At 36.8% G+C, this 56,533-nt stretch carries 63 protein-coding genes, 2 pseudogenes and 1 riboswitch (1 of these 66 cut by a window edge); of the genes and pseudogenes, 43 read left to right on the forward strand and 22 right to left on the reverse strand.

Going from position 1 to position 56,533, the window contains the following annotated elements:
- Together ACFQZ1_RS18500 and prli42 are read right to left on the reverse strand one after the other, a co-directional pair.
- A partial coding sequence (locus ACFQZ1_RS18500; RefSeq protein WP_377883664.1) for a transposase occupies nt 1-492 on the reverse strand: 492 nt, incomplete at its 3' end.
- Between the two features lie 333 nt (nt 493-825).
- Nucleotides 826-921, reverse strand: coding sequence for a stressosome-associated protein Prli42 (gene prli42, locus ACFQZ1_RS18505; protein ID WP_377883665.1), 96 nt, complete (start codon nt 919-921; stop codon nt 826-828).
- A 190-nt stretch (nt 922-1,111) separates the two neighbouring features.
- Here prli42 and ACFQZ1_RS18510 point away from each other — a divergent pair, with 190 nt between their 5' ends.
- The gene (locus tag ACFQZ1_RS18510) at nt 1,112-2,230 is read left to right on the forward strand and encodes a tripeptidase T (RefSeq protein ID WP_377883666.1); all 1,119 of its coding nucleotides are present in this window, start codon (nt 1,112-1,114) and stop codon (nt 2,228-2,230) included.
- A 683-nt stretch (nt 2,231-2,913) separates the two neighbouring features.
- A complete protein-coding gene (locus ACFQZ1_RS18515) occupies nt 2,914-4,152 on the forward strand; it encodes a DNA polymerase IV (protein ID WP_377883667.1) in 1,239 nt (412 codons plus the stop codon).
- 313 nt (nt 4,153-4,465) lie between these two features.
- Here ACFQZ1_RS18515 and ACFQZ1_RS18520 read toward each other — a convergent pair whose 3' ends face one another.
- Complete coding sequence (locus ACFQZ1_RS18520; protein WP_377883668.1) at nt 4,466-4,756, reverse strand: hypothetical protein; 291 nt, start codon at nt 4,754-4,756, stop codon at nt 4,466-4,468.
- Nucleotides 4,757-4,936: 180 nt separating this feature from the next.
- Here ACFQZ1_RS18520 and ACFQZ1_RS18525 point away from each other — a divergent pair, with 180 nt between their 5' ends.
- Entirely contained in the window at nt 4,937-5,710 is a 774-nt protein-coding gene (locus ACFQZ1_RS18525) for an alpha/beta fold hydrolase (RefSeq protein ID WP_377883669.1), read from the forward strand.
- A gap of 97 nt (nt 5,711-5,807) precedes the next feature.
- Here the strand turns inward: ACFQZ1_RS18525 and ACFQZ1_RS18530 are convergent, their stop codons facing one another.
- The gene (locus ACFQZ1_RS18530; RefSeq protein WP_377883670.1) at nt 5,808-6,059 is read right to left on the reverse strand and encodes a DUF3932 family protein; all 252 of its coding nucleotides are present in this window, start codon (nt 6,057-6,059) and stop codon (nt 5,808-5,810) included.
- A gap of 189 nt (nt 6,060-6,248) precedes the next feature.
- Between ACFQZ1_RS18530 and rnz the strand changes: the two genes are divergently transcribed.
- From rnz to sdaAA, 3 genes are all read left to right on the forward strand, one after another.
- Nucleotides 6,249-7,172: a ribonuclease Z gene (rnz, locus tag ACFQZ1_RS18535; protein WP_377883671.1), complete on the forward strand. Its 924-nt coding sequence runs from the start codon at nt 6,249-6,251 to the stop codon at nt 7,170-7,172.
- A 418-nt stretch (nt 7,173-7,590) separates the two neighbouring features.
- Entirely contained in the window at nt 7,591-8,250 is a 660-nt protein-coding gene (gene sdaAB / locus ACFQZ1_RS18540; protein ID WP_377883672.1) for an L-serine ammonia-lyase, iron-sulfur-dependent subunit beta, read from the forward strand.
- An 18-nt stretch (nt 8,251-8,268) separates the two neighbouring features.
- A complete protein-coding gene (sdaAA, locus tag ACFQZ1_RS18545) occupies nt 8,269-9,147 on the forward strand; it encodes an L-serine ammonia-lyase, iron-sulfur-dependent, subunit alpha (RefSeq protein ID WP_377883673.1) in 879 nt (292 codons plus the stop codon).
- Nucleotides 9,148-9,178: 31 nt separating this feature from the next.
- Here the strand turns inward: sdaAA and proI are convergent, their stop codons facing one another.
- The gene (proI, locus tag ACFQZ1_RS18550) at nt 9,179-10,018 is read right to left on the reverse strand and encodes a pyrroline-5-carboxylate reductase ProI (RefSeq protein ID WP_377883674.1); all 840 of its coding nucleotides are present in this window, start codon (nt 10,016-10,018) and stop codon (nt 9,179-9,181) included.
- Between the two features lie 172 nt (nt 10,019-10,190).
- On the opposite strand from proI, the gene ACFQZ1_RS18555 reads away from it, so the two are divergent.
- A complete protein-coding gene (locus tag ACFQZ1_RS18555) occupies nt 10,191-11,141 on the forward strand; it encodes an MBL fold metallo-hydrolase (RefSeq protein ID WP_377883675.1) in 951 nt (316 codons plus the stop codon).
- A gap of 9 nt (nt 11,142-11,150) precedes the next feature.
- Nucleotides 11,151-11,945, forward strand: a complete 795-nt coding sequence (locus ACFQZ1_RS18560) for an SDR family oxidoreductase (protein WP_377883676.1) — start codon at nt 11,151-11,153, stop codon at nt 11,943-11,945.
- Between the two features lie 23 nt (nt 11,946-11,968).
- Here the strand turns inward: ACFQZ1_RS18560 and ACFQZ1_RS18565 are convergent, their stop codons facing one another.
- A complete protein-coding gene (locus ACFQZ1_RS18565; protein ID WP_377883677.1) occupies nt 11,969-12,337 on the reverse strand; it encodes a hypothetical protein in 369 nt (122 codons plus the stop codon).
- A gap of 53 nt (nt 12,338-12,390) precedes the next feature.
- Nucleotides 12,391-12,576, reverse strand: coding sequence for a YqzH family protein (locus tag ACFQZ1_RS18570; protein ID WP_377883678.1), 186 nt, complete (start codon nt 12,574-12,576; stop codon nt 12,391-12,393).
- Between the two features lie 229 nt (nt 12,577-12,805).
- On the opposite strand from ACFQZ1_RS18570, the gene argC reads away from it, so the two are divergent.
- From argC to ACFQZ1_RS18605, 7 genes are all read left to right on the forward strand, one after another.
- Complete coding sequence (argC, locus tag ACFQZ1_RS18575; protein ID WP_377883679.1) at nt 12,806-13,843, forward strand: N-acetyl-gamma-glutamyl-phosphate reductase; 1,038 nt, start codon at nt 12,806-12,808, stop codon at nt 13,841-13,843.
- Between the two features lie 12 nt (nt 13,844-13,855).
- Nucleotides 13,856-15,079, forward strand: coding sequence for a bifunctional glutamate N-acetyltransferase/amino-acid acetyltransferase ArgJ (argJ, locus tag ACFQZ1_RS18580; RefSeq protein WP_377883680.1), 1,224 nt, complete (start codon nt 13,856-13,858; stop codon nt 15,077-15,079).
- Nucleotides 15,080-15,090: 11 nt separating this feature from the next.
- A complete protein-coding gene (argB, locus tag ACFQZ1_RS18585) occupies nt 15,091-15,885 on the forward strand; it encodes an acetylglutamate kinase (RefSeq protein WP_377883681.1) in 795 nt (264 codons plus the stop codon).
- A complete protein-coding gene (locus tag ACFQZ1_RS18590; RefSeq protein ID WP_377883682.1) occupies nt 15,854-17,008 on the forward strand; it encodes an acetylornithine transaminase in 1,155 nt (384 codons plus the stop codon). Before argB ends, ACFQZ1_RS18590 begins: the two co-directional genes overlap by 32 nt.
- Before the next feature lie 13 nt (nt 17,009-17,021).
- Nucleotides 17,022-17,969 (forward strand): ornithine carbamoyltransferase, encoded by a 948-nt coding sequence (argF, locus tag ACFQZ1_RS18595; RefSeq protein WP_377883683.1) that lies wholly within the window; start codon nt 17,022-17,024, stop codon nt 17,967-17,969.
- A gap of 107 nt (nt 17,970-18,076) precedes the next feature.
- On the forward strand, nt 18,077-18,628 hold the full coding sequence (locus ACFQZ1_RS18600; protein WP_377883684.1) for a DUF2062 domain-containing protein: 552 nt from the start codon (nt 18,077-18,079) through the stop codon (nt 18,626-18,628).
- 54 nt (nt 18,629-18,682) lie between these two features.
- A complete protein-coding gene (locus tag ACFQZ1_RS18605; RefSeq protein ID WP_377883685.1) occupies nt 18,683-18,838 on the forward strand; it encodes a hypothetical protein in 156 nt (51 codons plus the stop codon).
- A gap of 24 nt (nt 18,839-18,862) precedes the next feature.
- Here ACFQZ1_RS18605 and ACFQZ1_RS18610 read toward each other — a convergent pair whose 3' ends face one another.
- Both ACFQZ1_RS18610 and ACFQZ1_RS18615 read right to left on the reverse strand, forming a co-directional pair.
- Nucleotides 18,863-19,309: a MarR family winged helix-turn-helix transcriptional regulator gene (locus tag ACFQZ1_RS18610; RefSeq protein ID WP_377883686.1), complete on the reverse strand. Its 447-nt coding sequence runs from the start codon at nt 19,307-19,309 to the stop codon at nt 18,863-18,865.
- A gap of 247 nt (nt 19,310-19,556) precedes the next feature.
- Nucleotides 19,557-20,336 carry a GDSL-type esterase/lipase family protein gene (locus tag ACFQZ1_RS18615; RefSeq protein ID WP_377883687.1) on the reverse strand — a complete coding sequence of 260 codons (780 nt, stop codon included), beginning with the start codon at nt 20,334-20,336 and terminating at the stop codon, nt 19,557-19,559.
- Between the two features lie 297 nt (nt 20,337-20,633).
- Here ACFQZ1_RS18615 and ACFQZ1_RS18620 point away from each other — a divergent pair, with 297 nt between their 5' ends.
- Complete coding sequence (locus tag ACFQZ1_RS18620) at nt 20,634-22,844, forward strand: bifunctional 2',3'-cyclic-nucleotide 2'-phosphodiesterase/3'-nucleotidase (RefSeq protein WP_377883688.1); 2,211 nt, start codon at nt 20,634-20,636, stop codon at nt 22,842-22,844.
- Nucleotides 22,845-22,858: 14 nt separating this feature from the next.
- On the opposite strand, the pseudogene ACFQZ1_RS18625 reads toward ACFQZ1_RS18620, so the two are convergent.
- Nucleotides 22,859-23,005, reverse strand: a pseudogene (locus tag ACFQZ1_RS18625) (Na+/H+ antiporter NhaC); the annotation flags it as partial.
- Between the two features lie 82 nt (nt 23,006-23,087).
- Between ACFQZ1_RS18625 and ACFQZ1_RS18630 the strand changes: the two are divergent.
- From ACFQZ1_RS18630 to ACFQZ1_RS18665, 8 genes and pseudogenes are all read left to right on the forward strand, one after another.
- Nucleotides 23,088-23,459, forward strand: a complete 372-nt coding sequence (locus tag ACFQZ1_RS18630) for a hypothetical protein (RefSeq protein ID WP_377883689.1) — start codon at nt 23,088-23,090, stop codon at nt 23,457-23,459.
- Between the two features lie 78 nt (nt 23,460-23,537).
- Nucleotides 23,538-24,962 (forward strand): adenosylmethionine--8-amino-7-oxononanoate transaminase, encoded by a 1,425-nt coding sequence (gene bioA / locus ACFQZ1_RS18635; protein WP_377883690.1) that lies wholly within the window; start codon nt 23,538-23,540, stop codon nt 24,960-24,962.
- Nucleotides 24,962-25,690 carry a dethiobiotin synthase gene (bioD, locus tag ACFQZ1_RS18640; protein ID WP_377883691.1) on the forward strand — a complete coding sequence of 243 codons (729 nt, stop codon included), beginning with the start codon at nt 24,962-24,964 and terminating at the stop codon, nt 25,688-25,690. Before bioA ends, bioD begins: the two co-directional genes overlap by 1 nt.
- On the forward strand, nt 25,656-26,843 hold the full coding sequence (bioF, locus tag ACFQZ1_RS18645; RefSeq protein WP_377883692.1) for an 8-amino-7-oxononanoate synthase: 1,188 nt from the start codon (nt 25,656-25,658) through the stop codon (nt 26,841-26,843). The genes bioD and bioF overlap by 35 nt, the downstream gene beginning before the upstream one ends.
- Nucleotides 26,840-27,589 carry an alpha/beta fold hydrolase gene (locus tag ACFQZ1_RS18650; RefSeq protein ID WP_377883693.1) on the forward strand — a complete coding sequence of 250 codons (750 nt, stop codon included), beginning with the start codon at nt 26,840-26,842 and terminating at the stop codon, nt 27,587-27,589. Before bioF ends, ACFQZ1_RS18650 begins: the two co-directional genes overlap by 4 nt.
- Complete coding sequence (bioC, locus tag ACFQZ1_RS18655) at nt 27,555-28,412, forward strand: malonyl-ACP O-methyltransferase BioC (RefSeq protein ID WP_377883694.1); 858 nt, start codon at nt 27,555-27,557, stop codon at nt 28,410-28,412. Before ACFQZ1_RS18650 ends, bioC begins: the two co-directional genes overlap by 35 nt.
- Nucleotides 28,366-29,364: a biotin synthase BioB gene (gene bioB / locus ACFQZ1_RS18660; RefSeq protein ID WP_377883695.1), complete on the forward strand. Its 999-nt coding sequence runs from the start codon at nt 28,366-28,368 to the stop codon at nt 29,362-29,364. The genes bioC and bioB overlap by 47 nt, the downstream gene beginning before the upstream one ends.
- A 307-nt stretch (nt 29,365-29,671) precedes the next feature.
- A pseudogene (locus ACFQZ1_RS18665) lies at nt 29,672-29,893 on the forward strand (hypothetical protein); the annotation flags it as partial.
- Nucleotides 29,894-30,147: 254 nt separating this feature from the next.
- On the opposite strand, the gene ribH reads toward ACFQZ1_RS18665, so the two are convergent.
- From ribH to ribD, 4 genes are read right to left on the reverse strand one after another with little or no spacing between them, the layout of a single operon-like run.
- Nucleotides 30,148-30,609 (reverse strand): 6,7-dimethyl-8-ribityllumazine synthase, encoded by a 462-nt coding sequence (ribH, locus tag ACFQZ1_RS18670; RefSeq protein WP_377883696.1) that lies wholly within the window; start codon nt 30,607-30,609, stop codon nt 30,148-30,150.
- Between the two features lie 22 nt (nt 30,610-30,631).
- A complete protein-coding gene (locus tag ACFQZ1_RS18675) occupies nt 30,632-31,825 on the reverse strand; it encodes a bifunctional 3,4-dihydroxy-2-butanone-4-phosphate synthase/GTP cyclohydrolase II (protein WP_377883697.1) in 1,194 nt (397 codons plus the stop codon).
- A 12-nt stretch (nt 31,826-31,837) separates the two neighbouring features.
- Nucleotides 31,838-32,482 (reverse strand): riboflavin synthase, encoded by a 645-nt coding sequence (ribE, locus tag ACFQZ1_RS18680; RefSeq protein ID WP_377883698.1) that lies wholly within the window; start codon nt 32,480-32,482, stop codon nt 31,838-31,840.
- The gene (gene ribD / locus ACFQZ1_RS18685; RefSeq protein ID WP_377883699.1) at nt 32,463-33,575 is read right to left on the reverse strand and encodes a bifunctional diaminohydroxyphosphoribosylaminopyrimidine deaminase/5-amino-6-(5-phosphoribosylamino)uracil reductase RibD; all 1,113 of its coding nucleotides are present in this window, start codon (nt 33,573-33,575) and stop codon (nt 32,463-32,465) included. Before ribD ends, ribE begins: the two co-directional genes overlap by 20 nt.
- A gap of 266 nt (nt 33,576-33,841) precedes the next feature.
- A riboswitch (FMN riboswitch) is annotated at nt 33,842-33,985 on the reverse strand.
- A gap of 166 nt (nt 33,986-34,151) precedes the next feature.
- On the opposite strand from ribD, the gene crcB (ACFQZ1_RS18690) reads away from it, so the two are divergent.
- Complete coding sequence (gene crcB, locus ACFQZ1_RS18690) at nt 34,152-34,559, forward strand: fluoride efflux transporter CrcB (RefSeq protein ID WP_377883700.1); 408 nt, start codon at nt 34,152-34,154, stop codon at nt 34,557-34,559.
- Nucleotides 34,556-34,909, forward strand: coding sequence for a fluoride efflux transporter CrcB (gene crcB / locus ACFQZ1_RS18695; RefSeq protein WP_377883701.1), 354 nt, complete (start codon nt 34,556-34,558; stop codon nt 34,907-34,909). Before crcB (ACFQZ1_RS18690) ends, crcB (ACFQZ1_RS18695) begins: the two co-directional genes overlap by 4 nt.
- 34 nt (nt 34,910-34,943) lie before the next feature.
- Here crcB (ACFQZ1_RS18695) and ACFQZ1_RS18700 read toward each other — a convergent pair whose 3' ends face one another.
- Nucleotides 34,944-35,147 (reverse strand): CDGSH iron-sulfur domain-containing protein, encoded by a 204-nt coding sequence (locus ACFQZ1_RS18700; protein ID WP_098310653.1) that lies wholly within the window; start codon nt 35,145-35,147, stop codon nt 34,944-34,946.
- Nucleotides 35,148-35,290: 143 nt separating this feature from the next.
- Here ACFQZ1_RS18700 and ACFQZ1_RS18705 point away from each other — a divergent pair, with 143 nt between their 5' ends.
- Nucleotides 35,291-35,533 (forward strand): DUF2552 family protein, encoded by a 243-nt coding sequence (locus ACFQZ1_RS18705; protein WP_377883702.1) that lies wholly within the window; start codon nt 35,291-35,293, stop codon nt 35,531-35,533.
- A 224-nt stretch (nt 35,534-35,757) separates the two neighbouring features.
- Nucleotides 35,758-36,216, forward strand: a complete 459-nt coding sequence (locus ACFQZ1_RS18710; RefSeq protein ID WP_377883703.1) for a DUF4352 domain-containing protein — start codon at nt 35,758-35,760, stop codon at nt 36,214-36,216.
- A 79-nt stretch (nt 36,217-36,295) separates the two neighbouring features.
- Here the strand turns inward: ACFQZ1_RS18710 and ACFQZ1_RS18715 are convergent, their stop codons facing one another.
- Nucleotides 36,296-37,219 carry an alpha/beta hydrolase gene (locus ACFQZ1_RS18715; protein WP_377883704.1) on the reverse strand — a complete coding sequence of 308 codons (924 nt, stop codon included), beginning with the start codon at nt 37,217-37,219 and terminating at the stop codon, nt 36,296-36,298.
- 350 nt (nt 37,220-37,569) lie between these two features.
- Between ACFQZ1_RS18715 and ACFQZ1_RS18720 the strand changes: the two genes are divergently transcribed.
- The gene (locus ACFQZ1_RS18720) at nt 37,570-38,736 is read left to right on the forward strand and encodes a cation:proton antiporter (RefSeq protein WP_377883705.1); all 1,167 of its coding nucleotides are present in this window, start codon (nt 37,570-37,572) and stop codon (nt 38,734-38,736) included.
- A gap of 112 nt (nt 38,737-38,848) precedes the next feature.
- On the forward strand, nt 38,849-39,793 hold the full coding sequence (locus ACFQZ1_RS18725) for a LacI family DNA-binding transcriptional regulator (RefSeq protein WP_377883706.1): 945 nt from the start codon (nt 38,849-38,851) through the stop codon (nt 39,791-39,793).
- A 295-nt stretch (nt 39,794-40,088) separates the two neighbouring features.
- Here ACFQZ1_RS18725 and ACFQZ1_RS18730 read toward each other — a convergent pair whose 3' ends face one another.
- Nucleotides 40,089-41,090, reverse strand: a complete 1,002-nt coding sequence (locus tag ACFQZ1_RS18730) for an alpha/beta fold hydrolase (protein ID WP_377883707.1) — start codon at nt 41,088-41,090, stop codon at nt 40,089-40,091.
- Nucleotides 41,091-41,256: 166 nt separating this feature from the next.
- On the opposite strand from ACFQZ1_RS18730, the gene ACFQZ1_RS18735 reads away from it, so the two are divergent.
- Nucleotides 41,257-41,712, forward strand: coding sequence for a ribbon-helix-helix domain-containing protein (locus ACFQZ1_RS18735; protein WP_377883708.1), 456 nt, complete (start codon nt 41,257-41,259; stop codon nt 41,710-41,712).
- 114 nt (nt 41,713-41,826) lie between these two features.
- On the opposite strand, the gene ACFQZ1_RS18740 is transcribed toward ACFQZ1_RS18735, so the two are convergent.
- Nucleotides 41,827-43,416 (reverse strand): bifunctional metallophosphatase/5'-nucleotidase, encoded by a 1,590-nt coding sequence (locus ACFQZ1_RS18740; RefSeq protein WP_377883709.1) that lies wholly within the window; start codon nt 43,414-43,416, stop codon nt 41,827-41,829.
- Nucleotides 43,417-43,939: 523 nt separating this feature from the next.
- Here ACFQZ1_RS18740 and ACFQZ1_RS18745 point away from each other — a divergent pair.
- Both ACFQZ1_RS18745 and ACFQZ1_RS18750 read left to right on the forward strand, forming a co-directional pair.
- Nucleotides 43,940-44,200 (forward strand): YqkE family protein, encoded by a 261-nt coding sequence (locus tag ACFQZ1_RS18745; RefSeq protein ID WP_377883710.1) that lies wholly within the window; start codon nt 43,940-43,942, stop codon nt 44,198-44,200.
- A 25-nt stretch (nt 44,201-44,225) separates the two neighbouring features.
- Nucleotides 44,226-44,741 carry a GrpB family protein gene (locus ACFQZ1_RS18750; RefSeq protein WP_377883711.1) on the forward strand — a complete coding sequence of 172 codons (516 nt, stop codon included), beginning with the start codon at nt 44,226-44,228 and terminating at the stop codon, nt 44,739-44,741.
- A gap of 39 nt (nt 44,742-44,780) precedes the next feature.
- Here ACFQZ1_RS18750 and ACFQZ1_RS18755 read toward each other — a convergent pair whose 3' ends face one another.
- Entirely contained in the window at nt 44,781-45,746 is a 966-nt protein-coding gene (locus tag ACFQZ1_RS18755) for a quinone oxidoreductase family protein (RefSeq protein ID WP_377883712.1), read from the reverse strand.
- Between the two features lie 341 nt (nt 45,747-46,087).
- Here ACFQZ1_RS18755 and iscB point away from each other — a divergent pair, with 341 nt between their 5' ends.
- The gene (gene iscB / locus ACFQZ1_RS18760) at nt 46,088-47,305 is read left to right on the forward strand and encodes an RNA-guided endonuclease IscB (RefSeq protein ID WP_377883713.1); all 1,218 of its coding nucleotides are present in this window, start codon (nt 46,088-46,090) and stop codon (nt 47,303-47,305) included.
- 235 nt (nt 47,306-47,540) lie between these two features.
- Entirely contained in the window at nt 47,541-48,368 is an 828-nt protein-coding gene (locus ACFQZ1_RS18765; RefSeq protein WP_377883714.1) for an aldo/keto reductase, read from the forward strand.
- Nucleotides 48,369-48,396: 28 nt separating this feature from the next.
- Here the strand turns inward: ACFQZ1_RS18765 and ACFQZ1_RS18770 are convergent, their stop codons facing one another.
- Entirely contained in the window at nt 48,397-49,311 is a 915-nt protein-coding gene (locus ACFQZ1_RS18770; protein ID WP_377883715.1) for an aldo/keto reductase, read from the reverse strand.
- 52 nt (nt 49,312-49,363) lie between these two features.
- Nucleotides 49,364-49,492 carry a Z-ring formation inhibitor MciZ gene (gene mciZ / locus ACFQZ1_RS18775; protein WP_230573253.1) on the reverse strand — a complete coding sequence of 43 codons (129 nt, stop codon included), beginning with the start codon at nt 49,490-49,492 and terminating at the stop codon, nt 49,364-49,366.
- 74 nt (nt 49,493-49,566) lie between these two features.
- Between mciZ and ACFQZ1_RS18780 the strand changes: the two genes are divergently transcribed.
- On the forward strand, nt 49,567-50,106 hold the full coding sequence (locus tag ACFQZ1_RS18780; RefSeq protein ID WP_377883716.1) for an NUDIX hydrolase: 540 nt from the start codon (nt 49,567-49,569) through the stop codon (nt 50,104-50,106).
- A 322-nt stretch (nt 50,107-50,428) separates the two neighbouring features.
- On the opposite strand, the gene ACFQZ1_RS18785 is transcribed toward ACFQZ1_RS18780, so the two are convergent.
- Nucleotides 50,429-50,980, reverse strand: a complete 552-nt coding sequence (locus tag ACFQZ1_RS18785) for a GNAT family N-acetyltransferase (RefSeq protein WP_377883717.1) — start codon at nt 50,978-50,980, stop codon at nt 50,429-50,431.
- 124 nt (nt 50,981-51,104) lie between these two features.
- Between ACFQZ1_RS18785 and spoIIM the strand changes: the two genes are divergently transcribed.
- The 7 genes from spoIIM to ACFQZ1_RS18820 form a co-directional block, all read left to right on the forward strand.
- A complete protein-coding gene (gene spoIIM, locus ACFQZ1_RS18790; protein ID WP_377883718.1) occupies nt 51,105-51,755 on the forward strand; it encodes a stage II sporulation protein M in 651 nt (216 codons plus the stop codon).
- Between the two features lie 107 nt (nt 51,756-51,862).
- Nucleotides 51,863-52,318 (forward strand): ferric iron uptake transcriptional regulator, encoded by a 456-nt coding sequence (gene fur, locus ACFQZ1_RS18795; protein WP_377883719.1) that lies wholly within the window; start codon nt 51,863-51,865, stop codon nt 52,316-52,318.
- Between the two features lie 162 nt (nt 52,319-52,480).
- Nucleotides 52,481-52,711 (forward strand): YqzK family protein, encoded by a 231-nt coding sequence (locus tag ACFQZ1_RS18800; protein ID WP_336481511.1) that lies wholly within the window; start codon nt 52,481-52,483, stop codon nt 52,709-52,711.
- Nucleotides 52,712-52,717: 6 nt separating this feature from the next.
- Nucleotides 52,718-53,608, forward strand: coding sequence for a site-specific tyrosine recombinase XerD (gene xerD / locus ACFQZ1_RS18805; protein ID WP_377883720.1), 891 nt, complete (start codon nt 52,718-52,720; stop codon nt 53,606-53,608).
- 189 nt (nt 53,609-53,797) lie between these two features.
- Nucleotides 53,798-54,520 carry a FixH family protein gene (locus tag ACFQZ1_RS18810; RefSeq protein ID WP_377883721.1) on the forward strand — a complete coding sequence of 241 codons (723 nt, stop codon included), beginning with the start codon at nt 53,798-53,800 and terminating at the stop codon, nt 54,518-54,520.
- Nucleotides 54,521-54,778: 258 nt separating this feature from the next.
- Nucleotides 54,779-55,963 carry a phosphopentomutase gene (deoB, locus tag ACFQZ1_RS18815; RefSeq protein WP_377883722.1) on the forward strand — a complete coding sequence of 395 codons (1,185 nt, stop codon included), beginning with the start codon at nt 54,779-54,781 and terminating at the stop codon, nt 55,961-55,963.
- 13 nt (nt 55,964-55,976) lie between these two features.
- A protein-coding gene (locus ACFQZ1_RS18820) for a purine-nucleoside phosphorylase (protein WP_377883723.1) crosses the window boundary here: on the forward strand, nt 55,977-56,533 show its 5' portion. The gene runs 265 nt beyond the window's last position; the window shows 557 of its 822 coding nt (coding positions 1-557); it begins with the start codon at nt 55,977-55,979; its stop codon lies off the right edge, out of view.

Raw genomic sequence — 56,533 nt, forward strand, 5'->3', positions numbered from 1 at the left:
GATTACGCTCACAACTTCTGTCCGTTCAGAGGAAGCGTATGCCTTGATATGAGTAGAATCTGTCACCATGACTTCACCCGTGACAAGCCCTGCTTTTATGCAGAACCTAACGATGTGATCAAATATTTCTTGAAACACGGTGCCATCTTGAAAACGCCGCCGACGGTTCTGACTAAATGTAGAGTGATCAGGAACAGAATCTTCTAAGTCTAATCCTAAAAACCAGCGGTACGCCAAGTTATATTGTACCTCTTCTTCCAAGCGGCGCTCCGAATCTATATTGTATAAGTAGCCAATCAAAAGCATCTTCAGAAGAACAACTGGATCAATAGATTTCCGTCCTACTGAAGAATAGAGATGTTCTACTTTTTCGTATATAAACGAGAAGTCTACTGCTTCCCCAATTTTGCGTAATAAATGTTGTTTCGGTACGAATTCTTCTAAGTTTATGTATACCAAACGATGTTGCTTATCTTCTTGTTTTCCCATCATAGTCGAACAAAACCTCCAAAATAAAAAGAGCCTATGTAGTCTATCGTACTACATAGGCTCTGAAAGTTCCCGAAGAAGTTGATTAACTCGAAGAGTTTGTCAACAGCCCCGTATATGTTGGCTTTTTGTCATATTGCGTCTTGTTTTGATATGTGTATATATCACTTGCGTTTATGAGGATAAGGTGAAATTTCCATCAGTGCTGGCAGCTCACTGCCTGTTAATGTGAGGGAAATAAAAATTTTGTGAAAAGGAGTTGCTGTTATAGATATGAATTATAGACTGTCTTACGGGACTTATCACTATGGCAACATGAAAGATGCACTTCTTTTTTTACCACAACATACTTAGACCAGTAAGTAATGTTGTCACAAGTATTGCAATTAACATAACATAAACCATAATTTTTTGAGTTTTTTTATTCATCATAGATCCTCCTTGCGAATCTTTCTATTCTATTGTATCTAGAAATAAAAAATGGGACAAGGGTTCAATCGAAACTTACTTTTGGAGATTGCTCAACTTTGCAAATAACTTCTTGTACCATCTCTTTCGAAAATTTTACGAAATTCTGCTATAATAGTCATTGTTACATACATAATGCAGGAGGCGCATTCTCATGATTAATCAAGAACGTTTAGTGAATGAATTTATGGAACTTGTGCAAGTAGACTCTGAAACAAAATACGAAGCTGAAATTTGCAAAGTATTAAAAGAAAAATTCTCTTCTTTAGGCGTTGAAGTATTTGAAGACGATACAATGAGTGAGACTGGTCACGGTGCTGGTAACTTAATTTGTACATTACCAGCAACAAAAGAAGGCGTAGATACAATTTACTTTACTTCTCATATGGATACAGTTGTTCCTGGTAAAGGAATTAAGCCGTCTATTCAAGATGGTTATATCGTATCAGACGGCACAACGATTTTAGGTGCTGATGATAAAGCTGGACTTGCATCAATGTTTGAAGCAATTCGCGTGTTAAAAGAAAAAAATATTGCGCACGGAAAAATCGAATTCATCATTACAGTTGGTGAAGAATCTGGTCTTGTAGGTGCAAAAGCATTAGACCGTGAACGTATTACAGCGAAATATGGTTATGCATTAGATAGCGATGGAAAGGTTGGAGAAATCGTTGTTGCAGCGCCAACACAAGCAAAAGTAAATGCAATTATTCGTGGTAAAACAGCTCATGCAGGTGTAGCACCAGAAAAAGGTGTATCTGCGATTACAATTGCCGCAAAATCTATTGCAAAAATGCCACTTGGCCGCATTGATTCTGAAACAACTGCAAATATTGGTCGTTTTGAAGGCGGTACACAAACAAATATCGTTTGTGACTATGTAGAAATTTTTGCTGAAGCACGTTCTTTAGTAGACGAAAAAATGCAAGAGCAAGTTCGCAAAATGAAAGAAGCATTTGAATCTACAGCTAAAGAAATGGGCGGACAAGCAGAAGTAGAAGTAAAAGTAATGTACCCAGGATTCAAATTTGCTGATGGCGATCATGTTGTAGAAGTTGCAAAACGTGCTGCTGAAAAAATCGGTCGTACACCATCTCTTCATCAAAGCGGTGGCGGCAGTGATGCAAACGTAATCGCTGGACATGGTATTCCAACAGTAAACTTAGCAATTGGTTATGAAGAAATTCATACAACAAACGAAAAAATACCTGTTGAAGAATTAGCAAAAACAGCAGAAATGGTTATTGCGATTATTGAAGAAGTAGCGAAGTAATGTGGAAAAAGAGGTTAGCATAAAAGCTAGCCTCTTTTTATTTTGATTTCAACGCCTTCACGAGGTGAATAAACCAGTACAGAAAAATCCATGGAAGAATGTACAAAGCTGAAAATGGCAATAGAGACGAAAGGAGCCCATGAGCATCGAAACCTATGATTGGAAGTAGTAAATAGATGATCAACAAGCAGAAAACAGATAGTAAGATTAGATAAAAGGATTTTAAACGTGTATACATGTTTTCTCCTTATAACTAGAAATATGTTATTTATTTTTTAAACTCTTCCTCTACTTTTTGATTGATATTCTTTACATATTTCCCAGTAAAAATGCCTAGCAAAGCAAAGAGTGTTAAAACAGAGAAAATCGTAAATAGAAACGAATTTTTGGCGAATAAGAAAAATGTACAACCTATTATATATAAGAAGACCAAAGGTTTGTACAAACTTATTTTATATAATTTATATTGGAAGAAACCGCAAATAGAGGATAGAGTAAAACCAAATATCATAAAAAGTAACAGATAAAGAGAAAGAAATACTTGAAACTCTCCCATACATGATCTCCTTTACTTTTTCTTATGAGCTTGCTTCTATATATGAGTGATTTCCTCCTCTTCAATATTGATTTTTTTATAATATTTTTGATAAAATAAGAACAAATGTTCCTGTGAGGTGAGAAAGATGCGTGAAATGTATCCGAAAAATGGTCGTGTCATTTTGCATGTTGATATGAATTGTTTTTATGCATCTGTTGAAATTGCGCGTGATGCGTCGTTGCACGGAAAACCATTAGCGATAGCTGGTAATGCGAAGGAACGGAAAGGAATTATTGTAACGTGCAGTTATGAAGCAAGGGCGAAGGGAATTTGTGCAACAATGCCTGTTTGGGAAGCAAAACGGTTATGTCCGGAACTCATTGTAAAGCATCCAAATTTTGAGTTGTACAGAGAGTCTTCTTTTGCATTGTTTCAAATTCTTGCACGGTTTACAGAAAAAATTCAACCCGTGTCAATTGATGAAGGGTATTTGGATATTACAGATTGCTATGGACTCGGTTCACCGTTAGAGATTGCTCAAATGATTCAACAAACATTACTCACAGAATTGCAACTTCCATGCAGTATTGGAATTGCTCCGAATTTATTTCTAGCAAAAACAGCCTCTGATATGAAAAAGCCACTAGGTATTACAGTGCTTCGTAAACGTGATGTACGAAAGTGGCTTTGGCCGCTTCCAGTTGAAAAAATGCATGGAATCGGAAAGAAAACAGCAGAAAAATTAAAAGATGTACATATACATACGATTGGGGATTTAGCTACTGGAAAAGCCCCTATTATTCGTTCTGTAATTGGAAATCATGGATTGGATTTACAAAAACGTGCAAACGGTATAGATAATAGAGATGTTGATCCAAGTCAAATGGGGCAATATAAAACGATCGGGAATTCTATAACGCTGCCAAAAGATGTAGATGAAGAGAAGGAGTTGTTAAGTACGTTAGAGCGCTTGTCTCAATCTGTTAGCCGAAGATTACAAAAACGTACTCTTGTTACATATAATATTCAAATTACGATTAAATACTATAATCGCCGAACGATTACGCGCAGTAAAATGCTAGAAAATGCAATTTGGGAATGGCAGGATATTCTTCAGGCGACAATACGGCTATGGAAAAAACATTGGAATGGTGACCCTGTTCGATTACTTGGAATTACTGCTTGTGAATTGGAATGGAAAACAGAAGCGATAAAGCAGCTTGATTTATTTTCATTTGAAGAAGATGCGAAGGCAGAACCGCTTTTGACAGTGATGGAGCAATTAAATAATAAATATGGGACGAAGGTTATTCAGCACGGTAGTCAATTGTTTCGGCAACAAGAGAAAACATTTCAGCAGAATTTAGAGAATAAATTCATATGAAAAATTCATATGTAAGTTTATTGACTACAACAAAATCACGCAGAAGGTATTTTCTACGTGATTTTTAGTGTATATGCGAGACAATGAATCTGTCTTAAAAAACGTGATAAATCGCTGTCAACACGTCTACTTGTGTTTGGTTATTATCATTTATCCCGCTATTCGCGGGCAGTTATTCCCCCACCTCAAGGTTGAGAGAGAAGCAAGGAAGATAGGCGGGAGGATAACTGCTGGCATGCGCCCGATTGGTGAGAGCTTTCCATCAGTGGGGGATGAAGAACCCCCCCACTGATGGAAGTTTCACTTTATGCAATTATTTCTTTTGTTTATTTGGAGTTATTTCATTACCAAATTCCACATTTGCCAAATTTAAATTGGTTGGCATAACTGTTCTTGTTGTACTTTGAACGCCTCGAAAGAAACGTTGAACCGGCCGCATCATATTGAAGTTTCGGCGTGCTGCTAAACCAAAAACTGTTCCTATACCTAGTAAAGAAATCCAAATCCAATTTCTATTATTCCGTCTAATTCTAAACAATTGCAAGACTCGCTGAGTTCCTCTTCTAAAAGTAAATAATGATATGAACCAAGTTAGAATATTCATGTTCGACTCCTTGTAGAAAAATTTAGGAATAGATATTTAGCTCCATTCTACATGATTTATATTGCGATATTTATGGAGATTTATGATGACAACTTATGTTAATGTATTTTCCAGAATATAAAAAGAAAAGCTTCGTATAATAACAAAAGCTAATGTAAAGACAATGAGGTGATTACATATATGCCAATGTTGGATGTGGACGGTAGCAGCCTATACTATACTGTAAAGGGAAAAGGGATTCCTATTGTTTTTATTCATCCTCCTGTACTCACTTCTGTAAATTTTGAGTACCAAGTCGAAGAATTATCTCAAAAGTTTCAAGTTATTACTTTTGATATTAGAGGTCACGGAAGAAGTCAGTATTCAAAACAATCGCTAACTTATCCATTGATTGTTGAAGATATTAGATGTTTATTGGATCATTTGAACATCAAGAGAGCATTCATATGCGGATATTCAATGGGAGGTTCTGTCGTATTGGAATTTTTGTTGAATTATGCCGAAAGGACCTTAGGGGGTATTGTAATCGGAGGGGTGCCAGAAGTAAAGGATAACCATCTAAAGAATAAAATTTCTTTAGGTATGACACTTGCAAAAGCACGAGCTATTCATGTTTTAGCATTGTCCATTGCATGCAGCAATTCGAATACACAGAAATTATTTGTAAAGATGTTTAAAGAAGCGCGAAAAGGAAATGCGAAAAATATCGAACAATATTATCGTTATAGTTTGCATTATAATTGTACAAGTCAACTTAGAAAGATTAAGCTTCCTGTTTTGTTAGTTTATGGTAAGAAAGATAAGCCATTCTACAGTTATGCGAAGCTACTGTATGAAAAATTGCCATGTAATAAATTAAATTTTATTGATAATGTAAAGCATCAGATTCCTACAAAAGCAGCGAATGATTTAAATGAAATGATTAAGAAATTTGCCACAATACATGACAATTGATAGCCATTTTGTATTTAATAAGTCGTTTTGCTTATTCATCCCAACATAAAAAGGTATCGGAAGCCGATACCTTTTTATGTTTTAATACGTAAACATATTATGACATAGAAGGACTTTCGTAAATCACAATGTCTGTATTAGTTGGCGTAGAAATGCGCTGTGCATAATATGTGATGGAAGACGAGATGTATTCTGGTACCGCTTGAACAGTATGCAATGCTATATATTCATGAATTAATTCTTTTAATGTAGACCATTTTAATTCTGCTGGTGTTTCAGAAATAAATGAGCTTACCCAGCGGTCAAAAGAAGAAGAAAAGTCAGTTTGTAAACGAAATACTTCTTTCATTGTTTTAGCCACCTTGTATAAATGATAGTATTATCTTACTACAAGACACGAACGAGTGTGAAGTTTTTATTGTCAATGTTCGTAATATATAGTTGTCTATATGAGTGGTTTATACGAAGTTTATTTGCCATTTTTGTTTATATTCCGTAAGATAACGATAGATATTATGAAATGCTTGGAGGATGCAACGTGGAATTTGTATTTTTAGGAACGGGAGCTGGTGTTCCTTCAAAGGGAAGAAACGTATCAGCGATAGCTTTGCAATTACTAGAAGAACGAGGTGCAACGTGGCTATTTGACTGCGGTGAGGCAACGCAGCATCAAATTTTACATACATCAGTGCGTCCGCGTCGCATTGAGAAAATATTTATTACACATTTACATGGGGATCATATTTTTGGATTGCCTGGTTTGTTAGGAAGCCGTTCTTTTCAAGGAGGAACAACCCCGTTAACTGTATATGGTCCAAAAGGGATTAAACAGTTTATTGAAGTAACATTGACAGTGAGTACAACACATGTGAAATACCCGATAGAGATTATAGAAATTACCGAAGAAGGTATTGTATATGAAGATAAGCAATTTCTTGTGGAAACGAAACGATTGTCACATGGCATTGAATGTTTTGGTTATCGCATTGTAGAAAAGGATATTCCAGGGCATCTTCTGGTAGATAAACTATTAGAGGAAGGAATTAAACCGGGACCAATTTTTAAGCAGTTAAAAGATGGGGAAACAGTAGAGACTGAGGATGGACGTATACTTTGCGGAAAGGATTTCGTTGGCCCACCTCAAAAAGGACGAATTATTACAATTTTAGGAGATACACGTTATTGTGAAGCGAGTATTGAATTAGCACAAGATGCTGATGTACTTGTACATGAAGCGACGTTCGGTGCGGAAGATTCACAGCAAGCTCATGATTATTACCATTCTACAACACAGCAAGCGGCGAATATTGCGCTGCAAGCAAATGTAAAACAAATGATTTTAACTCATATTAGTTCTCGTTATCAAGGTGAAGCATGTAACATGCTCGTTGAAGAAGCGAGACAAGTATTTCCAAACACGGAAATTGCAGCAGATTTGAAAAGTTTTCCTGTATCAAAATAATAAAAAACCATGACAGAGATAACGTATGTATCCGTCATGGTTTTTTATTGTATCGTTTTCGTAAAATAGAGAAGAACTACTTACGGTAAAATATTATTGAACTGAATGTGTGAAAGAAAAGTTCGTCTTTAGTTTGAAATATTAAAAAATTTAAATTCTGTAAAAAAAGAGATATAATGAAAACGTATTCATAGTATTTGTACGTAATAAATTTATGTTTTTTTTGTTTTTGTAAAAAAATAAAATAAATCAAGAAGTGACAAGATGATTCTTATATATTATGATAGCTGATGGTATGTATCAGTTTATTAAATTGATTCTATAAATTTATTAGTACAAATAGAAAAACAAAAAAGTGACAGATTAATAGATTATTAGTAAGTAACTTTTTCATAATGAAGATTTAGGGGGAACTATTATGAAATATCGCTCAGTTTTTGATATTATTGGTCCAGTGATGATTGGTCCATCTAGTTCACATACAGCAGGTGCAGCAAGAATGGGGCAAGTTTCTCGTCAGCTGTTCCGTCATGAACCTGAGAAAATTATCATTTCTTTATATGGTTCGTTTGCGAAAACGTATCGAGGTCATGGTACAGATGTAGCGCTTGTTGGGGGCATACTAGGATTTGAAACAGATGATCCTCGTATTCCGCAGGCACTTGAAATTGCAAAAGAACGTGGAATTGATGTTACATTTATTGAAGAAGAAGCACAAGCAGTACATCCAAATACAGCGAAAATTCGTTTGTATAAAGATGAGGATGAAATTGAAGTGGTTGCTTGTTCAATCGGCGGTGGAAAAATTGAAGTTGTGGAGCTAAATGGATTTGATTTGCAATTAACAGGTACAAGTCCGGCGCTTCTTATTGTAAATAATGATCGTTTTGGAGCAATTGCCTCAGTGGCATCTATTCTTGCAAAGCATGAAATCAATATTAGTATGATGAGTGTTTCACGTAAGGAAAAAGGAAGAAAAGCGTTAATGGTCATTGAAACGGATGAGTTGTTAGCAGATGAGATAATCAATGAAATTAAAGCGCAGTCAAATATTTGTCAAGTAACCATTATGGATTAATAGCAGGGGGGACACAACATGTTTCGGAACGCAGCGGAACTAGTTGCACAAGCAGAAGAGAAAAACGTAAAAATCGCAGAGATTATGATTCAATGTGAAATGGAAACAAGAAAACTTTCTCGTGAAGAAGTAATTGCTGGTATGGAAAAAAATTTAGTTGTAATGGAAAAAGCAGTTGAGCGTGGAATTCAAGGCGTAAAATCTCCGACTGGACTGACTGGTGGAGATGCAGTGAAAGTACAAGCGTACATGAAAAGTGGAAAAGGGTTGTCTGGGGATACAATTTTAGATGCGGTAAGTAAAGCTGTCGCAACGAATGAAGTAAACGCTGCTATGGGTATTATTTGCGCGACGCCAACCGCTGGTTCAGCTGGAACAGTACCAGGTGTGTTATTTGCGCTAAAAGAAAAGTTAAACCCAACACGCGAAGAAATGATTGAATTTCTATTTACAGCTGGTGCGTTTGGTATGGTTGTAGCGAACAATGCTTGCATTGCCGGGGCAGCTGGTGGGTGCCAAGCGGAAGTAGGTTCAGCAAGTGGTATGGCAGCGGCAGCAGCTGTTGAAATGGCTGGGGGTACACCAGAGCAAGCAGCAACAGCGATGAGTATCGCACTTAAGAATATGCTTGGTTTAGTATGTGATCCTGTTGCAGGGCTTGTAGAAGTACCGTGTGTAAAACGTAATGCAGCAGGTGCATCAAATGCGATGATTGCAGCTGATTTATCATTAGCTGGTGTAACGAGTGCTATTCCTTGTGATGAAGTAATTGAAGCGATGTACCGCATCGGACAATCGATGCCAAGTGCGCTTCGTGAAACAGCAGAAGGCGGTCTTGCGGCAACGCCAACGGGGCGTCGTATACAGGAAGAAATTTTTGGAAAGAAAAGTGAATAAGAGAAAAACCTTGCTTACTCAGCAAGGTTTTTTATTTTTCATTTACAAATTTCTCTAACGTTTCACCAAGCTCATGAGAACGTTTTGTTGCTTCTGTAATACATTGAACAAGTGCTTCTTGAAATTGAAAGCTTTTTAATACTTCAATACCGGCTTCTGTTGTTCCTCCTGGTGATGTAATTTCTTTTCGTAATATGGAAGGGTGCTTTGTATTTGTTTTTAACATTTCTGCGGCACCAATCATTGTTTGAAGAATAAGTGATTTTGCAACAGTTTCCTCTAAGCCGATTTGTTTTGCGGCATTTTCCATCGCTTCGACAACGTAATAAATATAAGCTGGTCCACTTCCTGACAAAGCGGTAACAGCGTGCATGTGCTTCTCTTCTACAACAGAAACAAGACCAATTGTTTCGAAAAGCGTTTTTGCAAGCATAATATGTTCTTCTTTTGCGTGAACAGAAGGAGAAATAGCAGTAGCGGATTTTAAAATCGCCGATGATGTATTTGGCATTGCCCGGATGATAGGAACATTTTTTTGTAATAAATTAGTAATGGATGTCGTAGATACACCTGCTAATAATGAAATGATTAATTGATTCTCTGTAATGTAATCCTGTAATGGAGTAAGAGCTTCCACAATATCTTTTGGTTTCATTGCTAAAAATATGATATCGGCATGAGCAAGCAGCTCTTTTTTATCATGTGTACCATGTACTCCGTAGCGATGATGTAACTCTTGTAGTCTTCTTTCATTAGAGCGGTTACTGACAGTAATTTGTTCCCCTTTTACAACGTGAGCTTGTAATAAGCCGGCAAGCGTAGCTTCGGCAATTGAACCTGCACCGACAAAAGCAATTTTTCGTAGTGACATGATGAGTCCTCCTTTTACTGTGTATATGAGAATAACTTATAAATTTACATACATTCGGTTTTGTATAGAAAATCCCTCCCTTTTGTCTGAAAATAATGACAAATTTTTATATAAGATGTAAACTGAAGGAAGATTCATTTTTTGAAACGGAAAGAAAGAGAGGCGAATATGTATGACAGTCATTCATCGAATGGAAATTCCTGTTCCATTTGCGGTTGAAACAGTCAATGTTTTTTTAGTAGAGGGAGAAACACCTACATTAATTGATACAGGAACAAATACAGAAGAATCGAGACTTGCACTGGAGAAGCAACTAGGTGCATTAGGATATAAAGTAGAGGATATTGAAACGGTTGTTCTTACACACCACCATGCAGATCATTGTGGATTATTGAATATATTTTCTGAACGAACAAATATTGTTGGACATCCGTGGAATGAACCGTGGATTACACAAGATCCGCAATTTCTAAAGCGTTATCAGCAGTTCTTTTTAGAAGCATCTGTACAGTTTGGAGTTCCAGAAGTCTTGTTACCACAAGGTGCATTGTTAACGAAAACAATGATTTACTCCTGTAAACGTTCGCTTACACATACTGTACGAGAAGGTGATAGTATTGCTTCTTTACCGGAATTTACGGTGATTGAAACACCGGGGCATGCATCTACTCATATTTCTTTATATCGGGAAAGAGATGGATTGTTAATTGGCGGGGATGCACTGATTGGACATATTTCCTCTAATCCCCTTTTAGAGCCGCCATATGAAGGAGAAACGGAACGGGCGAAACCGATGCTGCAGTACAATGAAACATTAAAGCGCTTAGCCAGTATGAATATTTCACGTATTTTATCAGGTCATGGAGAAGATGTTCTTGATGTAGCAGAGCTAGTAAATGAGCGATTACAAAAACAAGAGGCGCGAGCTTTTAAAGTATTAAATTTATTAAAAGAACAACCGATGACAGCATTTGAGGTGTGTGTCAAACTATTTCCAACGCTATATGAAAAGCAGTTGCCGCTTACAATCTCTGAAACAGTTGGACAATTAGACTTTTTAGCATATAATCAACAAGTGATGATTGACAAGTCATCCGAACAATGGATTTACTATGCAAAGTAGGTGACAGCCATGAGCCGACGTTTACAAGATAAAGTAATCGTCATCACAGGAGCTTCAAGTGGAATTGGAGAAGAGCTAGCGATGCAAGTAGCGGAGCAAGGTGCAATCCCTGTACTAGTTGCTCGTACAGAAGAAAAACTGCGGGCGCTCAAACAAAAAATTGAAACAGCATATCGTACGTCTTGTCATTACTATGCTTTGGATGTTAGTAATGAAGCAGAAGTGGAGCGTATTTTTACACAAATACTTCAAGATCTAGGATATATTGATATATTAGTCAATAATGCTGGTTTTGGTGTTTTTAAAACATTCGTTGATGCATCGGTGCAAGAGGTAAAGGATATGTTCGATGTAAATGTATTTGGTTTAGTAGCATGTACGAAGGCAGTTTTGCCCTATATGATGAGACAGAATAGCGGACATATTGTGAATATCGCTTCATTAGCGGGGAAAATTGCAACGCCGAAATCAAGTGCATATGCAGCAACGAAGCATGCAGTATTAGGGTTTACAAATAGTTTGCGCATGGAGCTTGCAAATACAAACATTACTGTAACAGCTATTAATCCAGGTCCAATTGACACAAACTTTCATACGATAGCAGATCAATCTGGTACATACATAAAAAGTGTAGAACGTTACATATTAAAACCAAACTATGTAGCACGTCAAATTGTCAAAGCAATCGAAATGAAAAAGCGTGAAGTAAATTTACCGAAATGGATGAATTTAGGACCGATTATTTTTTCATTGTTTCCAGGGTTATTCGAGCGTGTAGCTGGAAAATCATTAAGTAAAAAATAGGAGATTCTCAAAAAGAGAATCTCCTATTTTTTGTTGATTAAATCTTCTATGGCTGATACTAATTCAGTATTTTCTTTGTAATAATGTCCGTTAATTTCAGAAGTCGTGAAACTACCTACTTCTTCGTCTTTGTTATACATCTTTACGGAATATAAATATCCGACTTTTTTTTCTTGTTTTTCTTCTAGTGCGAATGTAATAGACTGCATGTGATTGATCCATTCATCGATATGTGTTTGATTAGTAATGATCGTATTTTCTCCATTACCTTTCGTTACTTCTATTTTTGTTACATGAATATGAGGATAAATGTCTGTAAAGTTCATGGTGCTATCTTGGCAAGTTGTTAAAAAGAAAGTAAGTAATCCGAGAAGAATAAAAATTTTTTTCATTTTTTATAATCTCCTTTTCATACTCCTTTAACATGTTATAAGTTTTTCAATCTTTACGATAACGTAATGTATTCATATACGACATCCTCTACTGCTTCGTATAAGTCAACCTCTGTATTATTAGAAAGTATGTTTTGAATACGTTCTATAAGCATTTTATAGTCTTCTTGTGAAGTTGGCGTACATTGATATTGTTGAAAACTTTTTGTAATCATTTTTTGGATTAGTTTTTCATTCATGATTTTTCTCACCTACATGTATATATATTGTTTTTATTGTACTTGAATTAGAAAAGAAAGTCTCTATATTGTTGATTTGCATAAAAATTCATGTGTTTTAAAAGTTTTATTAGTAAAACGACTTTTTATATCAATTTTTATTATTTAAAAATTTATAAATATTTAATTGACTTCATAAATATACAGTATTATAATCATACTTAAATCTAAAAGGTAATGAGGAGGAATTATGAAAGCGGCAATTATTGGGGCAACTGGATACGGAGGACTTGAGCTTTTACGGTTATTAACACACCATCCAAGCTTTACGGTAACATCGGTACATTCTTTTTCGCAAATTGGAGATGCCATGACAGCGTCTTATCCCCATTTATCTACTTTTGTTTCTCATACATTAGCAGAAGTAGATGTTGAAGGGATTGCAAAAGAAGCAGATCTTGTATTTTTAGCAACACCGGCTGGGGTGTCAGCAAATTTGACTCCAAGTTTACTAGAGGCGGGTATGAAAGTTATTGATTTATCAGGAGATTTTCGAATCAAAAAGCCATTTACATATGAAGAATGGTATAAAAAACCAGCTGCGAAAGAAGAAGTGTTACAACAAGCTGTTTATGGATTACCAGAGTGGAAAAAAGGTGAGATTGCAACAGCAGATTTAATTGCGAATCCAGGATGTTATGCAACAGCAACATTACTGGCAGCAGCTCCGTTAGTCAAAAACGGAATAATTGAAGTGGATTCACTTATTATTGATGCAAAATCAGGAGTTTCTGGAGCTGGAAAGACACCAACAAGTATGACGCATTTTCCAGAAATTCACGATAATTTATACATTTATAAAGTAAATGAACATCAGCATGTTCCAGAAATTGAGCAAATGTTACAAGAATGGGATGAGGGCGTGAAACCAATTACATTTAGTACACACCTTATTCCGATTACAAGGGGAATTATGGTAACGCTCTATGCAAAGGTAAAGAAAGAGATAACAGATGTTACACTTCAGCAAATTTATGAAGAGAGTTATTGTCACTCACCGTTTGTAAGAATACGAGAAAAGGGAGTTTTTCCAAGCCCGAAAGAAGTAAGAGGATCTAACTTTTGTGATATTGGAACAGCTTACGATAAACGGACGGGACGAATTACGATTGTAGCAGTCATTGATAATGTAATGAAGGGTGCAGCTGGGCAGGCAGTACAAAATGCAAATATATTGGCAGGAGTGAAAGAAACGGAGAATTTACACTTTATGCCGCTATATCCGTAAGGGGGAAGAATCATGATTGAAACATTATTATGCACGAAGATAGAAAACGGTTCGATTGTAACACCAAAAGGATTTGCAGCAATTGGAATTCATGCGGGGTTAAGAAAAGAGAGAAAAGATATGGGAGCAATTGTGTGTGAAGTTCCAGCTAGCTGTGCGGCTGTTTATACACAAAATCAATTTCAAGCAGCTCCTCTTATTGTTACAAAAGAAAGTGTTGCTGCAAAGAAAAAATTACAAGCTATTGTTGTCAATAGTGCAAATGCAAATTCTTGTACAGGCGAACAAGGACTACAAGATGCATATGAAATGCGTGCATTAGCAGCTAAGCAGTTTCATTTAGAGGAGCATTATGTTGCAGTAGCGTCTACAGGAGTCATTGGGGAGCCCCTACCAATGGAAAAAGTGCGAAATGGTATTTCTTTTTTACAACCATCAAAAGAAGTAGAGATTGCAGCATCATTTTCTGAAGCCATTTTGACAACAGATTTAGTTGCGAAACAATCGTGTTATAAGCTTTCTATTGAAGGAAAAGAAGTTGCAATTGCAGGGGCTGCAAAAGGTTCAGGGATGATTCACCCGAATATGGCAACGATGCTTGGATTTATTACAACTGATGTGAATATAGAAAGCGAAGCGTTGCAAAGAGCGTTATCACAAATTACGAATCATACATTTAATCAAATTACGGTTGATGGAGATACGTCTACAAATGATATGGTACTTGTTATGGCAAGTGGCCTATCAAACACAACCGCAATATGTGAAGAACATCCAGAATGGGAGAAGTTTTTGGTGGCACTTGAAATGGTGTGTGAAGATCTAGCAAAGCAAATTGCGAAAGATGGAGAAGGGGCGACAAAGTTAATTGAAGTAAATGTGCATGGCACACGCACTGTAGAAGAAGCAAATATGATTGCGAAGAAAATTGTCGGCTCCAATCTTGTAAAAGCAGCTGTATACGGTGAAGATGCAAACTGGGGACGTATTATTAGCGCAATTGGACAAAGCGGCATTGTAATTGAAACGAGTACGGTGGATATTAATGTTCAGTCGATTGCAGTATTAAAAGGTAGTGAACCGCAACATTTTTCAGAAGAAGAGATGAAACAACTGTTACAGCAATCAGAGATTGTTATAGATGTACATGTACATCTTGGCAAAGCCAGTGGAAGAGCATGGGGATGCGATTTAAGTTATGAATATGTGAAAATTAATGCTTGTTATCGCACATAAGGAGAGAAGAAATGAGAGAGCGTATTGTAATAAAGTGTGGCGGTAGTATGTTAGCCCGTTTAGGCGAAACATTTTTTCAATGTATGAAACAAATGGCACAAATATATGACGTGATTGTTGTTCATGGCGGTGGACCTGAAATTGATACGATGCTTAATAAATTAAGTATCCCAATTGAAAAGAAAGATGGACTACGTGTGACAACGGCAGAGGTAATGGAAGTTGTGCAAATGGTATTATGCGGTAGTACAAACAAGACATTGGTTTCAAAGCTAAATGAACAAGAACTTGGAGCGGTTGGATTATCTGGTTGTGATGGGAATTTATTACAAGTCACTCCGTTAGCAGAGAAGTTTGGTTTTGTCGGTGAAGTGCAATATGTTCAAACGATATTACTAGAACATTTGTTAGCAAATCAGTTTATTCCTGTTGTCGCACCTGTTGGAGTAATGGATGGGCAAGTATATAACGTCAATGCAGATACAGCGGCCGCAGCCATTGCGATAGCGATGAATGCGAGTAAGTTAATTTTTATTACAGATGTAGATGGGGTTATATGTAAGGAGCAGCTTCTTGCGAAAGCTGATGAAAAGCAGCTTCTAGATCTTATAGCTAATGGAACGATTACTGGCGGAATGATACCGAAAGTGAAAGCAGCACTGAAGTCACTGGAATTAGGGGTAATGGATGTTGAAATTGTGAACGGTACACAACGTTTTCTAACAAATAAAGGAGAGTGGAGTGGTACAACAGTAACAAAAGGGGGGATATATAATGGGACAGCATGTTTTTCCGACATACAGTAGACGAAACATTGAAATTGTGAAAGGAAGCGGAACAAAGGTTATAGACAAGCAAGGAAAGCAATATTTAGATTTTACTTCTGGAATTGCAGTATGTAATTTAGGGCATTGTCATCCCGCTGTCGTAAATGCTGTAGAAGAGCAATTAAAGACAATATGGCATATTTCAAATTTATTTCCTCATACAGTACAAGAAGAAGTAGCTGCGTTATTAACGAAAAATCGAGAATTAGACTATGCATTTTTTTGTAATAGCGGTGCTGAAGCGAATGAAGCGGCGCTGAAATTAGCGCGTAAGTATACAGGGAAATCAGTTGTAATTACATGTAAACAATCGTTTCATGGACGAACATTTGGAACAATGAGTGCAACAGGCCAATCTAAAATTTACGATGGGTTTGGGCCGCTGCTCCCAAGCTTTTTGCATCTTCCTTTCAATGATATTGCTGCCTTTCAAGAAGCAATGAGTGAAGAAGTAGCAGCTGTTATGGTTGAAGTTGTGCAAGGGGAAGGTGGCGTTCTTCCAGCAGATATAACATTTTTACGTGAAATCGAGAAGTTGTGTCATGCACATGGTGCACTTTTCATCGTAGATGAAGTGCAAACAGGAATCGGAAGAACAGGGACATTATTTGCATACGAACAAATGGGGATTTCTCCTGATATTGTTACAGTTGCAAAAGCACTTGGAAATGGTATTCCAGTAGGAGCGATGCTAGGTAAGAAAGAGTTGGGATCTACTTTTTCTCCAGGAACACATGGCTCGACGTTTGGCGGAAATTTTATCGCCATGACAGCTGCAAAAGAGGTATTACAAATTATTTCACAGTCTTCTTTTTTACAAGAAGTACAAGAAAAAGGAGCGTATTTTTTACGGAAATTACAAGAAGAATTACAGGATATCGATTGGGTTATTGATATTCGTGGGAAAGGGCTTATGATTGGGATTGTTTGCAAGGAGGATGTTAGTGCTATGGTAGCGGCGCTAGAGAAAGAAGGACTTCTTGTTTTGCAAGCCGGGCCGAATGTGCTGCGTATATTACCGCCACTTATCGTAACGAAAGAAGAAATCAATGAAGCCGTGCATATGATGAATCGTGTATGCAAACAAGCAGTGATTAAATAGAGGGGGAATTTATATGAAAACAATGTCTGCACCTAAACTTCAAACAAAGGATATTTTAACATTAGAGGAATTAACGAAAGAAGAAATACTTGCAATTATTGAATTTGCGATATATGTAAAAAAAGAAAAAACATTGCCCTTATTAAATGATAAAATTTTAGGATTAATCTTTGACAAACATTCTACTCGTACACGTGTATCATTTGAAGCTGGTATGATCCAGCTTGGAGGCCATGGTATGTTTTTAAGCGGTAAAGAATTGCAGCTCGGCAGAGGAGAAAGCATTGCAGATACGGCCAAAGTGTTGTCACAGTATATTGATGGAATTATGATACGAACATTTTCACATGCAGAAGTAGAAGAATTAGCAAAGGAAGCGACAATTCCAATTATTAATGGATTAACAGATGATCATCATCCATGTCAAGCATTGGCAGACTTAATGACGATTTATGAAGAAGTGAATACATTCCAAGATATTAAACTCGCTTACGTTGGAGATGGAAATAATGTTTGCCATTCATTGCTGCTTGGGAGCGCGAAAGTGGGAATGAATATTACAGTTGCAACACCTCTAGGATATGAAGCGGATGAAGAGATTGTGAAACGTGCGATAGAAATTGCAAAAGGAACTGGAGCTAAAATTGAAATTACGTATAATCCAAAAGAAGCTGTTGAAGAAGCGGATTTTGTTTATACAGATGTTTGGATGAGTATGGGTCAAGAAGATAGTAAGGAGAAGTATGAATTATTTCAGCCATATCAAGTAAACGGGCAGCTCACTCAGTACGCAAAATCAACTTATCGTTTTTTACATTGTTTGCCTGCTCATCGTGAAGAAGAAGTAACTGCAGCAATTATTGATGGACCACAATCAATTGTATTTCAGCAAGCTGGCAATCGTTTGCATGTACAAAAGGCATTATTAGTCAGTTTATTACAAGAAAAACAACCTTCTTAATAATGGAAGGTTGTTTTTTTTGTTAAATGTCTTATTGAGATTTCGCATTTTTTCCTTATATACTTTATAATAGTAAATAACAGAAAAATATAAGAGAGATGATTCAGATGCGAGTAAATAAAAAAACGTATTCATTCTTTCAGCGTGTTTGGCGAGGAATGAAATTAAATTATTATAAATTATTACGTGCACCAGAAGGTGCGAAAATTGTATCAAGAGGATTTGCTGTTGGTTTTGGAATGGAAATGCTAGTTATTCATACAGCTTCTCTCGTATATCTTATTTTTTATCCGCTTGTTCGATTATTGAACGGTTCGTTTCCAGCAGCGGTTATTGGCAATCTTATTGGAAAAGCAACATTTTTACCTGTTATTCTAATTCCTTTCGCACATGCACTCGGAAAACTTATTTATCCATTTGAAGTAAAAAAAATGCCGTATCACCACTATACAATAAAAGACTTTTTTTCAAGTCATGGGCTAACGATGTTAAGAAACCTGCTACAAAACGAAGTATATGTAATAATCGGAATGACAATTATAGGAATTGTATTCGGCATAATTGCCTATTTTGTTATGTACTATTTATACGAGAAAAACCGCAAACTGAGATTGACAAGAAGAAAGAAGCAAATAAAAAGCCCCATTACACAAATATAATGAATGCACATCAAATTTCCTTTTTGAATATGCTTGTAAAAAGGGGGAGAGTTGATGTTTTTTTCTTATTATGTTCCTAGGTACTATCCGCGTATTATATATTATCCTGTCCCGAGCGTAAGACAGATTCAACCATCACAAGAAAGTAAACCGTATTTAACTACTTGGCCGTATTCCAATGTATATTATGGAAACTATTACGAAACATAAAGCTGCTTCTGTATAGAAGCAGCTTTATATATTTGCTTTCATAATTAAATTTTGAATTGTTTGTAGCGAATGGGTCAGTTGTTCCCGGTCACTTGATGATAACGTTTGTAAATTTTCCTTCAGTTTCTCTAAAAGGAATTGTTTGTATTGATTTACCAATAATTTCCCTTCGGTTGTAAGTGACATTAAAATAACACGCCGATCTTTTTCGCTATAATGGCGCTCTACAAGTTCTTCTTGAATGAGTTTGTTTAGCAATGGTGTCATATTCGGTCTTGAAATAGCTAACCGTTTTCCGATTTCTGAAACCGCTAATGTATCTCGTTCATGCAATAACAATAACACCTGTGTATGTGATGGTGGCATATGTCTACGAGAAGAGAACTCTCCAGGAAGCATAAACTTGCGATAAAAAAGAGGCACTAACGAAAGAAGATGATCAACGATACGCTCCCACTCACGTGACTCCATATAACAGGCCCCCTTCTATTCTTATTGTAACAAAAAATCATGATGTATAAAAATAGAATTATTTGCTTTTATCTTGATTCTGTTCAAACAGGCGGTAGTTGTGGGAACTTAAGATGAAACCCCGCCTACTTATGGAAGTTTCACTTTATCTCGCCCAAACAGGCGATAGCTTGGGATAATCTAAGAGGTAAAACCGCCTGTAAGGGCCCGATTGGTTCAACTAACCATAAGTAGGAAAATCGCCTACTTATGGAAGTTTCACTTTATATGACAACACTTGCTGTACAAAGGATTCTGCAATTTTTTCATATCCTTTATCATTTGGATGAACTTGGTCGTATAGTAAGTCTTTTTGATCATTGGGTAATAATTTACGAATCGGTAATACGAGTGAAGGTTGATTTTCTTTTGAAATTGAATAAATTGTTTTGTTCCAGCTATCTAAGAAGACATTTGCGTAAGAAGCAATGGAATCTTCGAGATGTAATGGATTATAGAGCTCAGATAAAATGATGAGTGCATTCGGATTAGACATACGAATGGTTTTTACAATGTTTTGTAAATCGCTTTCAAAGCGATCTTTTTCTTCATTTAATAATTTCATTCCTTCCATAATACCGACATTTTTGTTTATGTGTAAAATGTTATTCCCACCAATACTAATTGTAATAATGTGGGCATCTTTTATTTTTTGTTTTACTTCCTCTGTTTGTACCATTTGAAGTAAACCATCTGTTGTTAATCCGTTTACAGCGAGATTATCGACGGTAATATGTTTTTGTAATTGCTCTTCTAATGTATGAGAAGCAATTTGTGTATATCCACCTTGTGTAGAACCGTAACCCTTTGCAAGAGAATCGCCTAAGACAAGATGATGAAGTGTTGCATCTGTTTGAGTATCAATCCAGTGCGGAACAGCAGCTGCTGAAGATTCTTTTTGAACATTTGTCTCATGACCCTTTTCATAATACAGAAGTGTAATGATAAGAAGGAGGAGACAAAGTGTAGATAAAATGATCTTTTTCATCGTTATACCCTCCTTATGAATGGTTATTGTACCATATTCATTTGGAGAAGTAAGGGGATAGGCATTAATCCTTCATAAAAATTTTACATTATTTTTACGGAAAATTTGTAGAAGTCTGTCAAATTACGTTGACGATATAAATTATTGTTCGTTATGATAGATTTCAGACGGGTAGATTTATTATATCCTCAGAAGAAGTAAGACACCTAACTTCTTTTAGAATTTGACGGTGTGAAGGGATACACACTTAATATTCTACTTTGTCGCAGGGGATTATTTTATAAGGGGGATTTTTTTGTGAAAAAATCAACAAAAACGTTGGCTGGTGTTGCACTTGCATTAGGAGTCATTGCTCCGCAAATATGGCCTACGCCTGTACATGCAGAGGAAGAGGGAAGCACTGTAAAACTAAGGATATTAGAAACTTCTGATATTCACGTAAACTTAATGAACTATGATTACTATCAAACAAAAACAGATAATAAAGTAGGATTAGTTCAAACCGCGACTCTTGTTAATCAAGCGAGGGGAGAGGCGAAAAACTCTGTTTTATTTGATGATGGAGACGCGCTGCAAGGAACACCGCTTGGCGATTATGTAGCAAAAGTAAGAGGATTAGATGGAAATTATGTGCATCCATTATATCGTTTAATGAACATGATGAAGTATGACGTTATTTCTCTTGGAAACCACGAGTTTAACTATGGTTTAGACTACTTAGACAAAGCGATTAGCAAAACAGAGTTTCCTGTCATCAATTCTAACGTATATAAAGATGATAAAGATAAAAATGAAGAAAATGATCAAAACTATTTTAAGCCATATCATATATTTGAAAAAGAATTAACAGATGAGTCTGGTAATAAGCTGGATAAGAAAGTGAAAATTGGCGTAATGGGATTTGTTCCACCGCAAATTATGAGCTGGGATAAAGCGAATTTAGAAGGAAAAGTAAAAGCGAAAGATATTGTAGAAACAGCGAAGAAATTAGTACCTCAAATGAAGGGAGAAGGTGCAGATATTATTGTTGCGTTGGCACATTCTGGCATTGATAAGAGTGGATACAACATTGGAATGGAGAATGCTTCTTTCTATTTAACGAATATTCCTGGTGTTGATGCGGTATTAACAGGACATTCTCATGCTGTTGTAACTGATACATTTAATGGCATTCCGGTTGTAATGCCTGGTGCTTTTGGAAGTAACTTAGGAGTTATTGATATGGAATTGAAACAAGTCAATGGAAAATGGGAAGTACAAAAAGATAAATCTAAACCTTCTGTTCGTCCAATTGCAGACAGCAAGGGAAATGCTTTAGTAGAATCAGATAAATCTTTAGTAGAAGCAGTGAAGGATGATCATGAAGCGACAATTAAATATGTAAATACACCAGTTGGTGAAACGACAGCACCAATTAACAGTTATTTTGCGCTTGTACAAGATGATCCATCTGTCCAAATTGTAACAAATGCACAAAAGTGGTATACAGAGCAGAAGATGAAGGGCACAAAATTTGAAGGTTTGCCAATTTTATCAGCGGGTGCACCGTTTAAAGCAGGTGGACGTAACGGATCTACATATTATACAGATATTCCAACTGGAACACTTGCAATTAAAAACGTTGCGGATTTATACGTATATCCAAATACATTATATGCAGTGAAAATAAATGGCGCTCAGTTAAAAGATTGGTTAGAGATGTCTGCGGGTCAATTTAACCAAATCGATCCAAAGAAAACAGATGAGCAAAAATTAGTGAATATAAATTATCCAACATATAATTTCGATGTGTTAGATGGCGTTAAATATGAAATTGATGTAACACAGCCAGCTAAGTTTGACAAAGATGGAAAAGTTGTAAATGAGGCTGCAAATCGTATTGTGAACTTAACATATGATGGAAAACCGATAACAGACGGTCAAGAGTTTATTGTAGCAACGAATAACTACCGTGGTAGCAGTCAAACATTCCCAGGTGTAAGTAAAGGAGAAGTGATTTTACAATCTCCTGACGAAACACGTCAAATTATTGTAGAATATATGAAACAAATGAAAACAATTAATCCGACAGCAGATAAAAACTGGACGTTTAAACCAATTGTTGGTGAGAAATTAAATGTGACATTTGATTCTTCACCGAATGCTCAAAAATATATAGCAAAAGACGGGAACATTTCTTATGTTGGCCCATCAGAAAATGAATTTGCAAAATATGCAATTGATTTAACGAAAAAGAATGAAGAATCAACTGGTGGAGATAACGAGACTAATCAACCAACGACGCCACCAGATAATAATAACGGTGGGGATCAGCCGAAAACACCAGAAGATAATAAAAACGGCGACGAGAAGCCGACAACAGCAGATTCAGGTCAAGATCAAACGAAAACAGATAATAGCTTGCCAAAGACAGGAGCTAATGTGTTTACGACATTAGCAGCAGGTCTTGCGTTTATTGGTGCAGGTGCGATAGCATTATTTAGAAGAAAGAAATTAAATAAAGAATAAAGAAAAGTCCACTGCTAAGTAGCAGTGGACTTTTCTTTATTCCATGAAAGGCCGAAGCCTGTGAATCCTACGAGTAAAGTAATAATTGGGCAAAGTAAACAAAAAACGGTGTATGGAAGGTAGCTCATTGTTGGTACGTTTATGACATTTGTGAGAAACCCTCGCTTCAAGATCGGAAGGAGTTTTCGTATGATAGGAGTAATATAAAGAAAATTAACGCTAATTATAATATTGTGCGTTATAATGAACGTGAAAGGAGGAGAAAACATGAAGATGAAAATTATAATTGTTTCTATGTTGTTCACACTCGTCGGCGGTGCTGGAATTTATACAGCGTTTGCGGCATCTCCTAATTTAATAAAGACGAGTGTTGGAAAGCCGAAAGAAACAGTGCGACAAAATGAAGAAGAAAAAATGCAGAAAACAGCAGATAAATTCGGAGTTTCTATAGAAGGAAAAACAAAAGAACAGATTCAAAAAGAAATAGATGAAGTGCGTTATGAAAAGAGAGAAGAGCTTCTTCGAGAGCATGCAAAAGAACTGGGGATTGAAATAGAAGGCAAAACAGATGAGCAATTGATTCAGGAGATTGGTAAAATTCAGCACGGTAAATAGGGCAGCTTATCATATGATAAGCTGTTCTATTTTAAGAATAGTATTGTTTGAAAAAGAATTGACAGTGTTTGTTTTGCAATGTTAACCTTAAATAAAAACAAGTTAACATTAGGGGTGACAATCGTGACTGTAAGGAGTATTGATCAAGTTTTTACATATGAGGAATTAGCTAAAAAAAATAAAGCCTATGTGTGGCATCCATTTACCCAAATGAAAGATTTCTTGGAGGATGATCCTGTCATTATTGAACGAGGAGAAGGAAGAAAATTATACGATGTGAATGGAAAAGGCTACTGGGACGGTGTGTCATCCATTTGGCTAAATGTTCACGGCCATCATGTTCAAGAGTTAGATGATGCTATTCGTGAACAATTAAATAAAATAGCGCACTCTACATTGCTAGGTATTGCGAATGTGCCAAGTATTTTGTTAGCCGAAAAAATTATTGAAATTGTACCAAATGGACTGAAGAAAGTTTTTTATTCTGATTCCGGTGCCACATCGGTTGAGATTGCAATTAAAATGGCATTTCAATATTGGCAGCATAAAGGAAAACCTGAAAAGAAAAAGTTTATTACGATGAAAGAAGCGTATCATGGTGACACAATTGGAGCGGTATCTGTTGGAGCTATTGATATGTTTCACCAAGTGTATAGTACACTTCTATTTGATACGTTAAAAGTACCATATCCGTATACATATCGTTCTCCTTATGGGGAAAATCAACAAGTTATTGTGAAAAAACATTTAGAAGAAATGGAAGAGATGTTGCAACAAAATCACGAAGAAGTAGCAGCTGTTATTGTAGAACCTCTTGTACAAGGAGCAAGCGGCATTATTACAATGCCAGAGGGCTATTTAAAAGGATTGCGAGAACTTTGTACAGCCTACAATGTTCTTCTTATTACAGATGAAGTAGCCACAGGATTTGGCAGAACGGGTAAAATGTTTGCATGTGAACATGAGGGCATTACACCGGATATATTAACAGCTGGAAAAGGGTTAACTGGAGGATATTTACCAGTTGCAATTACAGTAACGACAGATGAAATTTATAATGCTTTTTTAGGTGACTATGAGGAGCAAAAAACATTTTTCCATGGTCATAGTTATACAGGGAATCCATTAGGTTGTGCAGTAGCACTTGCGAATTTGAAATTATTTGAAACTACAAATCTTATAGAAGCTGTTGCTCATAAAGCGGAATATATTGCGAAGCAGTTAGAAGTTTTTCATGAATTTAAACATGTGGGAGATATTCGTCAGCGTGGTTTTATGATTGGTCTTGAACTCGTACAAAACAAAGAAACGAAAGAAGAGTATTCTTGGCGGGAACAAATGGGTGTGAAGGTTTGTAGAAGAGCACGTGATTTAGGTATGATTCTTCGTCCGTTAGGAAATGTTGTTGTATTTATGCCGCCGCTCGCTTCTACAATAGAAGAACTTGACGATATGATTACGATTTTACATCAAGCAATTCAAGAGGTAACGGAGGGAGAATGATGAGTGGTTTCTTTGTAACAGCAACTGATACTGAAGTCGGTAAAACAGTTGTAACAGGTGCATTAGCAGGTGTACTCCGTCAGCGCGGACATAATATCGGTGTGTATAAACCATTGCAAAGCGGTCACCTTTCTTCCGATCCAGAAGGTGATGCTGCCCGCTTGAAAGCAGCGGCAGGTGTGATAACATCATGCGAGGAGATTTGTCCTTATTCGATTGAAGAACCCCTTGCACCTCGCTTAGCCATGCAACGGGCAGGAAGACGGGTGTTATTGTCTGATATTACGAAGCATTATGGAAAATTGTCAAAACAATTTGATTCTTTGCTTGTAGAAGGTGCTGGTGGGCTTGTAGTTCCTTACACAGAAGATGCGCTCGTGGTCGATTTTGCGAAACAACTGCAATTACCATTGCTCATTGTAGCACGTCCAACACTTGGTACAGTAAATCATACTATTTTAACCATTTCTTATGCAAAAGCACACGGACTATCAGTCGCAGGTGTCATTTTTTCTGGATGCCAACAATATGAAAAAGAGAGAGTGCTAGAAAATAAAAAAATGATTGAAGAGTTAAGTGATGTACCAGTTATTGGACTACTACCAGCGCTTCGTGAGGGCTTTACGCGAAATGAACTATTACAAGCAGCAGAAGAGAGCATTGCTATCTCAAGTTTAGAGGAGTTTTTACGTCATGAATCCAGTATGGGAAGCTCATTTTCAGTCTAAATTAACGAATCTTACAGAAACATCACAGCGCCGAAAATTATTTGTGACGGAGCACGCAGAAAAGGCGTGGCTCGTTCGTAATGGAAAGCGATTGTTAAATTTAGCTTCAAACAATTACTTAGGATTAGCCGGAGATGAACGATTAAAAGAAGCTGCAATGGAAGCAATAAAAAGATATGGAGCTGGAGCGACAGCATCCCGTCTTGTTGTAGGTAACTACCCGTTATATGAAGAAATTGAACAACGTATATGCGTATGGAAAGAAACAGAAAAGGCACTACTTGTAAATAGCGGCTATACGGCAAATGTTGGAGCAATTTCTTCGCTTGTAAGCCGGCATGACATTGTGTATAGCGATAAGCTTAATCATGCAAGTATTGTAGATGGCATTGTATTAAGTGGTGCAGAGCATAAGCGCTATCGTCATAATGATCTGGAACATTTAGAGAGATTGCTTAAATCTGCTCCAGCAGAGAAACGAAAGCTTATTGTCACAGATACTATTTTTAGTATGGATGGAGATACAGCTCATTTGGAACATTTAGTTATGCTAAAAGAAAAATATGGAGCACTTCTTATGATTGATGAGGCCCACGCTAGCGGGATATATGGCAAGAAAGGAGCGGGCCTTGCTCATAACCATTCGGAATTAGCAAAGCGAATAGATATTCATATGGGCACATTTAGTAAAGCGCTGGGGTGTTACGGTGCTTATATTGCCGGAAATGCGGTCTGTATTGATTATATGATAAATACTATGCGTGGTTTTATTTTTACAACTGCTTTACCTCCAGGAGTGCTTGGAGCAATTGGGAAAGCAATTGAGATTGTTAGCAAAGATGAAACATATCGTCAAAGGTTAATAGAAAATGGCGTATATTTTCGTACTGCGTTGCAAGAGGCTGGTTTTCATATTGGAGATAGCACTACGCATATTGTTCCTGTTATCGTGGGTTCCAATGAGGCAACGCTTCGTTTTAGTATGAAATTGCAAGAAGCGGGAATAGCAGCAATTGCCATTCGTCCCCCTACTGTTCCGCAGTATAGTTCACGCATTCGGTTTGCTGTAACAGCGCAGCATACGAATGATGATTTACAATGGGCAGTTCAGCGAATTGTACAAATTGGAAAGGAAGAAGGGGTGATTTCATGAAGCAACTTAGCATTGTGCTTATTCCTGGATGGGGTATGGAGGAACAAATTTGGGAATCTTTCTTTCCATATTTACATGAATTTCCGATACATATTGTTCATTGGCGGAACGTTGAAGACCAAAAGGATTTCATGCGACGAATTATAGAGGTAGCTAAAGATAAAGAAGTGATTTTAGTTGGCTGGTCACTTGGGGCGTTGGCGGCTCTTCAAGTTTATAATTTATTGCAAACGAAAGGGATTGTTTTATTAGGAGGAACAGCGAAATTTACAATAGACTCCGATTATGTACATGGATGGAAAGGGTCTTTTGTTGAAAGGATGAAACGAAATCTTCTTAAACAAAAAGACGTTACGTTAAAAAGATTTTACGTGAACATGTTTTCAAAGACGGAGCAGGAAATTGGAGAGGAGCAGGCATTTTTAAAAATAGTTGAGGAGTTTCAAGGTGATTCAATTTATTCTTTGCAATGTGGACTGGATTACTTAATAGAAACAGATGTAAGAGAACAGCTGCAGCAAATAGATGTTCCGTTATTACTTCTTCATGGAAAAGCTGATGCCATTTGTCCTCCGTCTGCAGCGCAGTATATACGCAAAAAAACAAATGCATCACTAACGATTATAGAGGAAGCTGGACATGCACTTTGTATCACGCATCCAGAACGATGTGCTAAGGAAATTCTACAGTTTGTAAGGGGGATACAACAAAATGATCAACAAGACGTTATTACAAAAACGATTTAATCAAGCTGCTGTATCCTATGATCAATATGCAAATGTACAAAAAAAGATGGCAGACCAAATGCTTACTTATATGAGAGAACATTACGATGCAGCAGCGCGGATTCGTATTTTAGAGCTTGGATGCGGCACAGGTTATGTAACAGAGAAACTAGCGACATTTTTTCCGAATGCGACGATTACAGCTGTTGATTTTGCAGAAAGCATGATTGCGAAAGCAAAAATGCATTGCAATATGGAGTCTGTTACATTTCGATGTGAAGACATTGAACATATTAAACTTTATGAAAAATATGATGTGATGATATCTAATGCAACGTTTCAATGGTTAAATGATTTATCAGCTGTATTAGCGAATTTATATAAAAATTTATGTGAAGATGGTGTGCTACTGTTTTCAACATTTGGATATAAAACGTTTCATGAGCTACATACGTCATTTCAACGTGCAAAAATAGCATGTGCAATAGAGGATGAAACAACTGTTGGTCAAACCTTTTTAACAGGACTGCAGTTGCAAGGATTATGTAAAAGAATAACAGGGGATATACATGTTGCTGAAACATGTTACATAGAAACCTTCGCTACAGTTCGTGAGTTTTTACAATCCATTCGTAAGGTTGGGGCTACGAACAGTAACGAAGGATCTTATTGCCAAAGTCCTTCCATTTTTCGTAGTATGCTTCGCATATATGAACAAGATTTTATGGAAGATGGAAGAATTGCAGCAACATATCATGCTTTATTTTCTTATATGAAAAAAGAGGGGAAGAGAACAAATGAAACATGTACAAACGAAAACAAATTGGAAGCAAATCGCATCTGAGGTAGTGCAAGGAAGAGCTGTAACGAAAGAAGAAGCACTAAATATATTGCAAGCAAATGATGAAGAAATTTTAGAAATTATGAATGCTGCGTATGTGATTCGTCATCATTATTTTGGAAAAAAGGTAAAACTAAATATGATTATTAATACGAAGTCTGGTTTATGTCCAGAAGATTGTGGATATTGTTCCCAATCAATCGTATCAGAGGCCCCAATTGATAAGTATGCTTGGTTAACGCAAGAGAAGATTGTAGAAGGTGCACATGAAGCGGTTCGCCGTAAGGCAGGTACATATTGTATTGTTGCTTCCGGTCGCCGTCCAACTAATAAAGAAGTAGAACATGTCATTGGAGCAGTAAAAGAAATCCGTGATACGACTGATTTGAAGATTTGCTGTTGTTTGGGCTTTTTAAATGAAGATCAAGCGGAGCGTCTTGCAGAAGCTGGTGTGCATCGTTACAATCACAATTTAAATACGCATGTAGATAATTATGAGAGTATTTGCTCAACTCATACGTATGACGATCGTGTTGATACAGTTGAAAAAGCGAAGCATGCGGGTATATCACCATGTTCGGGTGCTATTTTCGGAATGGGGGAAACAAAGGAGCAGCGTGTAGAAATTGCATTTGAATTAAAACGCTTAGATGCGGATTCTATCCCATGCAATTTCCTTGTTGCTGTAAATGGAACGCCGTTAGAAGGGCAAAAAGAATTAACACCAATAGAGTGCTTGAAAGTATTAGCAATGATGCGCTTTGTGAATCCGTCAAAAGAAATTCGGATTTCTGGTGGACGTGAAATTAACTTACGCTCTGTTCAACCGCTTGGTTTATTTGCTGCAAATTCAATCTTTGTTGGTGATTATTTAACGACAGCTGGTCAAGAACCAACATCAGATTGGGGAATGATTGAAGATTTAGGATTTGAGATTGAGGAATGTGCGTTGTAATAAAGTGAAACTTCCATCAGTGGGGAGCTTCATCCCCCGCTGATGGTTAGTTGAAACAATCGGGCTCTTACTGCCCGTTAGTGCGGGATAAAGTTACATAGATCGTAGTTGTAAAAAATCAATAAAGATTAAGGAAGAAAGCTCTTGATATAGGAGCTTTCTTTTTTGTAAATAAAATGTAATAAAACGTATATAACCCTCATGGTCATTCAATTTGTAAGAAGATAACCATAATACGTGACCGAATTTCCCACTCCGCAATTGTACATAGTAAGAGAGATATTAACAATGGTTTGGAGGGATTTGCATGCATAAATATGTATTAGCAGTTATGAGCTTTCTTATTTTGTTAAAAGCAATTAGTGCAGACCCAGTGAAAGCAATTCAAAATCCTGAACAGAAAGGTATACAAGCGAGAATTGAGCAGCATTTTTGGTATCAAGCTGAGCATTTTGGAATTGAAACAGAGAGAAATGATTTAAAAGAAGTGGGTAGAGAGCTTCATATTGTGCAAGAGGAACAGAGAAAATAAAAAATAAGAAAACAAAAAGAGGCCGAAGCCTCTTTTTGTTGTTTGCTCGAAACCTAACCAGCCATAAGAGCCCGATTGGTTCAACTAACCTCTTGTGAGGAAAAGCACCTCCCAAGAGGAAGTTTCACTTTATCCCGCTCAAACGGCTGGTAAGAAGTAAGAGCAGGAAGAAGACATAACCAGCCATAAGAACCCGATTGGTTCAACTAACCTCTTGTGAGGAAAAGCACCTCCCAAGAGGAAGTTTCACTTTATGCCCACTGACGGGATAGGTTTGCCATTTCAATAGCTGCAACAGCAGATTCCCAGCCTTTATTTCCAGCTTTTGTACCAGCACGTTCAATTGCTTGTTCAATTGTTTCTGTTGTTAATACGCCGAAGATAACTGGGATTTCTGTTTGTAACGAGAGAGAAGCGACACCTTTTGCAACTTCATTACAAACATAATCATAATGCGTTGTTGCACCGCGAATCACTGTTCCAAGTGTAATAACTGCATCGTATTGTCCGCTGTTTGCCATTTTTTTTGCGATTAATGGAATTTCAAATGCACCAGGAACCCAAGCGACATCAATATTATTTTCTTCTACTCCATGACGCTTTAAACCGTCTAAGGCACCGCCTAATAGTTTGCTTGTAATAAATTCGTTAAAACGACCAACGACAATACCTACTTTTAATCCTGTACCAACTAAATGACCTTCGAATACCATAATGTATCTCTCCCTTAATCTATTATAAATTTAATAAGTGACCTAATTTTGTTGATTTCGTTTGTAAATATGCCTTATTTTCTTCTTTTGTTGGCATTTGCAATGGTACGCGCTCAACAACTTCTAGATCATAACCTTGTAAACCTGCGATTTTACGAGGATTATTTGTTAAAAGACGAAGTTGCTGTAATCCTAAATCTTTTAAAATTTGTGCGCCAATACCATAATCGCGAAGATCAGCTGCAAAGCCAAGTTTTTCATTTGCTTCTACAGTATCGTAACCTTCTTCTTGCAGCTTATATGCGCGTAATTTATTAAGCAGTCCAATGCCGCGTCCTTCTTGACGCATGTATAGAAGAACCCCTTTTCCTTCTTGTTCAATTCGAGCAAGAGCTGCATGAAGCTGCGGACCACAGTCGCAGCGGCAGGATCCAAATACATCGCCAGTTAAACATTCAGAATGGACGCGTACAAGAGTTGGTTCACCTGTGGAAACATCTCCTTTTATAAGAGCGATATGTTCTTTATCGTCAAGAGAATTGGAGTAGCCAATTGCTTGGAATGTACCAAATTCCGTTGGTAAAGTAATTTCCACTTCACGCTGCACTAACGTTTCATGATGACGGCGATATGCAATTAAGTCTTCGATTGTAATCATTTTGAGATTAAATTGCTTTGCGATCTCTAATAAATCAGGAACGCGTGCCATCGTACCATCTTCATTTATAATTTCACAAATGACACCTGCTGGTTCTGCACCGCATAATGTTGCTAAATCTACAGCAGCTTCTGTATGCCCAGCACGGCGAAGAACACCACCTGTTTTTGCGATTAATGGAAAAATATGTCCAGGACGCTTAAAATCACTTGCTTTCGCCTTTGGGTTTAGTAGCTCACGTACAGTTGTTGCACGTTCATGAGCACTAATACCAGTTGTTGTTGAAATGTGATCGATGCTAACTGTAAAGGCAGTGCCGTGAGAATCTGTATTATTTGAAACCATTGGCTTTAGCTCCAAACGATCGGCATATTCTTCTGTAATCGGAACACATACAAGACCGCGCCCATGTGTAATCATGAAATTGATTGTTTCCGGTGTAATGTACTCACCTAAGGCAATAAAATCCCCTTCGTTTTCTCTATGTTCATCATCACATACGATGACAACTTTTCCTTGCTTTAAATCTTCTAGTGCTTCTTCAATACGATGAAACATTTCATTTCCTCCTTATAGGAATCCGTTGTCTTGTAAAAAGCTTTCTGTAAGTGAACTTTTTTTAGGTGCTGGCTTTGTAATAAAACGTTCAATATATTTTCCAATCATATCGCACTCAACATTCACGATATCGCCGACAGTTTTCTTTCCGATTACTGACTGACTTAACGTGTGTGGAATGAGGGAGATTGTGATAGAAGAGTCATCAACACCAAAAATTGTAAGACTCGTACCGTCAATGGCAACAGATCCTTTTTGTAAACAATAGCGAAGTAGTTCATTTGGTAATTGTATTTTGTAATATACGGCATTATAGCTCCGCCTTTTATCAACAATTGTTCCAATACCGTCAATATGTCCTGTAACGAAATGTCCACCGAAGCGGCCGTTTGCACTCATAGCACGCTCTAAATTTACTTTTGAACCGCGGCTAAGAGTTTGCAGTGAAGTTGCTCGCATCGTCTCTGGCATGACATCAACGGTAAAAGAGTGTGTTGTAAAAGAAGTGACGGTTAAACATATCCCGTTTACAGCAATGCTGTCACCTAAGTTTACGTCTGACAAAATTGTCTGTGCCGAAATTGTAAGTTGCATTGCTTCACCGGTTTGTTGCATGGTAGCAATCGTTCCGAGTTCCTCAACAATTCCTGTGAACATAAGGCACCTCTTTTCTTGGAGTGGCAACTACTTTTATATCGTCGCCGATTTGTTCCATCGATTGAATATGCAAGGTAAGTGCATCTTGCAGTTTTGTAAAACCATTTCCGCCAAACCATGTTGGGGCATCTTTACCACCAATTAGTTTTGGACTAATATACGTAATCAGTTCCTGAAAACATTTTGCTTCTAAGAAACTTGCATGAATAGTTTGTCCGCCTTCGACAAAGAGAGAAAGAATATTTTTTTCTCCAAGAAGATCGACCAGTTCGTTTATTTCAATGTTACTCGTCTTCATTTGTAATACAGATACCATATCAGATTGGAATTTTGAAATTTTGTCGTTGGAAACGCCATTTCCCACAACAATCCATGTTGGCACCTCTCCATCTGTAATTACATGAGATGAAAGTGGAGTTCGCAAATGCGTATCAAGTACGATGCGAATCGGATTTTTTCCGCCATTTACAAGGCGCGTTGTTAAATGCGGATTATCGGTAATGATTGTATTTACACCAACGAGAATGGCATCGTGTGTATGGCGATAACGATGTACATCAGCCCGCGATGGTTCACTTGTAATCCACTTACTTTCCCCTGTACTAGTAGCAATTTTTCCATCTAGGCTCATTGCTGTTTTTAAGGTTACAAATGGACGCTTTGTTTTCATGTAGTGAAAAAAGTAACGATTTAATTCTTTTGCTTCTTTTTCGAGTACACCAATTGTTACGTCAATTCCAGCCTCTTGTAAACGCTTGACACCTTGACCTGAAACGAGTGGATTACTATCGAGTACTGCGATGACCACTCGTTTGACGTTTTTGGCTATAAGTAAATCACAGCAGGGAGGCGTTTTTCCGTGATGACTGCACGGTTCTAATGTTACGTACACTGTTGCGCCATGAGCTTGTTCACCCGCCATCTGAAGAGCGTGAACTTCTGCGTGTTCAGTTCCTGCTCGTAAATGGGCTCCTACTCCAATGATATTTCCATCTTTTACAACAACAGCACCGACCATTGGATTAGGACTTGTTTGACCAGCTGTATTTTTTGCTAATTGCAAAGCAAGTGCCATATATTCTTGATCTGTCATAAACTCACCTCTCTAAAAAAATCAAAAAACCCCAAGGACATAATCCTTGGGGTTGAGAGAGACGATGTTTCTAGAAATATAAGAAGGATACGAGAGTATGCTTAAGAAACCTAGCAAATATCGAATTTTTCACATGCTAGTGTTATCCCGTTATTTCAGCAGAGAAACAAATAGTATACGAAAGAAAACAAGTGTATGTTTAAAAATAAACAATACAAATACACATGCTGAAATAAACGTTGTATCCTATTATACGTACTAGAAAACATATCCTTCTCCCATCCAGACTATACTGTCGGTTCTAGATTCTCACTAGATCCACCGTTTTCAACTTGAAAACGGGTCACGGACTTAGAAGTGTGAACTTCATCACCGCCGGTTGGGAATTTCACCCGACCCCGAAGGATGCTGTTTGCTCACATTATAGCACAAAAAAGACAAAAGGCTATAAAAAATATTCTAATGTGAAGAATTATGTGAAAATAAAGGAGAAGCTAAAGCTGCATTAGCGGCGGGATTAATTTGCTATATTAGTGTAGAAAAGGTTTTATATCGTGTTTAAAACGAGGTGAGAGTATGAAAAAATATATTGCTGTAGGAATAGGCGGTATTATTGGAGCTTTGGCTCGCTATGGAGTAGGCCAATTGCTTGAACCAACATCTTCTGCTGGTTTTCCATTAGCAACATGGTTAGCCAATATGAGTGGTAGCTTTTTATTAGCATTCTTAACGATGTCTGTTTTTCGGATGAAACAAGTTTCACCGCTTATGATAAGTGCTGTTGGTACAGGAATAATTGGTGCGTTTACAACATTTTCAACGTTTAGTGTGGAAACGATGAAGTTGTTGCGGCATGAAGCATTCACAATGGCATTTTTATATGTGGGCGCAAGTATGATAGGGGGATTACTTTTAGCTTTTAGTGGATTTTATGCTGGGAATATGCTGTATGAACACAGGTTGAAGAAAGAAGGAGACATATGAATATTCTACTTGTCGGTATCGGGGGCTTTTTCGGTGCAATTACACGTTTTTTTATTAGTACTGTAGCGAAAGAAAAGTACGGAAATGCTTTTCCATATGGAACATTTTTTATAAATATAATCGGCTCATTTTTACTCGGTATGTTATTTGGTGCTGAAGTAGCTAAAATGTGGATATTGTTATGTGGTACAGGGTTTATGGGAGGATTCACGACGTTTTCGACGTATCAACTAGAAATGATACAACTTATACATAAACGAGAAGGGCAAAAGGCATTACTATATTTTGTTATGAGTAATGTAATAGGTATTGGTTGCGCTTTTGCTGGCTTTTATATTGGGGGCATGTAAAAAATACGCGCACATTTTCTTGTGCGCGTGTTTTTTATTCTTTCGGTGCACGTACAACAGATTCAAATTTGCCTTTATGTGAACCATCGCAATACGGCATATTTTGGGATAATCCACAACGGCATAGAGAAAATGCCGGTTTAGCTGGAAATACATTCCCTTCAGCATCGATTAGTTCCACATCCCCTGTAATACGGAACGAACCATTATTATTTACTTTAATTTGTACTTTCTCCATTGTTACACCTCCTTACCAAACGCTTATGTCTATCATATACTTACTAGAATTACTTGACAATGTTTAGAAACAATGCTTTTTGTGAGAAAATAGAAATGATATAATAAGTTATATACTGAAAAAATATTAAGGTGAACATAAACATGAACAAACAATTACGTACATTACAAAACATTGCAAAAGAGCGAACGTGGGTATCGTTTTTAAACGATAATCATCCATACAGCTTACTTCATTGGTCGATTGCTGGTGTGCAGCAAGAAGTGAAGGATGTATGGTTATTACAAGATGAAGTCACATTTCAAACAACAGAGTTCCTATCACTTGATGAAGCGGTAAAATGGATTTCTGAAAATATGGATCAAGTTACAGACGTATTGGCGTAACATAAGCTGCTATTAGTAGGTGTTCGTTTCTAATGAAATGATTTTTACTGTTGGCTGAGATAAGAAAAAGGCAAACTCATAGGTAAATGAGTTTGCCTTTTTTATGTAATCATGCGGGTGACTCAATTGTATTTTTATTTATAGATTAGATCTTTCATATGCATAAAAATGCGCAATGTGTAAATCATACAATCGATAGAAACAGCAAAAGAAGGTGGAAGTTGTTGCGGAAACGATTGAGCATAATAAGTATCATCATATGCTTTTGTATAGCTGGGTGTAATAGAGAAGAACAGGTTAATAAATCAAGTGTCAAAGGGGTTTTATCCGCTTATCAGATAGAATTTAATATTAAAAATATAAGTCGTGTAGTGCATTATGATGTGTGGACTGCGAAACAAAACCACACGCTACTTGTTATAAACTTTTCTTTAAAAAACAGTAGAAACAAAAGTATTGTTGTTAAACCCGCTCAGTTTAATGTTATTTCAACGACTGGAAAGATATACGGAGTCGTTCAAACGAAAAGGAACCCAAGTATATTGCATGATACAAGGATAAAATCATACGATTCAGTGCAAACGAGTATTATATTTGAAATGCCTAAAGAAGAGGTGGAATCTGAATTATTATTCGCTCCTGATTTTGCTAAAGATGAGCCGATTGTTCTATCTCTAAAATAAGATGAAACTTCCATCAGTTTTCTATCTCCAGCTGATGGAAAGCTCTTACTATCCAAAAGTAGCGAAACAAAAAACAGGCTTATGCAAGCCTGTTTTTTGTTTTGTTTACATATGTTGTTAAAAATTGGTCAACTGCTGTTTCATATTCTTCTTTATTTTCTGCATACGAACAAGCATGAGCGCCTTTTTCGGCAATAAAGAGTTCTTTTGCGCCTTCTTTTGCTTCATACAATGCTTGTGTCATCTTGCATAAAATGTATTCATCTTCTTTACTATGGATGAACAACACAGGATTTTTAATATTTTTCACACAATCAATCGGAGAAATTTCATGAAGTGTATAGCCATCCCGCACTTTTAAAAGTGTATTAGCTATTGGTAAAAGAGGCCATTTTGGCAAATGGAACTCAACTTTTAAACGGTATTGAAGTTGCTCGTAAAAGTCAGAGAATGGACAGTCGGCAATGTAAAAATCAGCCCCATCTTCAACCACCCCTGCATATTGTAATAATGTTGCAGCTCCCATTGATTCACCGTGAATACCAAGTGTAATATTTGAACCGAATCGTTTTTTGAGCCAATCTACTACCGTTTTTAAATCGTGTTTTTCATAATAGCCGTAACTTGTTGTTTTGCCTCCTGTTTGTCCGTGACGACGATGATCGTAAATAAATACATTGAAGCCTCTGTTTAAAAATAAATTTGCATATTTTATGGAATTCATTTTGTTGACGGTTACACCGTGGCAAAAAATCATAAACTTATTTGAATGGCTAGTAGGAATATAGTAACCATGAATGTTATAACCAAATTGCGAAGAGAGGTATACTTCTTCTTTCGAGAGAGATTCAAAATCCTCTAAGCGAAAATGCTGTTTTGTTTCACGTTCTAAAATTTCTTCTTCTGTTTTTTTCTTTAAATACATGACTTTACTCGTGAAGAAAATACCAACCCCAATAAGAGTACCTGCTATTGTCAATAATGTTTTCAAAAACGCTCTCATACCCCATCCTCCAAGCTACAGTACATATGATAAATACATTGTATCATAAGAATATAAAAAAGGTGAAAAAGGCAAAAAGAAGGATAAAAAAGAAAAAGAAGATTGACTTCATAGACTAAAATCTTACTTAAAATTAAATTTGATAAAAAATATGTAAGATTAATTAAAGGATTACTTAGGAAAAATAACTCTATTTTATAAATAGGAAGTTTTTTTTCAACAGGAATTTATTGATTGAAAATCAATGTAATAATTGCACAAAGTGGCCAATTTGATAATTTCACAGACTAATATAAAACATATATAATTATAATTATTCCAATGAGAAAGATAAGAAAAGGAGAGATGAGATGATATTTTTCTTTCAATTAGCAGTAATTTTGCTAAGTACAAAGCTTGCAGGTGATTTAAGTGTCAGGCTAGGGCAACCGTCTGTACTTGGAAAACTTATAGTTGGTATTATGATTGGTCCGGCAGTATTAGGATTAATTGATAATACGGATTTACTGAAGCAATTAAGTGAAGTTGGAGTTATTCTCCTCATGTTTATGGCTGGTTTAGAAACGGATTTAAAGGAACTAAATGAAAATCGTAATTCTTCTTTAGCAGTAGCAGTTGGTGGGATTATTATGCCGTTTCTAGGTGGTTATGTTGCCGGACTTGTGATTGGAATGGAACAAGCGAATGCTGTCTTTTTAGGCTTACTTCTTTGTGCAACTAGCGTTAGTATCTCTGTGCAAACGCTTCGGGATTTAGGGAAAATGAAAACGCGTGAAAGTACAACAATGCTTGGCGCAGCTGTATTTGATGATATCCTTGTTGTTATTTTACTTGCATTTGCCATGAGTTTTTTAGGTGCAGATGATGTGAATTTAACAATGGTTATTTTGAAAAAGGTTGTCTTCTTTGCGGCCATTATCCTAATCGGATGGAAAGGCGTTCCGATGATCATGCGCTTACTTTCTCCACTTCGTGTGTCAGAATCTATTATTAGCGCAGCCCTTATTATTTGTTTCTCCTTTGCTTATTTTGGAGAATTACTAGGAATAGCGGGAATTATCGGAGCGTTTGCGGCAGGGATTGCTATCTCTCAAACAGATTATAAACATGAAGTTGAAAAGAAAGTAGAACCAATTGCTTATGCAATGTTTGTTCCTATTTTCTTTGTAAGTATTGGAATGAATATTACGTTTGCAGGAATTGGAGATAAAGTTTGGTTTATCGTCATTTTAACAATAATTGCTGTGTTAACGAAATTGGCTGGTTGTGGTCTTGGAGCACGTATGACAGGTTTTGATTTACAGTCTTCTACAATCATTGGATCTGGAATGATTTCACGTGGCGAAGTAGCCTTGATTATTGCAGGACAAGGCTTGGCATCAGGATTATTAGCGCAAGATTACTTTACAGCCATTGTTATTGTTGTTATTTTGACAACGATGATTACACCGCCAATGTTGAAGAAAGCATTTGCGATAAAAGACAAGCAATTGAAGGAGAAAAGGAGTGCTGTGTAAGCACTTCTTTTTATGTAACAATTTTCAGAAATATACAACAATAATCTTGACGTTAGCTTTATTTTGTTTTACGGTAAAATTGTAAACCATTTCCATGCTGAGGGGTGAAGATGTGGCAACGATACGAGATGTTGCAAAGTTGGCAGGAGTTTCAGTCGCAACAGTTTCACGAGTATTAAATGAAAAAGGATATGTACATGAAGATACGGTAAAACAAGTGAAGAAAGCAATTGAGGAGTTGCAATATAGACCAAATGCGGTGGCCAAGGCGTTATTTAAAAAATCTTCTATGATGATTGCCCTGCTTGTGCCTGACTTACAAGACCCGGCATTCTTACTATTACTTACAGTTATTGAAGAAGAAGCTTACAAAGAAGGCTATCAAATTATTGTATGCAGTATGAAACATAAGCGTGGTTACATGGATGTATTAGAACAAAATAACATTGCTGGTGTTATTATGACACGTGATGTATATGAAAGTTTGCAAAGAGAAATAGTATCAGTTCCGTATGTAATTGTAGATTCGGCCGAGGGGGGTTCTTTACAGTATTATAATGCAGCGGTACAAGCTGTTTCTGTTTTAGAAGAGAAAGGATGTCAGTTTCTTGCTTATGTCCATGAAGATACAAGTAATGAAGCGATGGAAGAACATTTCACTGGTTTTTTAGATGCTGTTTGGGACAAGAAGATATCTTACCGAGTTATAGAAATGCATAGGAAAGAGACAGATTCGGAACAGATAGCTGCGCAGGTATTACAAAAACATCCATACATAGATGGTATTGTTACTTGTAGCGATATTGTAGGGATTGGCTTTATTCGTGCGGCACAAAAACTTTATATCTCCATCCCGAAACATTTACAAGTTATTGGTTTGAGTGGAATAGTACAAGGGGAGTGGTCTACACCAGCTTTAACGACAATTGCCCAGCCGATAACAAGTATAGGAACACATGCAATTCATAAGTTAATTGCAAAAATAAAAAAGGTGGAATATAACCAAGAGGTAGCTGATTTGGATTTCGTTTTAATTGAGAGAGAATCAACAAAATAAAGTGAAACTTCCGTCAGTGGGGGGCTTTCTCCCCCACTGACGGAAAGCTCTCACCAATCGGGCGCATGCCAGCAGTTATCCCCCACCTATCTTCTTTGCTTCTCTCTGACTCTTGAGGTGGGGGTCTTACTGCCCGCGAATAGCGGGATAAAAGGTGCATGAGAACATGCACCTTTTTCTATTTTTCTATTTGTAGGCAGCAAGAATCCGATTGACAGAAGTTTTATTTTGAACAAAAAACATGCTTCATGCGATACACAATCCTGTTCATGAAATATAGAACAAGTCGAAGTACTCAAGGGTGCAGTATGAAGTGTTCTTGTTTAATATCGAGTAACGTTTCTGCAAAACGCTCATGTTCTTCAAAGTGTGGAGAATGGGCTGAGTTAGGAAACCAAATCATTTTTTTGATAGGCGCGTGCAGAACATCACAATATTGTTGCACAAGTGCATAAGGTGTTTGATAGTCATAGCGACCAGAACAAAAATAGACAGGAAACGAAACGCTTGGAATTTGTGAAAAGAAATCAATCGTCAACATTTCCTTCCATAATTCTCCGGAATTCATATTTCCGCTGAAAAACTTAATCCAATCTATCCACGTATATTCTGGGGATAAAAACCCTTTTCGAATGAAAGAAAAAAATGTTCCATGTCGAATAGCACCGCCAAAGATACCAAGCCATTTCCTTTGAATAAGCAGTCGTCTTTTATCTAGAAATGGTGGTTTTCCAAGCTTTTTTAAAGAAGTGAGCGCCCGGCCATGTCCGTGATACTTTGCGGATTGAATTAAATGTTCAAAAAGTAATTCCTCATTTTGTTTCATATGCACAATTTGACCAACTCCAATATAGGCTTCGATGGATTGGGGAGATTGCTGTGCAGCAAATAATCCAATGATGCTGCCCCAAGAGTGCCCAAGAAGAAATAATTTCTGTTTATGAAACCTTTTTAGAAGGTAATCAATTATTTCATGTGTATCTAAAATGAATTGCTCAATTGTTAGTGATTCTTTGAAATCTCGCCATAAAAAGGATTTTCCCGCTCCGCGTTGATCCCAGTTGACAACAATAAAATGTTTCTCAAGTTCTGCTTGGAAATGGCGTGCAAAGCCAATATGAGCCATTCCTGGCCCACCGTGTAAGCATAATAAAAGAGGTTGTTCGAGATCTTGTCCACGAATGAGCAATGATTGTTTGCGATTGTTTATAAGAACATTTTCAATTGTAGCAATGCTATTTGAAAGCAATTGCTTATTTTTATCGTAAAAAGAGGGGGTGCTGCTGCGACTGAACATGAGAGACCTCCTTTTGAGTACAATATAGTGAACGGTGTCGTTTTTTCATCATATACTAATAAGAAATCATTGTATCATAACATAATAACTTTATCCCGCATGAATGAGCAGTAAAATGCTTAAAGGTAAAAGTTTCACGTTATGTTTTAGAGAGAGGAGGGAAGAGGTGGAGATTGGTGAAATTATTGATCGCTTAAATAATTATGAACCAATAGCACTTGTTGCGAAACGAATAGAGATGAGTCCATATACACTATCAAAAAAATTACGATTGCTCGGATATGAATATGATAGTGAGCAGAAAAAAAGGGTATTTGCTGGAGAAGGAGAAGAGCCTCGTCATTTACAATTAAAAGAAGCTGTGAGTCTACAGCAGGAAAAAATAGATTATCAGCGTCTCATTTATGAGCAATTGCAACATATTTATGAGTTGTTGCAAAAACGCGAATATGGAATGTGTGTCATGTCTGTAGAACAAGGAGAGAAAAAAAAACGTACCTTTTCTCTTTCTAAACAAGTATTAGAACAATTAGATTTTTTGTCTCTTAGAAATGGTATACACAAGTCTAAGCTTGTAGAAATTGCGTTGAAAGAATATTTAGAAAGACATTGCGAAAGATAATAAAAGCGGGATTACCCGCTTTTATTATGCTATTTGCAGTCAGTAAAATCTAAAAGAAGAACTGCTTGTAAGAACTTGCTTTCTTCCGTTCATGAAAGTTGTATATTATAACTGCTAATTTATTTTTTGAATACGTCCTTCAATTTTTGCTTCAATTGGTGATTTTGCCTGTTTTACATAATCTACTAATGCATCTAAATCATTTGGTCCTGTTTCTGTATTTTTTCCATTTTTAAATGACACAAAACCATCCCCGCCAGAAGCTAAAAAGGCATTCGCTACGACAGTATATGTTTGCGAATCAACAAGGGCTTCGCCGTTTGATAAGCTTACATCAATTACTTTTTCACCAACTGCTTTGTTAGCGTCCCATTTGTACGTGATGCCAGAGATTTGGAGCATACGTGTTTTATCTTTTTGCCACTGCTGATTTAAAATGTCTCGAATATCTTTTCCAGTCAATGTTGATTTTATTAATTGGTTGCCAAAAGGCTGAATGCCATATAGTTCTCCCCATGTAATATCTCCTGCATCTAAATCGTTGCGAATACCGCCAGGATTCATAAGAGCAATTTGTCCGTTCATCGCACTGCGCTGTGCATCTGCAATTACGTTACCAAGTGTTGTCTCTCCAGCAGGTGATTCTTTTCTGTCTAAAGCAGTTGCAGCTTTACCGACAACTTCATTTACAAGAGGAGCGACTTTGTCAGCGTACTGCTCGACTTTTTTCTTAATTTGTGGATCAGGTTGAATACCATCGTGGAATGTTGTAACAATCTCAGCTTTTTTCTCTACAATATCTTTTGTTTTTTTGTCAATTTTTAAATCAACATCTGCGAAGGCAGTACCGTACGAATAAGCTTGTACAAGAAGTTTTCCATTTACAGTGCCATTTACATATGCATGGTTATGACCGCCAAAAATGACATCTACCTCTGGATCGGTATTTTGAGCTAAGTGAACGAGATCACCATCTGTAATTCCTTTATCATCCGTTGTACCAGGATTATGTGCTAATACAACTATTGCTTTTACACCTAATCGTTTTAATTGTTGCGCAGACTTGTTAATGGCTTCTACTTCATCCGTGAACTTAACGTTTTCAACCATTTTAGGCATAACAATACTTGGCGTTTCTGTTGTGACGACACCAATAAAGCCGACTGGAACTCCTTGTACCATTTTTACTGTAAATGGTGGTAAAAATAAGCGTCCTGTTGTTTTATTATAGACATTAGCTGCAACGTAAGGGAACTGTGCACCTTTAAAGTTTCCTGTTTTTTCATGATATCCGCCGTAAATAAGACGGCGCATTTCGTCTATACCTTCGTCAAATTCGTGGTTTCCAATTGTTCCAACATCAAAGCCAAGGTCATTGAAAATATCAATTGTTGGCTCATCTTGTAACAAAGCAGAAATTGGTGGACTTGCTCCAACCGCATCTCCAGCATGAACAAGTAGCGTATTTGGGTTTTGTTTTTCGCGATCTCGTAAGTATGCAGCTAAGTAATCGATCCCACCAGCTTCCTTATTGTTTATTTTTTTTACTGTGTTTAATTGACCGTGGAAGTCATTAATGCCTAGCATTTGAACATCAATGTAACGATTTTCTTGTGCAGGTGTAGAAGGTGGCTGTGCTGCAAATACACTTGAAAATGTGACTGTACTTAAAACAGCTACTGCGGGTATAATTTTTCTCCACATGTTTTTTGTTTCTCCCCTTTATATAAATCTGACATTATACGACATTATTTTAATAGATTATGAGAAAACAATCTATAAAAAGTTCTATATTTTTGGAAAATTTACAAAATATTATCTTTTTATATAGAAAATAAATAACTAATTATGCAGGATTAACTATATAAAAATTGAACAACCGCCATAAAGGAAACTTCTATCAGTGGGGGACCTACTGCATGTTAATGCGGGATAAAAGCCCCTTTCTTTTTAGATAGGCGAGAGCATTTAGCTACGCATAGAAGCAGTTAGGGCCTTTTTCTGCCACATGTAAGATTTAAAACAAAAGGAGAAAGGGAGTACATGAGGGCATGTCATGTTTTGTTCTGCATAGCAGCAACTAATATGTTGAAAATTAAAATGGATGTATATATAAATTGGAGCTAGGATTTGTGCAACTTAATAGTAATAGAGATAATTCTCTTTTGGTTGCTGGTAAATTACACTTTCTACTATAATAAAGAAAAAAGTAAAAGGTGATTTGATTATGGCAAAGAAAAAGAAAAAGCAAGTACAGAAACAAACAGGGATGAAGATGGAAAAAGAAATAGTAACAATTGGAGATCAATTGAACGAGGCATTAATGAAGCAGCTGAAAAGTAAACAAAAAGAGTTAAAAGAGCAAGAGGAACAGAAAAAAGAAGCGGAGCTAGAGAGAAAGCGTAAAGAACAGCGTGAGCGTGAAAAGAATAAATCGTTCGAAGAATTATTAGGTGAAAGTAGTTTGTCATGGAAAGACTTTAAGTAAGAAATGAATGTAAAGGGTGATGGGCATGAGAAAAGTGGAAGTAGTGCCCTATAAAAATCATTGGGCAGAAAAATTTCAGAAAGAAGCGAAACGTTTAAAGGAAGCAATGCCAGAACATGTGAAAATTCATCATATTGGCAGTACATCTGTGCCAGGGTTAGCAGCAAAGCCCATTATTGATATGATTATGGAAGTTACGAATATTGACAAAGTGGATAGCTGGAATGATTGCTTTGTGGAACTCGGATATACACCAAAGGGAGAAAATGGTATATCTGGGCGGCGTTTCTTTATGCATGGTACAGAGGAACAGAGAAGTTATCATTTACATATATATGAAACCGGCAATCAAGAAATTATGCGTCATCTCGCTTTTCGAGATTATATGATGGAGCATTGTGAAGAAGCAGAGGCGTATGCGACGTTAAAGCAAGAGCTTGCGAAACAATTTACATATGATATTGATCAGTATATTGAAGGGAAAGATGCATTTGTTCGTGATAGGGAGCAAAGAGCTATAGAATGGATGAAGAAAAGATAACGTGCCACGTATATGCGGCACGTTATTTTTATAATTGTTTTATGGAAGTAATAAAATTTTCCCTGTACTTTTTCTACTTTCTAAGTAATGGTGTGCTTTTGCTCCTTCACTTAAGGAAAATGTAGTCGGTTCAGATAATTGGATCTTTCCTTGTTGAATCCATGTAAATAGCTCTTCAGAACGAAGAACGCGTTCTTTATGAGAAGTGAGTACATTCCATAGATCCCCACCGGTTAGCGTCTTAGATGTATCCATAAGCATGCGCGGGTCTATAGGCGCTGGATCGCCTCCTGCCATTCCGTAAAAAACAACAGTTCCTCCAATACGTGTCGCTTCAAAGCTATCCATCAGCGTAGAGCCAACAGAGTCATATACGACATCTACACCTTTTCCGTTAGTCGCATGCATGACTTTCTGTTTCCAATCATCCTCATACAAAAAGGCCCAGTCTGCGCCAACTTCTTCGGCAGTTTTTGCTTTTTGGATAGAAGAAGTGAGGGCAATCACTTTACCGCCTAGTAATTTTATGATTTGTACAAGAAGCTGTCCTACACCACCAGCAGCAGCGTGTACGAGTACAATGTCTCCTTCCTTTACTGCATAGCTATCACGAGTTAGATAGTGAGCTGTTAAACCTTGCAGTAAAATAGAAGCAGCTGTTTCATATGAAACATGATTTGGAAGTGGAATTGCTTTCTCTATTGGAACCGCTACAAGCTCTGCATTTGCATATGGAACATCTGCAAATGCAATAGAATCTCCTTGCTTTATGGTCGTAACATTATTTCCTACCATTTCTACAATTCCAGCGCCTTCGTAGCCTAAAATGTATGGTGGTTGACCAGCGAGGTGATAATTTCCTTTTCTTCTATAGACATCGGCAAAGTTTAAACCGATTGCCTTCATTTTTACAAGAATGTCATTAGGTCCAATAACGGGATCAGGAATTTCTTTATATTGCAATACTTCTGGTTCTCCAAATGTGTCAAATACAAGAGCTTTCATCATTTTCCCTCTACTTTGTGTATTTTGTTTTACGCTTACACTGTAAGATAAAAGAATGAAGAAAGCAAGGAATTACTCTTTGAAAAAAGAAGTAATGAAAGGAGCGGCTAACATAAAGAGAAATTGCAATTATTTTGTCTCGCTACTAACGGGCGTTAAGCCTCCCGTTGCTGGAAGGTTTACTTTATTTGATTTTTTAACATAACGAGATTATGTAAACAAATCGTTTTTTTTTTTAGACTTTTTATTTTTTTCTTGTTGAAATGGAGTAAAGGACTAAATCAATAGCAGTCATTTTTATAGACAAAAGTGAATTTCACCGAAAGGTAGGTTGGTCAGAGATGACTGAATATTGTTTTGTATTAGATAGTAAAGGTAGAAAATTAGCACCAACAGCAGTTAATAAAGGTTGGTATCTCATTAGAAAAAAGAAAGCAGTCTTAGTTAGTAAATATCCTATGGCTATTCAGTTAAATAAGGTTGTTGAAAATGTAGATTATAAAATGAGACTAGGCATTGATGATGGAAGTTTATATGTGGGTGTGGGTTTAGTACAGGAATGTAACACCAAAAATAAACCTATTTTCAAAGCGACAATCGAACACAGAAAAGATGTTTCTAAACTAATGGAACAACGAAAAGGATATAGAAGATACAGGAGAAGCCACAAACGCTATCGTAAGGCAAGGTTTTTAAATCGTGCAAGTAGTAGGCGTAAAGGACGATTAGCACCTAGTATACTACAAAAGAAGCAAGCAATTATTAGAGTTGCCAATAAGATTAGTCAATGGATAGATATTTCAAGTATCCATTTAGAAGATGTGGCAATAGATATCCGAGCTTTAACAGATGATAAAAAATTATACCGATGGCAATATCAAAAAACAAATCGCTTGGACGAGAATATACGTAAAGCGGTTATTTTACGAGACAAGTGTAAATGTATGGAATGTGGAAAACAGAATTGTATGTTAGAAGTCCATCACATTGTACCAAGGAGACTCAAAGGCTCTAATACCTTAGAAAATCTTATTACTTTATGTAGTAAGTGCCATCAAAAGACAGAAGGAAAAGAGGAAACATTCATTGAACGTTATCAGAAAATGATTAATGGTAAGAGTTTGAGGTTAGATTTCGCTCAACATGTTATGCAAGGGAAAATGTGGTTGCAAGAACAATTACAGCAGTACGCTCCGTTATTCCTAACAACAGGAGGAGATACAGCAAATAAGAGGATTGACTGGAATATTGAAAAATCACATAGTAATGATGCATTGGTGATTACAGATGTAATGGTAAAAGATGTATTGATAAAAGATTGGACTATAAAACCGATTCGAAAAAAGAAAAAAGCAACACATAGTGAAACTTGCGGATTTAAGCATCGTGATTTTGCTAGTTATACAGATACAAAAGGCATAACATATATTGGATATGTAACAGGAATATATCCAGACAAATTACAAATTAACATTCAAACGCAAAACAAGCATTTAAAAAGAGTGAATGCACGAAAATGTAAATTAGTGTGGAAATTTAACGGATTGTATTTTATATAAATTTCTACATTATAAATACATTTGACTATATTTTGGTTCATCACCGTAACGTGGGGGTGTTATTATAAAATTGAATAATTTCACATTTAAGGATATGAAACAACCGAAAACTCACGTATCGTAATTGTTGTTCAAACAAACCACGAGAGGAGCCTTTGCTTAGAAACAGGGAGTTAATTTTGTCACCACCGATTTATGGTGATGAACCTATATTTTAATAAGGAGGAGTTTTTTTATGCATATTCCAACAACAACACTTCATAACGGTGTAAAAATGCCGATGCTAGGCTTAGGAGTATATAAAGCGAAAGAAGGGGAGGAAGTAAAGCGAGCGGTACATACTGCGTTAGATGTTGGATACCGTGCGATTGATACGGCTACTATTTATGGAAATGAAAGCGGTGTCGGAGAAGCGATTCGTGAATTTGGAATTGCTCGTGAAGAGCTTTTTATTACAACAAAAGTATGGAACGATGAACAAGGATATGAAACGACGCTTAAAGCATTTGAAACAAGTTTACAAAAGTTACAGATGGATTATGTGGATCTATATTTAATCCATTGGCCAATACGTGGAAAGTATGTGGATACATATCGCGCTCTTGAAAAATTGTATGAAGAAGGAAAAGTACGTGCGATTGGTGTGTCAAACTTCCATATTCATCATTTAAAGCATTTATTAGCGAATTGTCATATTAAACCAATGGTGAATCAAGTCGAGCTTCATCCAATGTTAGCACAATTTGAACTGCGCAATTTTTGTCAGCAAGAACAAATTCAAATGGAGGCATGGAGTCCGCTTATGCGAGGCGGAGAGGTATTTGAACATCCAGTTATTCAAGAGATTGCTAAAAAATATGGGAAAACACCTGCTCAAGTTATTTTACGCTGGGATATTCAAAGTGGTATTGTAACAATTCCGAAATCTGTTACACCTTCTCGTATTGCAGAGAATTTTCATATTTTTGATTTTTCATTAACGGAAGAAGAAGTAGGGCAAATTGATAAACTAGACTGTAATAAGCGTTCAGGAACAAATCCAGAGAAATATGATACGATGTAAAAAGCTACCGATTTTTCGGTAGCTTTTTTTATCGGTGAGATTCATATGCATCTAATTTCGCAAGTGCTTGAATGTGTGTGTACTGTTCGTCTGTCAATGAATTTACAGTCCCAGCTTTTACATTTTCACGTAATTGCTCAATTGAGCTTGCGCCGGGAACGAGAGCTGCAATGGTAGAGGTGTGTAGACAATATTGAAGTGCGGTTTCTGTTAGGGAGCGCCCATTTGTTATTTCTTTCACACAAGATACGATATGTTTTATTTCATCATAATTGTAAGAGAGATAGTCTTTTTCTTTTACTTTAGCTAATTTCAGTTCATTGTTACTAGTTAATAAGCCTTTTGCGAGTGGACCACGGGCAATGACGCTAATATTGTGTTCTTGCAAGAATGGGAACCATTCTTCTGGGCGGCGGTTTAATATGTTATATTCCATTAAAACACTTATCATATTAGAACGCTCTGCATATTGACGAATGACATTGGGACGGATGGAAGAAATCCCGTAATGACGAATGACGCCTTCTTGTTTTAGTTCTTCAAATGTTTCAATGACTTCATCAATATTATCTTCAATTGTTCCGCCATGCAGCTGATATAAATCGATATAATCTGTTTTTAATCGGCGCAGGCTTTCTTTTACTTCCTCTTTTATATATGCCTTAGAAGGGTCCCAAGACCAACCGTTTTTTTCTTCTGTCCAGCGGTTCCCAACTTTTGTAGCAAGTACAACTTGCTCTCGTTTTCCTTGCAGTGCTTTTCCGACAAACTCTTCATTTAATCCATAGTTGTATAAATCGGCCGTATCAAAAAAATTAATGCCTAAATCTAACGCTTCATGAATGATTTGAATGGCTTCTGTTTCATTTGTCCCAAGTGACATGCACCCAAGTCCAATTTCACTTACATATAAATCTGAATTTCCTAATTGACGTGTTCTCATAATTCCCTCCTTACTTTTATTGTACGAAAGCGTAAGGAGTTTCACAAACACTTTACCTTTGTGTATTCGTAATCCAGTCATGAACAGTTTTATAACGTTGTTCATATTGTTTTAACATATGACGAATTTCCCAAGCTTTTCCGACTAACGTTACTCGATTTGGTAAAATATACACTTTCATTTTCGTTTCGCTCCTTTCAATGTGATAGAATGTATGAAGAAAGACTAGGAAATAGAACAGGGAGATGAAGTCTTATGAGTAATCTTGAAGAAAGAACGATTGCGACTGAGCCTATTTTTGATGGAAGAATAATTAAAGTTCGTGTTGATGAAGTAGTATTGCCAAATGGTGAGACGAGTAAACGTGAAATTGTGAAGCATCCTGGTGCGGTAGCAATTATTGCAATTACAGATGATGAGAAAATTGTGTTAGTTGAACAGTATCGCAAAGCGATGGAAAAAGCGCTTGTAGAAATTCCTGCTGGAAAGTTAGAACCAGGAGAAAAACCTGAAGCAACAGCCATTCGTGAATTAGAGGAAGAAACAGGGTACATATGTGATAACATGGAGCTCATTACGTCATTCTACACATCACCAGGGTTCGCAGATGAAATTGTATATGTATATGCAGCGACTGGCTTGAAGAAGAAGGAAGACAAAGCGGATCTTGATGAAGATGAGTTCGTTGAGTTAATGGAAGTATCATTAGAAGAAGCGCTGCAACTAATAAAAGAGCAACGTATTCATGATGCGAAGACAATGTTTGCAATTCAATATCTACAGTTAAAAAAATAAAAACACTCGCGTAAAGCGAGTGTTTATTTTTTTGAAATTTAAAGATGACTAGCTGTAGCGTCTTTTTTTATCCCGCTATGCGCGGGCAGTAAGACCCCTACCTTAAGATTCAGGGAGAATCGTTGTCCAGCTCTAGCGGCTAGACTCTCCGGTCGTTTCACCCCCTCGGACGAGGCAAAAAGCGCCTCTCTGCCCTGGGCGAGCCGCTTCCGCTTTTCTACAGAAGATAGGTGGGGGATGAAGAAACCCCCCACTGACGGAAGTTTCACTTTATAAAGCTCGAAGGTGTCTAGCTTCAATGACAGTCCCTCGAAGTGATTTTTTATTGTATTTTTGCATATACACATGTATCACGTAAGCTACCATCAGGAGCAAGAGAGTCATTTTCTAGCGTACCTTCTAGAATAAACTCTAGGCGCTCTGCTACTAATCGTGCATTTGTATTATTGGCATCACAGCGAATTTCAAGTCGTTTTGCTCCGAGTTTATCGAAGGCGAATTGAACGGCTCCTTTTAATGCTTCTGTCATATACCCCTGTTTTGTGTGAGAGCTATGAAGCCAGAAGCTGATAGAAAACTTTGGAATATCCCAGTTTTCTGGGTGAAGGGTGAGTGCACCGATGAATGTACCTGTTGTTTTATCATATAGATGAAACGGTAATGTTTCACGAAGTAAAAACTTTCCATGCGCGGCTCTAACTGCTGATTCTGCCGATTCTTCAGTTTCATGTGTAATAGATATCCATGGCTGTAAATCTTCTAAAGAAATTTGAATTGCTTCATAAACTTCTGCCCCATCACCAGGGAACGGTTTACGTACCTGCAGGCGCTCGGTCTGAAATAATGTTGGAAAATCTAATAATAGTTGTTTCAAGCGAAATCCCTCCTATTCTCTACTTTTAAGTTTAGCAAAGTGGCGTAGAATTTCAATGTTAATTCGTCATACTTTTTTCTTTCTATCATACATTCTAGTAAGAGGAAGAACGGAGGGACGTAATATGCTAAGGAAATCGTCTTGGCAAGATCGTGTAACATATCATGTACAGGAACATTCTTCATTATATGTATTTGTAGCTGTACTTTTGTTAATGGGAGTTATTTTTGGGGCGATTCTTGTGAATAGTTTACAGATAAGCCAAAAACAAGATTTGTATTTTTACTTAAGCCGTTTTTTTGGACAAGTTTCCAAAGGGCAATTTGCAAATGCAGGTGAGATGTTTAACGAAAGCTATTTATCGCAACTAAAATATATTGGTTTTATTTGGATTTTAGGTATTTCTATTATTGGTTTGCCACTTATTTTTATTTTATTATTTTTAAAAGGAGTCGTTGTTGGTTTTACAGTAGGTTTCTTAGTAAGTCAACTTGGGTGGAACGGTTTGTTATTAGCATTTGTGGCTGTACTTCCACAAAACTTAATTATTATCCCAACATTTCTTATTATGACGACGATTGCCGCTAGCTTTTCCTTGAGTATGATTCGTCATCAATTTATTCGAAAAATAAATGAGCCTCTATTGCCACTTTTTATCCGATACACTTGCTTTTTTCTTATTATCGGTGCAGTATTAGCGATTGCTTCAGGGATTGAAGCTTATGTATCACCAATTTTTATGAAACAAGTCATGGATACTATTAACAAAAAATAATTATACTTTGAGAATTATTATCAAGTAATTTTGATTATTTTTCTTTTGACAGTTTCCCTTCTTCTGATATAATGGGGTAAGAGTGGCGAGGGAGGGAGTAGTACCGAATGGAAGAAAGAATTGATCGAATTAAAAAGCAATTACATGCAGCGAGTTACAAGTTAACACCGCAACGTGAAGCTACGGTTCGCGTGCTGCTAGAAAATGAAGAAGACCATTTAAGCGCGGAAGATGTTTACCTCCTTGTAAAAGAAAAGTCGCCAGAGATCGGACTTGCAACCGTCTATCGGACTTTGGAATTATTATCCGAGTTAAAGATTGTCGACAAGATTAATTTCGGTGACGGTGTTTCGCGCTATGACCTAAGACAAGAAGGAGCATCACGTTTTCATCATCATTTAATTTGTACAGAATGTGGTGCAGTAGAAGAAATTCAAGAAGATTTACTTTGTGAAGTAGAAAAAAGAGTAGAACATGAGTGGCGCTTTAAAGTAAAAGACCATCGATTAACGTTCCATGGTATTTGTGAGAAGTGTCAAGAAAAATTAACAGAAGAAAGCTAACCTTTTCCTATTTAGTTAGGAAGAGGTTTTTTTATTGAAAATGGGTAAGGCTTCTCATCTCAAAGTTTTAGAGAGATAAGAGGCAGGAGTTTTCAGAATTAGGTATAAATGATGAAAAGCTTGGCATATGTTGTAATAACATAAATTTTGGAGGAATTCATAATGCGCCGAGCAATTCAAGTTATTTTTGATGGTATGAAAGTATTTTTATTGTTTATCAGTTGTACGATTTTGTTTTATTTCGCTATACTATGGATAAATGAAGAATATGAAAGTTATCATCGTTATGAAAAACCTAAAGAAGGAATGGTAGAAAAGGTATCTGGAACAGAGGAGCCTGCAAAGGATGCTTTCGTCAACAGAATGATTTTTTTCTATGAAAATGGGGAGTAGAGAAGATTGGAAGATCAATTACAAGACTTTATTCATTATATGGTTGTTGAAAAAGGGTTAGCTCAAAATACAGTTGTATCATATGAGCGTGATCTGAAAAGCTATACGAAGTATTTACAAAAAGTAGAACAAATTACATCTTTTCATGATGTGGCGCGTATGCATATTGTGAACTTTTTACATCATCTAAAAGATAATGGGAAATCTTCGAAAACAATGGCGCGCCACATTGCATCTGTACGATCATTTCATCAATTTTTATTGCGTGAACGTGTTGTGGAACATGACCCATCTGTACATATTGAAACGCCTCAAGGTGAACGTAAATTACCGAAAGTGTTATCGATCAATGAGGTAGAAGCGCTATTGCAAACACCGAAAGGAACAAGTGCATTTGGAATTCGTGACAAGGCTATGTTGGAGCTATTATATGCAACAGGATTACGTGTTTCTGAATTAATTGAATTAAACTTATCAGATGTACATTTAACAATGGGCTTTGTTCGTTGCGTCGGAAAGGGAAATAAAGAGAGAATTATCCCTCTTGGTAGTTTAGCGACAGAAGCGATTCAGCATTATATTGAAAAAGGCAGACCGGAGCTGTTAGGAAAAAAAATAGCCGAAGCGCTCTTTTTAAATCATCATGGAAACCGTTTATCTCGCCAAGGATTTTGGAAGATTTTAAAGAGACTTGCACAAGATGCAAATATTCAAAAAGAACTTACACCGCATACGTTACGTCATTCCTTTGCAACACACTTATTAGAGAATGGTGCAGATTTAAGGGCGGTACAAGAAATGCTTGGTCATGCTGACATTTCAACAACACAAATTTATACACATGTTTCAAAAGCTAGATTAAAAGATGTATATAAACAGTTTCATCCAAGGGCATGAGTCTTCATGCCCTTTTACTTAGTGTAAAGTGAAACTTTCATCAGTGGGGGGCTTATTGCCCGCGAATAGCGGGAGAAAATGGAAGCACTTCACAAAAACTTCACAAACATTTCGTACATTGTTTTCAGCAGATGGCTAGAATATGAACATCTATTTCCTCTATACTAATATAGGACGAAGGAGGAAATTATGATGAAAAAACTTGTAATTACATTATTTATCACAATGCTAGCGTTAGCTGGTTGTAATACGAAATCGGACGAGACAACGAAAAAGAATAAGTCGCTTGAAGAAGTAAAGGTAGAAATAAAAACGAACCCTGAAACATTAAAGCCGAATGAAAAAGCAGAAGTACAAGCAACTGTTACACAAGGTAAAGAAAAAGTAACAGATGCAGATGTAAAGTTTGAAATTTGGAAAGATGGCGAAGAGAAAAAAGAAATGCTAGATGCGAAGCATAAAGGTAACGGTGTTTATACAATCGATAAAACATTCCCATCTGAAGGCGTTTACCATATTATCGCACATACAAATGCACGTGATATGCATGTGATGCCAGAAGTAAAAGTAGCAGTTGGAAATGCAAAAGTTGAGAATGCAAAAACCGAAACAGATGGTCATCATGGTGATACAATGATTCATCTGATGGCAGATGGCGTGAAAGCAAATACAGAATCTACACTGAAAGCACATGTACAACAAAAAGAAGCAGCATTAACTGGTGCGGAAGTTCAACTTGAAATTTGGAAAGACGGTGCAGAAAAGCATGAGTTTATTCCAGCAAAAGAAGGTAACAAAGGCGAGTATACAAGTACTTATACATTTAAAGAAGCAGGAACATATAATGTAAAGGTTCATGTGCGAAAAGGTGATCTTCATGATCATAAAGAAGAAAAAGTTGAAGTGAAATAAAAAACAGCTCTTTTAAAGAGCTGTTTTTTTATTTGTATGTCGGGAAACATATATCGATTTCATTAGCGCTTCTAGGTAGAATATATTACAATGAAAATGTGAAAAAAAAACGAAATGTGATAAAAATGCCTTAAAAAGAAAGCGTAAACATGTTATGATAGCAGCATGAGATGTCTGACATCTGACTTAGGAGAAAAGGGAAGTTTTTACATCGATTTGAACATACTACATAAGTAGCATATATAGGAGGTTACAGTTGTGAATAAATATAAACGTATTTTTCTTATCGTAATGGACTCCGTAGGAATTGGAGAAGCACCAGATGCTGAGAAATATGGCGATAAAGGTTCTGACACACTTGGCCATATTGCAGAGCATATGAACGGATTACAAATGCCAAACATGATGAAATTAGGCCTTGGTAACATCCGTGAAATGAAAGGGATTGCAAAAGCAGAGAAGCCGCTTGCATATTATACAAAAATGCAAGAAAAATCTATGGGTAAAGATACAATGACAGGACACTGGGAGATTATGGGTCTATACATTGATACGCCATTCCAAGTGTTTCCAGAAGGATTCCCGAAAGAATTACTGGATGAGCTAGAAGCGAAAACAGGGCGTAAAATTATTGGGAATAAACCAGCGTCTGGAACAGGAATTCTGGATGAACTTGGACAAGAACATATGGAAACAGGCGCATTAATTGTGTATACATCTGCTGATAGCGTACTGCAAATTGCTGCTCATGAAGAAGTTGTACCACTTGAAGAATTATATAATATTTGTAAAATTGCACGTGAATTAACACTTGATGAAAAATATATGGTAGGTCGTGTTATTGCTCGTCCATTCGTTGGGGAGCCAGGGAACTTCACACGTACGCCAAACCGTCATGACTATGCTTTAAAACCGTTTGGACGCACAGTTATGAACGAATTAAAAGATTCCAATTATGATGTAATTGCAATCGGTAAAATCTCTGATATTTATGATGGAGAGGGCGTAACGCAATCTCTTCGCACAAAATCTAACATGGATGGTATGGATAAGCTTGCAGATACAGCGAATATGGACTTTACAGGTTTAAGCTTTGTAAATCTTGTTGACTTTGATGCATTATTCGGTCATCGCCGTGATCCTCAAGGTTATGGAGATGCGCTGCAAGAATATGATGCACGTCTTCCTGAAGTACTTGAAAAGTTAAAAGAAGACGACTTGTTAATTATTACAGCTGACCATGGTAATGACCCAATTCATCAAGGTACAGACCATACACGTGAATATGTACCATTATTAGCATATAGTCCAAGTATGAAAGAGGGCGGAAAAGAATTACCGCTTCGTCAAACATTTGCTGATATCGGTGCCACAGTTGCAGAAAACTTCGGTGTAACAATGCCAAAATACGGACAAAGCTTCTTAAACGAGCTAGATAAATAAGGAGGAATATCAAATGAATCGCGAGTTAATTTCAAAATCTGCTACATATTTAAAAGGGAAATTTCAAGAAACACCAACAGTAGGGTTAATCCTTGGCTCAGGTCTAGGTGTATTAGCTGATGAAATCGAAAATGCAGTGGCTGTACCGTACAGTGAAATTCCTGAGTTTCCTGTGTCTACTGTAGAAGGTCATGCTGGTCAACTTGTATTTGGTACACTTCAAGGTGTTACAGTTGTAGCAATGCAAGGTCGTTTCCATTACTATGAAGGATACGATATGCAAAAAGTAACATTCCCAGTTCGTGTTATGAAAGAGTTAGGTGTAGAAGCAGTTATCGTTACAAATGCTGCTGGCGGTGTAAATACATCATTTGAACCAGGAGATTTAATGTTAATTTCAGACCATATTAACTTTATGGGTCATAATCCATTAATCGGACCAAATGATTCTGAGATGGGTGTACGTTTCCCTGATATGTCTGAAGCATACAATAAAGACCTTCGCAAAATGGCAAAACAAGTTGCTGCTGATTTAAATATTAAAGTACAAGAAGGTGTATACGTTGCGAT

Origin of the sequence: Bacillus sp. CGMCC 1.60114 (assembly GCF_042676365.1) — a bacterium.
GTDB lineage: Bacteria > Bacillota > Bacilli > Bacillales > Bacillaceae_G > Bacillus_A > Bacillus_A rhizoplanae_A.

Bases quoted from the DNA above. Each gene is read 5' to 3' on its own strand.
- prli42 (WP_377883665.1), bottom strand. From the start codon at position 921: ATGATGAATAAAAAAACTCAAAAAATTATGGTTTATGTTATGTTAATT.
- ACFQZ1_RS18510 (WP_377883666.1), top strand. From the start codon at position 1,112: ATGATTAATCAAGAACGTTTAGTGAATGAATTTATGGAACTTGTGCAA.
- ACFQZ1_RS18515 (WP_377883667.1), top strand. From the start codon at position 2,914: ATGCGTGAAATGTATCCGAAAAATGGTCGTGTCATTTTGCATGTTGAT.
- ACFQZ1_RS18520 (WP_377883668.1), bottom strand. From the start codon at position 4,756: ATGAATATTCTAACTTGGTTCATATCATTATTTACTTTTAGAAGAGGA.
- ACFQZ1_RS18525 (WP_377883669.1), top strand. From the start codon at position 4,937: ATGCCAATGTTGGATGTGGACGGTAGCAGCCTATACTATACTGTAAAG.
- ACFQZ1_RS18530 (WP_377883670.1), bottom strand. From the start codon at position 6,059: ATGAAAGAAGTATTTCGTTTACAAACTGACTTTTCTTCTTCTTTTGAC.
- sdaAB (WP_377883672.1), top strand. From the start codon at position 7,591: ATGAAATATCGCTCAGTTTTTGATATTATTGGTCCAGTGATGATTGGT.
- sdaAA (WP_377883673.1), top strand. From the start codon at position 8,269: ATGTTTCGGAACGCAGCGGAACTAGTTGCACAAGCAGAAGAGAAAAAC.
- proI (WP_377883674.1), bottom strand. From the start codon at position 10,018: ATGTCACTACGAAAAATTGCTTTTGTCGGTGCAGGTTCAATTGCCGAA.
- ACFQZ1_RS18555 (WP_377883675.1), top strand. From the start codon at position 10,191: ATGACAGTCATTCATCGAATGGAAATTCCTGTTCCATTTGCGGTTGAA.
- ACFQZ1_RS18560 (WP_377883676.1), top strand. From the start codon at position 11,151: ATGAGCCGACGTTTACAAGATAAAGTAATCGTCATCACAGGAGCTTCA.
- ACFQZ1_RS18565 (WP_377883677.1), bottom strand. From the start codon at position 12,337: ATGAAAAAAATTTTTATTCTTCTCGGATTACTTACTTTCTTTTTAACA.
- ACFQZ1_RS18570 (WP_377883678.1), bottom strand. From the start codon at position 12,576: ATGAATGAAAAACTAATCCAAAAAATGATTACAAAAAGTTTTCAACAA.
- argC (WP_377883679.1), top strand. From the start codon at position 12,806: ATGAAAGCGGCAATTATTGGGGCAACTGGATACGGAGGACTTGAGCTT.
- argJ (WP_377883680.1), top strand. From the start codon at position 13,856: ATGATTGAAACATTATTATGCACGAAGATAGAAAACGGTTCGATTGTA.
- argB (WP_377883681.1), top strand. From the start codon at position 15,091: ATGAGAGAGCGTATTGTAATAAAGTGTGGCGGTAGTATGTTAGCCCGT.
- ACFQZ1_RS18590 (WP_377883682.1), top strand. From the start codon at position 15,854: ATGGGACAGCATGTTTTTCCGACATACAGTAGACGAAACATTGAAATT.
- argF (WP_377883683.1), top strand. From the start codon at position 17,022: ATGAAAACAATGTCTGCACCTAAACTTCAAACAAAGGATATTTTAACA.
- ACFQZ1_RS18600 (WP_377883684.1), top strand. From the start codon at position 18,077: ATGCGAGTAAATAAAAAAACGTATTCATTCTTTCAGCGTGTTTGGCGA.
- ACFQZ1_RS18605 (WP_377883685.1), top strand. From the start codon at position 18,683: ATGTTTTTTTCTTATTATGTTCCTAGGTACTATCCGCGTATTATATAT.
- ACFQZ1_RS18610 (WP_377883686.1), bottom strand. From the start codon at position 19,309: ATGGAGTCACGTGAGTGGGAGCGTATCGTTGATCATCTTCTTTCGTTA.
- ACFQZ1_RS18615 (WP_377883687.1), bottom strand. From the start codon at position 20,336: ATGAAAAAGATCATTTTATCTACACTTTGTCTCCTCCTTCTTATCATT.
- ACFQZ1_RS18630 (WP_377883689.1), top strand. From the start codon at position 23,088: ATGAACGTGAAAGGAGGAGAAAACATGAAGATGAAAATTATAATTGTT.
- bioA (WP_377883690.1), top strand. From the start codon at position 23,538: ATGTTAACCTTAAATAAAAACAAGTTAACATTAGGGGTGACAATCGTG.
- bioD (WP_377883691.1), top strand. From the start codon at position 24,962: ATGAGTGGTTTCTTTGTAACAGCAACTGATACTGAAGTCGGTAAAACA.
- bioF (WP_377883692.1), top strand. From the start codon at position 25,656: ATGAATCCAGTATGGGAAGCTCATTTTCAGTCTAAATTAACGAATCTT.
- ACFQZ1_RS18650 (WP_377883693.1), top strand. From the start codon at position 26,840: ATGAAGCAACTTAGCATTGTGCTTATTCCTGGATGGGGTATGGAGGAA.
- bioC (WP_377883694.1), top strand. From the start codon at position 27,555: ATGATCAACAAGACGTTATTACAAAAACGATTTAATCAAGCTGCTGTA.
- bioB (WP_377883695.1), top strand. From the start codon at position 28,366: ATGAAACATGTACAAACGAAAACAAATTGGAAGCAAATCGCATCTGAG.
- ribH (WP_377883696.1), bottom strand. From the start codon at position 30,609: ATGGTATTCGAAGGTCATTTAGTTGGTACAGGATTAAAAGTAGGTATT.
- ACFQZ1_RS18675 (WP_377883697.1), bottom strand. From the start codon at position 31,825: ATGTTTCATCGTATTGAAGAAGCACTAGAAGATTTAAAGCAAGGAAAA.
- ribE (WP_377883698.1), bottom strand. From the start codon at position 32,482: ATGTTCACAGGAATTGTTGAGGAACTCGGAACGATTGCTACCATGCAA.
- ribD (WP_377883699.1), bottom strand. From the start codon at position 33,575: ATGACAGATCAAGAATATATGGCACTTGCTTTGCAATTAGCAAAAAAT.
- crcB (WP_377883700.1), top strand. From the start codon at position 34,152: ATGAAAAAATATATTGCTGTAGGAATAGGCGGTATTATTGGAGCTTTG.
- crcB (WP_377883701.1), top strand. From the start codon at position 34,556: ATGAATATTCTACTTGTCGGTATCGGGGGCTTTTTCGGTGCAATTACA.
- ACFQZ1_RS18700 (WP_098310653.1), bottom strand. From the start codon at position 35,147: ATGGAGAAAGTACAAATTAAAGTAAATAATAATGGTTCGTTCCGTATT.
- ACFQZ1_RS18705 (WP_377883702.1), top strand. From the start codon at position 35,291: ATGAACAAACAATTACGTACATTACAAAACATTGCAAAAGAGCGAACG.
- ACFQZ1_RS18715 (WP_377883704.1), bottom strand. From the start codon at position 37,219: ATGAGAGCGTTTTTGAAAACATTATTGACAATAGCAGGTACTCTTATT.
- ACFQZ1_RS18720 (WP_377883705.1), top strand. From the start codon at position 37,570: ATGATATTTTTCTTTCAATTAGCAGTAATTTTGCTAAGTACAAAGCTT.
- ACFQZ1_RS18730 (WP_377883707.1), bottom strand. From the start codon at position 41,090: ATGTTCAGTCGCAGCAGCACCCCCTCTTTTTACGATAAAAATAAGCAA.
- ACFQZ1_RS18740 (WP_377883709.1), bottom strand. From the start codon at position 43,416: ATGTGGAGAAAAATTATACCCGCAGTAGCTGTTTTAAGTACAGTCACA.
- ACFQZ1_RS18745 (WP_377883710.1), top strand. From the start codon at position 43,940: ATGGCAAAGAAAAAGAAAAAGCAAGTACAGAAACAAACAGGGATGAAG.
- ACFQZ1_RS18750 (WP_377883711.1), top strand. From the start codon at position 44,226: ATGAGAAAAGTGGAAGTAGTGCCCTATAAAAATCATTGGGCAGAAAAA.
- ACFQZ1_RS18755 (WP_377883712.1), bottom strand. From the start codon at position 45,746: ATGAAAGCTCTTGTATTTGACACATTTGGAGAACCAGAAGTATTGCAA.
- iscB (WP_377883713.1), top strand. From the start codon at position 46,088: ATGACTGAATATTGTTTTGTATTAGATAGTAAAGGTAGAAAATTAGCA.
- ACFQZ1_RS18765 (WP_377883714.1), top strand. From the start codon at position 47,541: ATGCATATTCCAACAACAACACTTCATAACGGTGTAAAAATGCCGATG.
- ACFQZ1_RS18770 (WP_377883715.1), bottom strand. From the start codon at position 49,311: ATGAGAACACGTCAATTAGGAAATTCAGATTTATATGTAAGTGAAATT.
- mciZ (WP_230573253.1), bottom strand. From the start codon at position 49,492: ATGAAAGTGTATATTTTACCAAATCGAGTAACGTTAGTCGGAAAAGCT.
- ACFQZ1_RS18780 (WP_377883716.1), top strand. From the start codon at position 49,567: ATGAGTAATCTTGAAGAAAGAACGATTGCGACTGAGCCTATTTTTGAT.
- spoIIM (WP_377883718.1), top strand. From the start codon at position 51,105: ATGCTAAGGAAATCGTCTTGGCAAGATCGTGTAACATATCATGTACAG.
- fur (WP_377883719.1), top strand. From the start codon at position 51,863: ATGGAAGAAAGAATTGATCGAATTAAAAAGCAATTACATGCAGCGAGT.
- ACFQZ1_RS18800 (WP_336481511.1), top strand. From the start codon at position 52,481: ATGCGCCGAGCAATTCAAGTTATTTTTGATGGTATGAAAGTATTTTTA.
- ACFQZ1_RS18810 (WP_377883721.1), top strand. From the start codon at position 53,798: ATGATGAAAAAACTTGTAATTACATTATTTATCACAATGCTAGCGTTA.